General features: G+C 69.6%; 67 protein-coding genes, 1 tRNA gene and 1 pseudogene (2 of these 69 running past the window's edge). 39 read left to right on the top strand and 30 right to left on the bottom strand.

The window, feature by feature from the left end:
* Positions 1-309 carry the start of an AfsR/SARP family transcriptional regulator gene (locus tag ACNF49_RS04505; protein ID WP_482942889.1) on the bottom strand. 2874 nt of this gene lie to the left of the window's left edge, so 309 of the gene's 3183 nt are visible here — the first part of the coding sequence; its start codon is at positions 307-309; the stop codon falls past the left edge of the window.
* A 126-nt stretch (positions 310-435) separates the two neighbouring features.
* On the opposite strand from ACNF49_RS04505, the gene ACNF49_RS04500 reads away from it, so the two are divergent.
* Entirely contained in the window at positions 436-954 is a 519-nt protein-coding gene (locus ACNF49_RS04500) for a universal stress protein (RefSeq protein WP_357974175.1), read from the top strand.
* On the opposite strand, the gene pdxR is transcribed toward ACNF49_RS04500, so the two are convergent.
* Positions 948-2360, bottom strand: coding sequence for a MocR-like pyridoxine biosynthesis transcription factor PdxR (gene pdxR, locus ACNF49_RS04495; RefSeq protein WP_482942888.1), 1413 nt, complete (start codon positions 2358-2360; stop codon positions 948-950). The two genes, ACNF49_RS04500 and pdxR, sit on opposite strands and share 7 nt — an antisense overlap.
* A gap of 67 nt (positions 2361-2427) precedes the next feature.
* Here pdxR and ACNF49_RS04490 point away from each other — a divergent pair, with 67 nt between their 5' ends.
* Positions 2428-2877, top strand: coding sequence for a carboxymuconolactone decarboxylase family protein (locus ACNF49_RS04490; protein ID WP_357974181.1), 450 nt, complete (start codon positions 2428-2430; stop codon positions 2875-2877).
* Positions 2874-4037: an MFS transporter gene (locus tag ACNF49_RS04485; protein ID WP_482942887.1), complete on the top strand. Its 1164-nt coding sequence runs from the start codon at positions 2874-2876 to the stop codon at positions 4035-4037. Before ACNF49_RS04490 ends, ACNF49_RS04485 begins: the two co-directional genes overlap by 4 nt.
* A gap of 69 nt (positions 4038-4106) precedes the next feature.
* On the opposite strand, the gene ACNF49_RS04480 is transcribed toward ACNF49_RS04485, so the two are convergent.
* The 3 genes from ACNF49_RS04480 to ACNF49_RS04470 all read right to left on the bottom strand — a co-directional run bounded on the left by ACNF49_RS04480 (position 4107) and on the right by ACNF49_RS04470 (position 7504).
* The gene (locus ACNF49_RS04480; protein ID WP_482942886.1) at positions 4107-6320 is read right to left on the bottom strand and encodes a heavy metal translocating P-type ATPase; all 2214 of its coding nucleotides are present in this window, start codon (positions 6318-6320) and stop codon (positions 4107-4109) included.
* Between the two features lie 28 nt (positions 6321-6348).
* Positions 6349-7059 carry a DUF8832 domain-containing protein gene (locus ACNF49_RS04475; RefSeq protein ID WP_482942885.1) on the bottom strand — a complete coding sequence of 237 codons (711 nt, stop codon included), beginning with the start codon at positions 7057-7059 and terminating at the stop codon, positions 6349-6351.
* 232 nt (positions 7060-7291) lie between these two features.
* Complete coding sequence (locus tag ACNF49_RS04470) at positions 7292-7504, bottom strand: heavy-metal-associated domain-containing protein (RefSeq protein ID WP_352323852.1); 213 nt, start codon at positions 7502-7504, stop codon at positions 7292-7294.
* A gap of 817 nt (positions 7505-8321) precedes the next feature.
* Here ACNF49_RS04470 and ACNF49_RS04465 point away from each other — a divergent pair.
* From ACNF49_RS04465 to ACNF49_RS04455, 3 genes are all read left to right on the top strand, one after another.
* Positions 8322-8441, top strand: a complete 120-nt coding sequence (locus ACNF49_RS04465; protein ID WP_013130296.1) for a DLW-39 family protein — start codon at positions 8322-8324, stop codon at positions 8439-8441.
* A 15-nt stretch (positions 8442-8456) separates the two neighbouring features.
* The gene (locus ACNF49_RS04460; RefSeq protein ID WP_357974193.1) at positions 8457-9185 is read left to right on the top strand and encodes an HAD-IA family hydrolase; all 729 of its coding nucleotides are present in this window, start codon (positions 8457-8459) and stop codon (positions 9183-9185) included.
* A 15-nt stretch (positions 9186-9200) separates the two neighbouring features.
* A tRNA-Ala gene (locus ACNF49_RS04455) sits at positions 9201-9276 on the top strand.
* A 56-nt stretch (positions 9277-9332) separates the two neighbouring features.
* Here ACNF49_RS04455 and ACNF49_RS04450 read toward each other — a convergent pair.
* Positions 9333-9755: a tyrosine-type recombinase/integrase gene (locus tag ACNF49_RS04450; protein WP_498702111.1), complete on the bottom strand. Its 423-nt coding sequence runs from the start codon at positions 9753-9755 to the stop codon at positions 9333-9335.
* A gap of 56 nt (positions 9756-9811) precedes the next feature.
* Between ACNF49_RS04450 and ACNF49_RS04445 the strand changes: the two are divergent.
* A pseudogene (locus tag ACNF49_RS04445) lies at positions 9812-11137 on the top strand (IS701 family transposase).
* 173 nt (positions 11138-11310) lie between these two features.
* Here the strand turns inward: ACNF49_RS04445 and ACNF49_RS04440 are convergent.
* From ACNF49_RS04440 to ACNF49_RS04430, 3 genes are all read right to left on the bottom strand, one after another.
* Positions 11311-11823, bottom strand: a complete 513-nt coding sequence (locus tag ACNF49_RS04440) for a DUF6461 domain-containing protein (protein WP_482942882.1) — start codon at positions 11821-11823, stop codon at positions 11311-11313.
* A gap of 98 nt (positions 11824-11921) precedes the next feature.
* The gene (locus ACNF49_RS04435) at positions 11922-12203 is read right to left on the bottom strand and encodes a hypothetical protein (protein WP_357974215.1); all 282 of its coding nucleotides are present in this window, start codon (positions 12201-12203) and stop codon (positions 11922-11924) included.
* A gap of 26 nt (positions 12204-12229) precedes the next feature.
* The gene (locus tag ACNF49_RS04430) at positions 12230-12361 is read right to left on the bottom strand and encodes a hypothetical protein (RefSeq protein ID WP_357974218.1); all 132 of its coding nucleotides are present in this window, start codon (positions 12359-12361) and stop codon (positions 12230-12232) included.
* A 508-nt stretch (positions 12362-12869) separates the two neighbouring features.
* Between ACNF49_RS04430 and ACNF49_RS04425 the strand changes: the two genes are divergently transcribed.
* Together ACNF49_RS04425 and ACNF49_RS04420 are read left to right on the top strand one after the other, a co-directional pair.
* A complete protein-coding gene (locus ACNF49_RS04425; RefSeq protein WP_482942881.1) occupies positions 12870-13394 on the top strand; it encodes a DUF6461 domain-containing protein in 525 nt (174 codons plus the stop codon).
* 181 nt (positions 13395-13575) lie between these two features.
* Positions 13576-15006 (top strand): M20/M25/M40 family metallo-hydrolase, encoded by a 1431-nt coding sequence (locus ACNF49_RS04420; protein ID WP_482942880.1) that lies wholly within the window; start codon positions 13576-13578, stop codon positions 15004-15006.
* A 222-nt stretch (positions 15007-15228) separates the two neighbouring features.
* Here the strand turns inward: ACNF49_RS04420 and ACNF49_RS04415 are convergent, their stop codons facing one another.
* The 4 genes from ACNF49_RS04415 to ACNF49_RS04400 all read right to left on the bottom strand — a co-directional run bounded on the left by ACNF49_RS04415 (position 15229) and on the right by ACNF49_RS04400 (position 18682).
* A complete protein-coding gene (locus ACNF49_RS04415; protein WP_498703790.1) occupies positions 15229-16221 on the bottom strand; it encodes a CehA/McbA family metallohydrolase in 993 nt (330 codons plus the stop codon).
* Between the two features lie 350 nt (positions 16222-16571).
* Positions 16572-17018 (bottom strand): hypothetical protein, encoded by a 447-nt coding sequence (locus ACNF49_RS04410; RefSeq protein ID WP_482942878.1) that lies wholly within the window; start codon positions 17016-17018, stop codon positions 16572-16574.
* Between the two features lie 786 nt (positions 17019-17804).
* Positions 17805-18143: a MafI2 family immunity protein gene (locus ACNF49_RS04405; protein WP_482942877.1), complete on the bottom strand. Its 339-nt coding sequence runs from the start codon at positions 18141-18143 to the stop codon at positions 17805-17807.
* Positions 18144-18244: 101 nt separating this feature from the next.
* Positions 18245-18682, bottom strand: coding sequence for a hypothetical protein (locus tag ACNF49_RS04400; RefSeq protein ID WP_482942876.1), 438 nt, complete (start codon positions 18680-18682; stop codon positions 18245-18247).
* A gap of 296 nt (positions 18683-18978) precedes the next feature.
* Here ACNF49_RS04400 and ACNF49_RS04395 point away from each other — a divergent pair, with 296 nt between their 5' ends.
* The 4 genes from ACNF49_RS04395 to ACNF49_RS04380 all read left to right on the top strand — a co-directional run bounded on the left by ACNF49_RS04395 (position 18979) and on the right by ACNF49_RS04380 (position 21566).
* Positions 18979-19245, top strand: a complete 267-nt coding sequence (locus tag ACNF49_RS04395) for a hypothetical protein (protein ID WP_482942875.1) — start codon at positions 18979-18981, stop codon at positions 19243-19245.
* Positions 19246-19506: 261 nt separating this feature from the next.
* A complete protein-coding gene (locus tag ACNF49_RS04390; protein ID WP_482942874.1) occupies positions 19507-20007 on the top strand; it encodes a SigE family RNA polymerase sigma factor in 501 nt (166 codons plus the stop codon).
* Positions 20004-20783 carry a hypothetical protein gene (locus ACNF49_RS04385; RefSeq protein WP_482942873.1) on the top strand — a complete coding sequence of 260 codons (780 nt, stop codon included), beginning with the start codon at positions 20004-20006 and terminating at the stop codon, positions 20781-20783. The genes ACNF49_RS04390 and ACNF49_RS04385 overlap by 4 nt, the downstream gene beginning before the upstream one ends.
* Positions 20784-21005: 222 nt before the next feature.
* On the top strand, positions 21006-21566 hold the full coding sequence (locus ACNF49_RS04380) for a GrpB family protein (RefSeq protein ID WP_357982819.1): 561 nt from the start codon (positions 21006-21008) through the stop codon (positions 21564-21566).
* A 47-nt stretch (positions 21567-21613) separates the two neighbouring features.
* Here the strand turns inward: ACNF49_RS04380 and ACNF49_RS04375 are convergent, their stop codons facing one another.
* The 3 genes from ACNF49_RS04375 to ACNF49_RS04365 all read right to left on the bottom strand — a co-directional run bounded on the left by ACNF49_RS04375 (position 21614) and on the right by ACNF49_RS04365 (position 22797).
* Positions 21614-22144: a CbrC family protein gene (locus tag ACNF49_RS04375; RefSeq protein WP_482942872.1), complete on the bottom strand. Its 531-nt coding sequence runs from the start codon at positions 22142-22144 to the stop codon at positions 21614-21616.
* A gap of 20 nt (positions 22145-22164) precedes the next feature.
* Positions 22165-22425 carry a hypothetical protein gene (locus ACNF49_RS04370; RefSeq protein WP_482942871.1) on the bottom strand — a complete coding sequence of 87 codons (261 nt, stop codon included), beginning with the start codon at positions 22423-22425 and terminating at the stop codon, positions 22165-22167.
* A 129-nt stretch (positions 22426-22554) separates the two neighbouring features.
* Entirely contained in the window at positions 22555-22797 is a 243-nt protein-coding gene (locus ACNF49_RS04365; protein ID WP_357982828.1) for a DUF6461 domain-containing protein, read from the bottom strand.
* On the opposite strand from ACNF49_RS04365, the gene ACNF49_RS04360 reads away from it, so the two are divergent.
* From ACNF49_RS04360 to ACNF49_RS04350, 3 genes are all read left to right on the top strand, one after another.
* Complete coding sequence (locus tag ACNF49_RS04360) at positions 22778-23020, top strand: hypothetical protein (protein WP_482942870.1); 243 nt, start codon at positions 22778-22780, stop codon at positions 23018-23020. The genes ACNF49_RS04365 and ACNF49_RS04360 overlap by 20 nt on opposite strands.
* A 118-nt stretch (positions 23021-23138) precedes the next feature.
* Positions 23139-23561: a hypothetical protein gene (locus tag ACNF49_RS04355; protein WP_482942869.1), complete on the top strand. Its 423-nt coding sequence runs from the start codon at positions 23139-23141 to the stop codon at positions 23559-23561.
* A gap of 312 nt (positions 23562-23873) precedes the next feature.
* On the top strand, positions 23874-24206 hold the full coding sequence (locus ACNF49_RS04350; protein WP_482942868.1) for a hypothetical protein: 333 nt from the start codon (positions 23874-23876) through the stop codon (positions 24204-24206).
* A 62-nt stretch (positions 24207-24268) separates the two neighbouring features.
* On the opposite strand, the gene trpS is transcribed toward ACNF49_RS04350, so the two are convergent.
* The gene (gene trpS / locus ACNF49_RS04345) at positions 24269-25249 is read right to left on the bottom strand and encodes a tryptophan--tRNA ligase (protein ID WP_482942867.1); all 981 of its coding nucleotides are present in this window, start codon (positions 25247-25249) and stop codon (positions 24269-24271) included.
* Positions 25250-25520: 271 nt separating this feature from the next.
* Here trpS and ACNF49_RS04340 point away from each other — a divergent pair, with 271 nt between their 5' ends.
* The 3 genes from ACNF49_RS04340 (at position 25521) to ACNF49_RS04330 (ending at position 27460) form a co-directional block, all read left to right on the top strand.
* Positions 25521-25865 (top strand): hypothetical protein, encoded by a 345-nt coding sequence (locus ACNF49_RS04340; RefSeq protein WP_482942866.1) that lies wholly within the window; start codon positions 25521-25523, stop codon positions 25863-25865.
* Positions 25862-26743: a permease-like cell division protein FtsX gene (locus ACNF49_RS04335; protein WP_482942865.1), complete on the top strand. Its 882-nt coding sequence runs from the start codon at positions 25862-25864 to the stop codon at positions 26741-26743. The genes ACNF49_RS04340 and ACNF49_RS04335 overlap by 4 nt, the downstream gene beginning before the upstream one ends.
* Before the next feature lie 63 nt (positions 26744-26806).
* Positions 26807-27460, top strand: a complete 654-nt coding sequence (locus ACNF49_RS04330; protein WP_482942864.1) for a class I SAM-dependent methyltransferase — start codon at positions 26807-26809, stop codon at positions 27458-27460.
* Here the strand turns inward: ACNF49_RS04330 and ACNF49_RS04325 are convergent.
* Positions 27428-27643, bottom strand: coding sequence for a helix-turn-helix domain-containing protein (locus tag ACNF49_RS04325; RefSeq protein WP_482942863.1), 216 nt, complete (start codon positions 27641-27643; stop codon positions 27428-27430). The two genes, ACNF49_RS04330 and ACNF49_RS04325, sit on opposite strands and share 33 nt — an antisense overlap.
* Before the next feature lie 563 nt (positions 27644-28206).
* Positions 28207-28794, bottom strand: coding sequence for a hypothetical protein (locus tag ACNF49_RS04320; protein ID WP_482942862.1), 588 nt, complete (start codon positions 28792-28794; stop codon positions 28207-28209).
* 85 nt (positions 28795-28879) lie between these two features.
* On the opposite strand from ACNF49_RS04320, the gene ACNF49_RS04315 reads away from it, so the two are divergent.
* Complete coding sequence (locus ACNF49_RS04315; protein WP_482942861.1) at positions 28880-29551, top strand: HNH endonuclease family protein; 672 nt, start codon at positions 28880-28882, stop codon at positions 29549-29551.
* A gap of 28 nt (positions 29552-29579) precedes the next feature.
* Here the strand turns inward: ACNF49_RS04315 and ACNF49_RS04310 are convergent, their stop codons facing one another.
* Positions 29580-29810, bottom strand: coding sequence for a hypothetical protein (locus tag ACNF49_RS04310; RefSeq protein WP_482942860.1), 231 nt, complete (start codon positions 29808-29810; stop codon positions 29580-29582).
* On the bottom strand, positions 29759-30403 hold the full coding sequence (locus tag ACNF49_RS04305; RefSeq protein ID WP_482942859.1) for an alpha/beta fold hydrolase: 645 nt from the start codon (positions 30401-30403) through the stop codon (positions 29759-29761). Before ACNF49_RS04305 ends, ACNF49_RS04310 begins: the two co-directional genes overlap by 52 nt.
* Before the next feature lie 65 nt (positions 30404-30468).
* Between ACNF49_RS04305 and ACNF49_RS04300 the strand changes: the two genes are divergently transcribed.
* The 13 genes from ACNF49_RS04300 to ACNF49_RS04240 all read left to right on the top strand — a co-directional run bounded on the left by ACNF49_RS04300 (position 30469) and on the right by ACNF49_RS04240 (position 40015).
* A complete protein-coding gene (locus ACNF49_RS04300) occupies positions 30469-30957 on the top strand; it encodes a MarR family winged helix-turn-helix transcriptional regulator (RefSeq protein ID WP_357982860.1) in 489 nt (162 codons plus the stop codon).
* Positions 30954-31484: a flavoprotein gene (locus ACNF49_RS04295; protein WP_357982863.1), complete on the top strand. Its 531-nt coding sequence runs from the start codon at positions 30954-30956 to the stop codon at positions 31482-31484. The genes ACNF49_RS04300 and ACNF49_RS04295 overlap by 4 nt, the downstream gene beginning before the upstream one ends.
* Before the next feature lie 84 nt (positions 31485-31568).
* Positions 31569-33368 carry a flavin-containing monooxygenase gene (locus ACNF49_RS04290; protein ID WP_482942858.1) on the top strand — a complete coding sequence of 600 codons (1800 nt, stop codon included), beginning with the start codon at positions 31569-31571 and terminating at the stop codon, positions 33366-33368.
* A 185-nt stretch (positions 33369-33553) separates the two neighbouring features.
* Positions 33554-33838 carry a hypothetical protein gene (locus ACNF49_RS04285; protein ID WP_482942857.1) on the top strand — a complete coding sequence of 95 codons (285 nt, stop codon included), beginning with the start codon at positions 33554-33556 and terminating at the stop codon, positions 33836-33838.
* Positions 33839-33880: 42 nt separating this feature from the next.
* Positions 33881-34498 carry a TetR/AcrR family transcriptional regulator gene (locus ACNF49_RS04280; protein WP_482942856.1) on the top strand — a complete coding sequence of 206 codons (618 nt, stop codon included), beginning with the start codon at positions 33881-33883 and terminating at the stop codon, positions 34496-34498.
* Positions 34495-34911, top strand: a complete 417-nt coding sequence (locus ACNF49_RS04275; RefSeq protein WP_482942855.1) for an acyl-CoA thioesterase — start codon at positions 34495-34497, stop codon at positions 34909-34911. The genes ACNF49_RS04280 and ACNF49_RS04275 overlap by 4 nt, the downstream gene beginning before the upstream one ends.
* A 61-nt stretch (positions 34912-34972) precedes the next feature.
* Complete coding sequence (locus ACNF49_RS04270; RefSeq protein ID WP_482942854.1) at positions 34973-36133, top strand: sensor histidine kinase; 1161 nt, start codon at positions 34973-34975, stop codon at positions 36131-36133.
* Positions 36121-36762 carry a response regulator gene (locus ACNF49_RS04265; protein ID WP_482942853.1) on the top strand — a complete coding sequence of 214 codons (642 nt, stop codon included), beginning with the start codon at positions 36121-36123 and terminating at the stop codon, positions 36760-36762. Before ACNF49_RS04270 ends, ACNF49_RS04265 begins: the two co-directional genes overlap by 13 nt.
* A 34-nt stretch (positions 36763-36796) precedes the next feature.
* Positions 36797-37591, top strand: coding sequence for an MBL fold metallo-hydrolase (locus ACNF49_RS04260; protein ID WP_482942852.1), 795 nt, complete (start codon positions 36797-36799; stop codon positions 37589-37591).
* A 35-nt stretch (positions 37592-37626) separates the two neighbouring features.
* Positions 37627-38199 carry a PadR family transcriptional regulator gene (locus ACNF49_RS04255; RefSeq protein ID WP_357982888.1) on the top strand — a complete coding sequence of 191 codons (573 nt, stop codon included), beginning with the start codon at positions 37627-37629 and terminating at the stop codon, positions 38197-38199.
* Positions 38200-38314: 115 nt separating this feature from the next.
* Complete coding sequence (locus ACNF49_RS04250) at positions 38315-38692, top strand: SgcJ/EcaC family oxidoreductase (protein ID WP_357982891.1); 378 nt, start codon at positions 38315-38317, stop codon at positions 38690-38692.
* Complete coding sequence (locus ACNF49_RS04245) at positions 38689-39039, top strand: hypothetical protein (RefSeq protein WP_357982894.1); 351 nt, start codon at positions 38689-38691, stop codon at positions 39037-39039. Before ACNF49_RS04250 ends, ACNF49_RS04245 begins: the two co-directional genes overlap by 4 nt.
* 10 nt (positions 39040-39049) lie before the next feature.
* Positions 39050-40015 carry a GNAT family N-acetyltransferase gene (locus tag ACNF49_RS04240; RefSeq protein WP_482942851.1) on the top strand — a complete coding sequence of 322 codons (966 nt, stop codon included), beginning with the start codon at positions 39050-39052 and terminating at the stop codon, positions 40013-40015.
* Here ACNF49_RS04240 and ACNF49_RS04235 read toward each other — a convergent pair.
* Both ACNF49_RS04235 and ACNF49_RS04230 read right to left on the bottom strand, forming a co-directional pair.
* Positions 40002-41351, bottom strand: a complete 1350-nt coding sequence (locus tag ACNF49_RS04235; protein WP_482942850.1) for a sensor histidine kinase — start codon at positions 41349-41351, stop codon at positions 40002-40004. The genes ACNF49_RS04240 and ACNF49_RS04235 overlap by 14 nt on opposite strands.
* Positions 41348-42019 (bottom strand): response regulator transcription factor, encoded by a 672-nt coding sequence (locus ACNF49_RS04230; RefSeq protein WP_352363329.1) that lies wholly within the window; start codon positions 42017-42019, stop codon positions 41348-41350. Before ACNF49_RS04230 ends, ACNF49_RS04235 begins: the two co-directional genes overlap by 4 nt.
* 124 nt (positions 42020-42143) lie before the next feature.
* Between ACNF49_RS04230 and ACNF49_RS04225 the strand changes: the two genes are divergently transcribed.
* Positions 42144-42500, top strand: a complete 357-nt coding sequence (locus ACNF49_RS04225; RefSeq protein WP_482942849.1) for a hypothetical protein — start codon at positions 42144-42146, stop codon at positions 42498-42500.
* Positions 42501-42672: 172 nt separating this feature from the next.
* On the opposite strand, the gene ACNF49_RS04220 is transcribed toward ACNF49_RS04225, so the two are convergent.
* Together ACNF49_RS04220 and ACNF49_RS04215 are read right to left on the bottom strand one after the other, a co-directional pair.
* Positions 42673-43749, bottom strand: coding sequence for an Rv3169 family protein (locus tag ACNF49_RS04220; RefSeq protein WP_357982906.1), 1077 nt, complete (start codon positions 43747-43749; stop codon positions 42673-42675).
* 99 nt (positions 43750-43848) lie between these two features.
* Positions 43849-44286 (bottom strand): hypothetical protein, encoded by a 438-nt coding sequence (locus tag ACNF49_RS04215; protein ID WP_357982909.1) that lies wholly within the window; start codon positions 44284-44286, stop codon positions 43849-43851.
* A gap of 219 nt (positions 44287-44505) precedes the next feature.
* On the opposite strand from ACNF49_RS04215, the gene ACNF49_RS04210 reads away from it, so the two are divergent.
* Together ACNF49_RS04210 and ACNF49_RS04205 are read left to right on the top strand one after the other, a co-directional pair.
* A complete protein-coding gene (locus tag ACNF49_RS04210; protein WP_357982912.1) occupies positions 44506-45042 on the top strand; it encodes a peptidylprolyl isomerase in 537 nt (178 codons plus the stop codon).
* Positions 45043-45154: 112 nt separating this feature from the next.
* On the top strand, positions 45155-46018 hold the full coding sequence (locus tag ACNF49_RS04205; RefSeq protein WP_357982915.1) for a rhomboid family intramembrane serine protease: 864 nt from the start codon (positions 45155-45157) through the stop codon (positions 46016-46018).
* A 34-nt stretch (positions 46019-46052) separates the two neighbouring features.
* Here ACNF49_RS04205 and ACNF49_RS04200 read toward each other — a convergent pair whose 3' ends face one another.
* A complete protein-coding gene (locus tag ACNF49_RS04200) occupies positions 46053-46298 on the bottom strand; it encodes a cell division protein CrgA (protein WP_357982918.1) in 246 nt (81 codons plus the stop codon).
* A gap of 144 nt (positions 46299-46442) precedes the next feature.
* Here ACNF49_RS04200 and ACNF49_RS04195 point away from each other — a divergent pair, with 144 nt between their 5' ends.
* Genes ACNF49_RS04195 through ACNF49_RS04185 form a run of 3 tightly spaced genes read left to right on the top strand, consistent with a single transcriptional unit; the run spans position 46443 to position 47795 of the window.
* Entirely contained in the window at positions 46443-47066 is a 624-nt protein-coding gene (locus ACNF49_RS04195; protein WP_482942848.1) for a class E sortase, read from the top strand.
* A 1-nt stretch (position 47067) separates the two neighbouring features.
* Entirely contained in the window at positions 47068-47226 is a 159-nt protein-coding gene (locus ACNF49_RS04190; RefSeq protein WP_482942847.1) for a hypothetical protein, read from the top strand.
* On the top strand, positions 47223-47795 hold the full coding sequence (locus tag ACNF49_RS04185; protein ID WP_357982928.1) for an anthranilate synthase component II: 573 nt from the start codon (positions 47223-47225) through the stop codon (positions 47793-47795). The genes ACNF49_RS04190 and ACNF49_RS04185 overlap by 4 nt, the downstream gene beginning before the upstream one ends.
* A gap of 268 nt (positions 47796-48063) precedes the next feature.
* Here the strand turns inward: ACNF49_RS04185 and pknB are convergent, their stop codons facing one another.
* From pknB to ACNF49_RS04165, 4 genes are all read right to left on the bottom strand, one after another.
* Positions 48064-49905, bottom strand: coding sequence for a Stk1 family PASTA domain-containing Ser/Thr kinase (gene pknB, locus ACNF49_RS04180; RefSeq protein ID WP_482942846.1), 1842 nt, complete (start codon positions 49903-49905; stop codon positions 48064-48066).
* Positions 49906-49989: 84 nt separating this feature from the next.
* Positions 49990-51360 (bottom strand): protein kinase domain-containing protein, encoded by a 1371-nt coding sequence (locus tag ACNF49_RS04175; protein WP_357982935.1) that lies wholly within the window; start codon positions 51358-51360, stop codon positions 49990-49992.
* 21 nt (positions 51361-51381) lie between these two features.
* Complete coding sequence (locus ACNF49_RS04170) at positions 51382-52842, bottom strand: peptidoglycan D,D-transpeptidase FtsI family protein (protein WP_482942845.1); 1461 nt, start codon at positions 52840-52842, stop codon at positions 51382-51384.
* Positions 52839-52977: the 3' end of an FtsW/RodA/SpoVE family cell cycle protein gene (locus ACNF49_RS04165; protein ID WP_357982941.1), read on the bottom strand. It continues 1280 nt past the right edge of the window; only the last 139 of its 1419 coding nucleotides appear in the window; the start codon falls outside the window, past its right edge; its stop codon occupies positions 52839-52841. Before ACNF49_RS04165 ends, ACNF49_RS04170 begins: the two co-directional genes overlap by 4 nt.

Genomic DNA, 52977 nt, shown 5'->3' with positions numbered 1-52977 from the left:
GGCCAGCGCGCCCGCCAGCGCGGCGGCCCTGGACAGCTCGTCGGCGCCGGGGCCGAGCGGCGCCCCGGCCGCGGCCAGCAGGTCGGCGGGCAACCCCGGGACGGCCTCGGCCAGCGCCGACGCCACCGAGCCCGCCAGCGTCGGCAGGTCGCGGTCGGCGGGCCCGAGCAGGTGCAGAACGCCGCCCACGGCGTGGCTCCACCCGGCGAGCGCGATCGACTTCCCGTAGCCTGTAGAGGCCACGAGCGTGGTGAGCCTGTGCGTAAGCGCCCCGTCGAGCCGCCGGTCGAGGGCGGGACGGGGTTGCACCCACCCTCGTTCCACCCCCGCATGCTACGCCCGGGCTCGCGGGGGACTCCAGAGTTCGCAAAGTGCCACCTCCCGGTAACTGGCCGGTTGGCGCACTATGGTCGTACTTCATTTCCAGGAGGCACCGTGGAACAGGATCTGCCTGGCGGTGTGAGGCTGATCGTGGGGGTGGACGAGTCCCCGGCCTCGCGTTGGGCACTCGCCTGGGCCATCGGCGCGGCCAGGCTGCACCGGATGGCTCTGGTGGCCGTTCACGTCAGTCGTGCGCCCGTCCATCCCTTTCCCGAGGCGCTGCCCGTGCAGCACGCGATCCGGCAGGGCGAGGAGTCCCGCTGCGCGGAGGTGATCGCGGGCGTGTTCGAGGACGTCGCCGGGGGCGTGCCCGACGACCTGCGCGTGGCGACGCTCAGCAAGGTCGGCGACCCCGGCTACCACCTCGTCGATCTGGCCCGCGAGGGCGACCTGCTGGTGCTCGGCCGGGGCCGGCGCCGGCTGCTCAGCAGGATCCTGCTGCCCTCCACCAGCATGTACTGCGCCCGTCACGCCAAGACGACCGTCGTCATCGTGCAGCAGCCCTCGCCGCCGGACGATCCGGAGCTGTCGGGCGAGCGGGCGCGGCGGTTCTGGAGCCGGCGCAACTACTGACCGGGCGCCGTCTTCAGGTCGGTCGTCTTCAGGTCGGCGGTCTTCAGGTTGTCGGTGAGCAGGCGCAGGCCCGGGACGATGTCGTGCGGCCCGATCGCGCCGTAACCGAGGACCAGGCCCGGCTGTGCCGGGGTCTCGCCGCAGTAGGCGTCGAGCTGCTCGACGGCCAGGTCCGGCCCGGGGCCCAGGGACACGCCGGGGGCCAGGCGGGCGCACACGTGCAGGCCCGCGGCGGACGGGATCAGGCGCAGCCGCTCGTCCCCGGCCAGCGTCGCGGTGACCAGGTCGTGCCGGGCGGCGTACTCGCGGGTCGCCTTCCTGATGTGCCTGGCCAGCAGGCCCTCGTCGATGAAACGGGCCAGGGCGGCCTGCGTGGGCACGTCGCCGTGCCAGTCGGAGAGCTGCCGCGCGGCGCGCAGGGCCGGGCCGAGCGAGGCGGGGGCGACGAGGAAGCCGAGCCTGAGCATGGGCAGCAGGGTCTTGGAGAACGAGCCCACGTAGATCACCCGGCCTGACCGGTCGAGGCTCTGCAGGGGTTCGAGCGGACGTTCGCCGAAGCGGAACTCGCTGTCGTAGTCGTCCTCGATCACCACGGCGGCGCGGCGCTCGGCCCAGGCGAGCAGGGCGGCGCGGCGGGCCAGCGACATGGGCGTGCCCAGCGGGAACTGGTGCGAGGGCGTGACGTAGACCAGGCTCGCCGAGCGGGGGATGGCCGCCACGTCCAGGCCCTCGGCGTCGACGGGCACGCCGATCACGCGGGCGCCGAGGGAGCTGAACAATCGGCGGGCGGGCGGGTAGCCGGGCTCCTCGACGGCGACGGTCGTGCCGGGCTCGATGAGGACGCGTCCGACGAGGTCGAGGGCCTGCTGAGCGCCGTTGGTGATCAGGACGTCGTCGGGCCCCGCGTGAACCGACCGACTGATCCCGATATGACGCGAAATAGCATCACGTAGAGGCTCATAGCCGGACGAATCCTCGTACGTCGCCAGGCCCACCCTGAGCTCCCTGGCCACCAGCCTGCGCCAGGTCTCCATCGGGAACAGCCGCGCGTCCGGCACGCCGACGCGGAAGTCGTACCGGGCGGGCGGCACCCGGACGGTCGCCCCGAGCTCCCGCCAGAACGCCCGCGGCCTGACCACCCCCTTGGGCGCGGCTCGGCCGCGCACCGGCTCGGCCGACACGAACGTGCCCGCCCCCGCCCGGCCGACCAGGAAGCCGTCGGCCACCAGCCGGTCGTAGGCCACCGCCACCGTGTTCCTGGAGATCTCCAGCCGGCCGGCCAGCTCCCTGGTCGGCGGCAGCCGCTCGCCCGAGCGCAGGCGCCCGTCGAGTATGGCGTCGAGCAGCTGCCGGTAGACCTGTGCGGCCAGGTCACCGCGCCCTCGGAGGCTGATGTGAACGTCCAACTTGGCCCAATCAACTTGGCGGAAATTGGAGCTTATATCGGGACAAGAGGGCGGCCAAAATGGGCACATGACCGAACGCATGGAACTCGGGAAGTTCGCCGGCGAGGCCTACAGGGCGATGGCCGGCCTGGACCGGTTCGTGGCACAGAGCACCCTCCCCAAGCCCCTCCTCGAACTCGTACGGCTGCGCGCCAGCCAGATCAACGGCTGCGTCTACTGCGTGGACATGCACAGCACCGACGCCAAGCAGGCGGGGGAGAGCGACGCCAGGCTGCACGCCGTGGCCGTCTGGCGCGAGGCGCCCTTCTTCACCCCGCAGGAACGCGCCGCGCTGGCCTTCACCGAGGCCGCCACCCGCCTGTCCACCGACGACGTCACCGACGAGGTCTGGGCGCAGGCCGCCGCGCACTTCGACGAGCAGCAGCTGGCCGCGCTGACCGTGGCCGTGGCCACCATCAACGCCTGGAACAGGATGGGCGTCGCCACCCGGATGACCCCGGAGTCATACAAGTCATGAGAACCCAGCGGGTCCTCGCCGCCGCGCAGCTCGCCAACTCCATCGGCGACGGCGCGTACCTGGTCACCTCGGCGCTCTACTTCGCCGACGTCGTGGGGCTGTCGGCCACCGAGATCGGCCTCGGCCTCACGCTGGGCTGGGCGGTCGGCTCGGTGGCGGGGGTGCCGCTCGGGCACCTGGCCGACCGGCGGGGGCCGCGCGGCGTGGCGGTGCTGCTCGCGCTCACGACCGCGGTGGCGGCCGGCTCGTTCGTGTTCGTCCGCTCGTTCGCGCTGTTCCTGCTGGTCGCCTGCGTCTACGGAACCGCGCAGACCGGGCTGTCGGCGGCCCGGCAGGCCCTGCTGGCCGGGCTGGTCGAGCCGGCGCGCCGCACGGTCGTGCGGGCGGTGCTGCAGTCCACGCTCAACGGCGGCATGGCCGTGGGGGCCGCGCTGGGCGGCGTCGCGCTGGCCGTCGGCACCCGTGCCGGATACGTCGCGGTGTTCACGCTCGACGCCCTGAGCTTCCTGGTGGCCGCGCTGGTCCTGCTCCGGCTGCCCGCCGTGCGGCCCGCGCCCGCCGCGCCGGGACCGCGGCTGGCCGTGCTCAGGGACCGGCCGTACGCGCTGGTCACGATGATCAACGCGGTGATGCTGTTCTACATGCCGCTGCTCAGCCTCGTGGTGCCGCTGTGGATCGCGCAGCGCACGTCCGGGCCCGCCTGGCTGGTCTCGGTGCTGCTCGTGCTCAACACCGGCAGCGTGCTGCTCTTCCAGGTACGCGTGGCCCGCCGGGTGCGCGACCTGCGGGACGCGTCCACGGCCGTGCGCCGGGCGGGTGTCGTGCTGTTCGCCGCGTGCGCGGTGTTCGCCCTCAGCCCGTACGGCTGGGTCTTCCTGATCGCGGCGGGTTGTCTGCAGGTCGCGGGGGAGATGCTGCTGGCCGCGGGGTCCTGGGAGATCGGCTTCGGTCTGGCCCCCGACGACAGGCAGGGCCAGTACCAGGGCTTCTTCGGCACCGGCACGGCCGTGGCGAGGATGCTCGGCCCGGCCGTGCTCACCACGCTCGTGCTCGACGGCGGGACCGTGGGCTGGTTGCTGCTGGGGCTGGCGTTCATGACGGCCGGCGCCGCGATGGCACCGGCCGTCAGATGGGCTCAGCGGTCACTCGAACCGGCGTAGGGCCTTGGCGGTCACTCGAACCGGCGTAGGGCCTTGGCGGTCACCTGAACCGGCGTAGGGCCTTGGCGGTCACTTGAAGCGGCGTAGCCGCAGGCTGTTGCTGACCACGAACACGCTGGAGAAGGCCATCGCGGCCCCCGCGATCATCGGGTTGAGCAGGCCGAGGGCGGCCAGCGGCAGGGCGGCCACGTTGTAGGCGAAGGCCCAGAACAGGTTGCCCTTGATCGTGCCGAGCGTCCGGCGGGAGAGCCTGATCGCGTCGGCGGCCACCAGCAGGTCGCCCCTGACCAGGGTCAAGTCGGACGCCTCGATGGCGGCGTCCGTGCCGGTGCCCATGGCCAGGCCCAGGTCGGCCTGGGCGAGCGCGGCCGCGTCGTTGACGCCGTCGCCGGCCATCGCCACGACCTTGCCCTCCGACTGCAGCCGCTTGACCACGTCCACCTTGTCGGCGGGCAGCACCTCGGCGATCACCTCGTCGATGCCGACCTCGTCCGCGACCTGCCGGGCGACGGCCTCGTTGTCGCCGGTCAGCAGGACCGGGGTGAGGCCCAGCGTGCGCAGCCTGGCGATGGCCTCCGCGCTGGTCTCCTTGACCACGTCGGACACCACCAGCAGTGCCCTGGCCTTGCCGTCCCAGCCGGCCGCGACCACCGTGCGGCCCTTCGCCTGCTCCTCCTCAAGGGTGGCCGCCAGGCCGGCGGGCAGGTGCTGCGACCACTCGGCCAGCAGCCTCGGCCGGCCCACCAGGACCGCGTGCCCGTCCACGATGCCCTGCACGCCGAGGCCCTCGACGTTGGCGAAGTCCTCCACGGTCGCGTCGGAGTTCGCCTCCCTGGCGATGGCCTGGGCGATCGGGTGCTCGGAGGCGTGCTCGATGGCGCCGGCCAGCCGCAGCACCTCCTCGCGGCTCTCGCCCTCGGCCAGGTGCACGCCGACCAGCGTCATCTTGCCCTCGGTGACCGTGCCGGTCTTGTCCAGGACGATGGTGTCGATGCGGCGGGTGGACTCCAGCACTTCCGGACCCTTGATCAGGATGCCGAGCTGCGCGCCCCGGCCGGTGCCGACCAGCAGCGCCGTGGGCGTGGCCAGGCCGAGCGCGCACGGGCAGGCGATGATCAGCACGGCCACCGCGGCGGTGAACGCGGCCCCCGCGCCGTTGCCGGTGCCGAGCCAGAAGCCCAGGGTGCCCAGGGCCAGCGCGATCACGATCGGCACGAAGATGCCCGACACGCGGTCGGCCAGCCGCTGCACCTCGGCCTTGCCCGTCTGGGCGTCCTCGACCAGCTTGGCCATCTGGGCGAGCTGCGTGTCCGCGCCGACCCGGGTGGCCCGCACCACCAACCGGCCGCCCGCGTTCACGGTCGCGCCGGTGACGGTGTCGCCGGGACGCACCTCGACGGGCACGGACTCGCCGGTCAGCATCGAGGCGTCGACCGCGGAGGTGCCCTCCTCGATCACACCGTCGGTCGCGATCTTCTCACCCGGCCGCACGACGAAGGTGTCGCCCGCCTTGAGCTGCTCGACCGGCACCCGCCGCCCGTCGGCCAGCTCGACGTCCTTGGCGCCCAGCTCCATCAGGGCCCGCAGCGCGGCCCCCGCCCGCCGCTTGGAACGCGACTCGAAGTAGCGCCCGGCCAGGATGAACGCGGTCACCCCCGCCGCGGCCTCCAGGTAGATGTTGCCCGAACCGTCGGTGCGCTCGATGGTCAGCTCGAACGGGTGCGTCATGCCCGGCGTGCCCGCCGTGCCGAAGAACAGCGCCCACAGCGACCAGCCGAGCGCGGCCAGCGTGCCGATGGAGATCAGCGTGTCCATGGTCGCGGCGCCGTGGCGCAGGTTCGTCCAGGCGGCCTTGTGGAACGGCCAGCCCGCGTAGACCACGACCGGCGCGGCCAGCACCAGCGACAACCACTGCCAGTTCGTGAACTGCAGCGCCGGGACCATCGCCATCGCGATCACCGGCACGCTCAGCGTGACGGCGGCGATCAGCCGGTCGCGCAGCGGACGCAGCTCGTCGGCGGGCTCGGCCTGCCCGGCCTGCTCTTCCCGCTCCTTGGCGACCGGGAGCGCGGCGGTGTAGCCCGCCTTCTCCACCTCGCTGATCAGCGCCTGGGGGTCGAGCCCGTCGGGAAAGGTGACCTTCGCCTTCTCCGTCGCGTAGTTGACCGTCGCGGTCACGCCGTCAAGCTTGTTCAGCTTGCGCTCGATGCGGTTGGCGCAGGACGCGCACGTCATTCCGCCGATCGCGAGTTCGACGGCCTTTTCCTCGATGAGGGAAGACATCACCTCTCCTTTCTCAACGTCTCGGTGTTCAGTGGCCGTGGGGGGCCGACGGTTCCGCGGCGCCCTGCGTGGCGCGCACGGTGAAGTCCGCGGTACGGACCTCGTCCCCGTGCTTGAAGTCGAGGAACAGCCGGTAGTCGCCGATGCTCGGCACCTCGGCGTAGAAGGTGATCTGCGGACCGGCCTTCTCGCTCTGCTCCGGGTGCACGTGCAGGTAGGCCAGGTCACCGGCGCGGAGGGCGACCAGGTGTCCGTACGCGCCCAGGTAGGGCTGCAGGTCGGTGACCGGCTCGCCGTCTTTGCTCACCGAGAGGGTGAGCTTGCTCGCCCGCCCGGGGACCAGGTCTCCGTCGAGGCTCACAGTGTAGTCGCCGACCTTCGAGGAGCGGCTCGCCTCGGGCAGCGGCTTCGGCCGGTAGTCGCCGGCGGCCTGCAGGTCGGCGCCGAGCGTCAGCTTCTCGCCGCCGGTCGGGGCGAAGTCGGCGAAGGCCCGGTACGCCCCCGCCTCCGGCAGCGTCAGCCCGACCGACCAGATGCCGTCGGGCGTCATCTCCGGATGCAGGTGGAGGAAGGTCGTCAGGTCACGGGAGACCACGATGAAGTGCAGCTTCTTGTCGTGCTCCACCTGGTAGTCGGTCACCGGACGGCCGTTCGGGCCGGTCACCGCGAAGCGGAAGTCGGTGGCCTTGCCGGTCTCGATCGGGGTCAGCGGGTTGAGGGTGTATCCGTTCTGCGACACTTGCAGCCCCCGGGGGTGTCACTGGACGCCTGCTCCGGCGCCTCGTGCTCCTGGCCGTCTTGGCCCTCTCGGCCCTCTCGGCCTTTCAGGGCATCTTGGCCCTTCTCCATGGCGGCGTGGCTCTGCGTCGGCTGTTCCTCGGCCACCGGGCCGACCGCCCGGCCCACGCCCAGGGCCCCGCCGAAGACGACGGCGAGCCCCAGGGCGTAGGAGCCGAGTTTGGCGGCCGTGTTCATGACTGTCCGACCAGTTCGTATCCGGCTTCCTCAACCGCGGAGGCGATCTGGGACTCCTCGACCTGGCTCTCGCTGGTCACGGTGAGCCGGCCGCTGGCCAGGTCGACCTCGACGCCGGTGACGCCGGCCACGCCGCCGACCTCCTCCTTCACCGAGCTCACGCAGTGGCCGCAGGTCATGCCCTTGACGGTGTAGGTGGCGGTGCTCATTACGGTCTCCTTCAACGTGGTTCAGGTTCCTGCCGAATACTCTAACACGGTACCCCCTAGGGTATTCCGGTGGGTGTGAGATTCAGCTCACGGTTTCGCGTATGGGCGGCTTGTGCCTCAGCGTGGTGGGCGCGTCGCACCGATGACGGCCACCACCGCGGTGCCCGCGAAGGCGACCCGGAAACCGTCGGCCCTTCGACGCTGATCCTCGGCGGTGTCCCCGGCCGGTCATGACAGCCGAGCCGGCCCGGTAGATCGTGTTGACGACGTCGACGCCCTGTACCGTGCGCCGTCCCAGGTGCAGCGGCCATCATGGACGGGCCGATCAGCAAAACCCGTCCGGTGACGAACACCCCGCGTGCCCCCGAACAGGTCGGACAGCCGCCCGCTCAGCAGCAAACCGCCGAAGTCGTGACGTAGGCGTTGGACATCCACCGCAGCCCGCCGGCCGAGAAGCCGAGTTCGCGTCACATCCTCGGCAAAGCGACGCCGCTGACGGACGCGTCCGTGATTCTCATGAACTGGGCGGCGGCGGGAACGTAAGATACCTGCGGGGGTATGCCGCGCGCGCAGGACGTCCGGATATTTGGCATGATCGGGATGTTGTCCGAAGTGATTGGCAGATTGCCCAGGACGGGATGGATACTGGCCGGGGTCGAAGGGGTGATCCAGGCCGAGCTGAAGGCTCGTTCTACGCACAAGCCGCACATCAGGTTCGTGCGCAACACAAGGAGCGCAGCCATCCCTTGCTAGGCTGCATGTCAACCGTTGGGTCTCACCCCGGCAGGTGAGACCGTCGAAGAAGTGGGGTCACACCGTGAAGAAGCTGCTCGTTCTGGCGCTGGTCGCCCTTGGGGGATTGCTGATCTGGCGTAAGGTTCAGGCCGACCGCGCCGAGCTCGATCTCTGGACCGAGGCGACCGGCAGCGAGAACTAACCGACCGGCGAGGCGATGAGTGACGTCGTCCCCATCGAGCTGGCGTGCCTGGACCTGGCAGGCACCACAGTCGGTGACATCGCCATGGTCGAGCGCGCCTTCGCCGAGGCGATCGCCACCCAGGGCATAGTGCCCGGGACCGGAGCGTACGCGCGTGCCATGGTTCACGTGCACCGGTCCCGGGGCTGTCCCAAGATCGATGTCTTCCGGGGCATCTTCCCCGGCAACGAGGCCCAGGCCCAGGCGGCGAACCTGACGTTCGAGCGCTCCTACGAGGGTGCGCTGGAACGTGCCGGACTGGAGCCCGTGCCCGGGGTCCTGGAGGTGCTCGACAAACTCCGCGGCACCGGGGTCAAGCTCGCCCTGATCACCGGGTTCAGCCGTACGACGCTCAGCCGCGTGCTCGGCGTCCTCGGCTGGCACGACAAGGTCGACCTGGCCATCTCTCCGGAGGACGCGGGCGGCCGCGGCCGTCCCTGGCCGGACATGGTCCTGCACGCCGTGCTGCGACTCGGCGTGGCGGACGTACGGCACGTGGCGGTTGTCGGCGACTCGGAGAGCGACATGCTCTGCGGGCGCCGGGCCGGGGCCTCCGTGGTGGCGGGGCTGATGACCGGCGTGCACAGCAGAGAACGGTTGCTCAAGGGCGGCGCCACGCACATCCTGGACTCCCTCGCGGACTTCCCAGGCCTGGTGCTGAGCGACGACCTCGGGACGACGCGGGTGGCTTCCCCGGCCCGGTAAGCTATCTTCGTCGAAGGGGCCTTAGCTCAGTTGGCAGAGCGCCTGCTTTGCAAGCAGGATGTCAGGAGTTCGAATCTCCTAGGCTCCACCAGCCAAAACGCCGCTTCTCTGATCATGAGAAGCGGCGTTCGTGCCATTAACGTGCCATTAGCCTTTGGCGATCTTCTTCTGTTCGGCCTCTACGCGAGCGCTCAACGCGTCGGCGATTCTCTGGTCCGCGTCGCGGGTGGCGTGCTGGTAGATCAGCGCCGCTCGGTCGCTGTCGTGTCCCATGCGCGCCTTCAGGTCTGCCAGGCTTGCCCCTGACTGGGCGGCCAGGGTGTTGCCGGTGTGCCGGAGATCGTGGAAGTGCAGGCCCTGTACGCCCATCTCCTTGAGCGCTTCCACCCACTTGGCCTCCCGTCGGAAGTTGCCGCCTCTGAGGAAGGCTCCGCGCTTGCCGAGGAAGACGAAGGCGTCGTCCGGTGGGGCGACGTAGGTGGCCAGGTGTTCGGTCAGCACGGGGATGATGGCTGCCGGGATGCTCACCCTTCGGCGTCCTGCTCGCGACTTAAGCGGGCCCAGGCGCATCTCGCCGCCGTCTAGCTAGTACTACAGCGAGGCTTTGAGATCTGTAGCGTGTGAACATGCCAGATGACTTAACCGCTGCTGATCTGCGGGAGTGGGTTACGGGGCTGGATGTGTTGTTCGGCCGGGTAGCGGGCCGGTTCGGGCGGGTGGAGCCGCGTCGACAGGCGCGGGCTTATCTGCTGGGGTTGCTGGCGCCGATCGAGCGCAAGAACGGCTGGCAGCTGGCCGAGGCGGCGGGGGATGCGACGCCGGATCGTATGCAGCGCCTGCTCAACAGCGCCCGCTGGGACCCGCGCCAGGTGCGCGTCGATCTGCGTGAGTACGTGATGGAACACCTCGGCCACCGCGACGGCGTGCTGATCGTCGATGAGACCGGCTTCCTGAAGAAGGGCGACAAGTCGGCCGGGGTGCAGCGCCAGTACTCCGGTACCGCTGGCCGGGTGGACAACTGCCAGGTGGGCGTCTTCCTGGCCTATGCCTCCCCGCTCGGGCGGGCACTGATCGACGCCGAGTTGTATCTGCCCCGGTCCTGGACCGATGACCGTGATCGCTGCGCCCGGGCCGGCATCCCGGCCGACGCGCCCTTTGCCACCAAGCCGATGCTGGCGCGTACGATGCTGGCCCGCGCGCTGCAGGCCGGCGTGCCGGTGTCGTGGGTGACCGCGGACGAGGCCTATGGCATGGATTTCAAGTTCCGGCGTTTCCTGGAAGAACACCGTCTCAGTTATGTGGTGGCCGTACCCAGGAGCCAGTGGATCGGCACGGGCTGGGGCGGGCAGATCCGTGCCGACACCGCCACCGCCCAAGCTCCGGCCGAGGCATGGAAGCGCCGCTCCTGCGGCCGCGGTGCCAAAGGCGAGCGGTTGTATGACTGGGCGCTGGCGTCGGTGCGTTTCGAGGTCGAGCCCGGCTATCAGCGTTGGCTGCTGGCCCGGCGCAGCCTGACCCCCAACGCCAAGGGGGAACGGGAACTGGCCTACTACCTGTGCCATGCTCCGGCCGGCACCACCCTGGAAGACCTCATCACCGTCGCGGGCAGCAGATGGGCCATCGAGGAATGCTTCCAGAGCGCCAAGAACGAGACCGGCCTGGACCACTACCAGGTGCGCCGTTACGACGCCTGGCACCGCCACATCACTTTGGCGATGCTCGCCCACGCCTACCTGGCCGTGACCGTCGCGCACTTCCCAAAGGCCCAAGCGGGCTGGTCCGCCTCACACCAGCCGAGATCCGCCGTCTCCTGGCACACCTGACCAGCACTCTCGTCCCACCCCCTCGCCCATGCCTTGGCCTGGTCCCACTACCGGCGCCTCCATCAGACCCGCGCCCGAGCCAGTCACTACAGAAGACATCGACTGAAACATCTCAAAGCCTCGCTGTAGTACTAGTTGCGGTTCTAGCTGCAATCCAGCACCGTCCCACGCCGTTCCAGGCGAACCGGCCGCGTTCGCGGGTCCAGGTCGAACCGATCCGGACGGGCAAGATCCGAGCTGCCAAGGCGGTTGGGTTGCGTCGTTGATCTGCGGCGTTTGCGGTGGGCCGACAGCAAGGTGCCTCAGTACTCGAGAACGCCATGGGCGGCCACTGCGTCACTTGACGCGTTCGGCCGCACCTCGGTGATGCGCTCAGCCAGTAGCAGCGCAGCGGCGAGACCGCCCTTCGACTTGTCGCCGGCCAGCCCGAGCTCGATCCGGTCGGCCAGGAAGTCCTCCGGGATGCCGTCCTCACCGCCGCCGAACAGCGGATCGAAGGTCAGGATGTTGCGACCGTCGGCGTAATGGTCGAAGGACGCGACCCTGTTCACGTTGACGAAGACGCTCGCCGTGATCGTCTCCGCCGACAAGGGCCGCAGCACCTCGGGCAGCGTGCCGGCGAAGCCGTTCCACTCGCTCAGAATGGTCCCGCCATCGGCCGGCCGGGCGCAGATGAGCCCTTCCTCGAAATCGCCTTCCTCGTCATCCCCGTCGAACACGTCAATGCCAAGGCAGGCCAGCGCCTCGTGCGGGGTGAGACCGCGGACGAAGGTCACGCAGAACGCGTCGTCATCGAGCCAGTTGTAGCCGCTCATGGGGATCCTGTTCTCTCGGACCAGATCATGGAGATGATGGCACGTGAGGGTTGAGATCCGCTCTTGCTAACGGAGCTGCTAACAACGGTCCTGGACTGTCATGGACGTTGGTGGACAGCATGTACGGTCACCGCTGCTCGCGGCGCGTGAAAGATCAAGCGCAGTATGACGGTGTCCAGGGTGAACATGTCGGTGCCGTCCCAGTCGAACTGCCCGACCTGCCCCGGCGGGGCATCAGGGGAGGCGGCCACACAGTCATGGCCCTCCTGGTCCTCGATCCATTCGACGAGGCGGACGTCTTCGAACCGAAAGACCACGACGGGCGTCTTCGACAGTTCGGATGGAGTCCACTTTGGGGCGTAGATGAACTCCAGTTCCAACGTCGGCGGCCTGCCGAGCTTGTAGGTCAGGCGCCCAAGTCGGTGTCGTGAAGGTAGACGTGGGCACCCTCCTCGGTCCAGAACTCGTACAGCCCTCCCCTGGAAGTGATGCCACGATGCTTGTCCTTGGTCACACCGGCGAATTCGGTCACTGACATGAGGACATAGTCCTACGGACCGGGACGATCTAGCAGGTCCCGGCGAAGTGGTGGCAGCAGCGCTGACAGCAACGTCCCCGCACACGGGCTCACTTCGATCACCGTCCAACCCCCTCTGACTAGGGTCTTCGCCACAGCCCAGGGCGGTTGCTCCGCCTGAAAAGCGGAAGGTCAGGCTGCCGCGGCGCTTCCGTTCCTCGGGCCTGGCGGCCCTGCGGTACGGATCCCGTTGCCGCCGCCCGTGGTCGCGCAACTGCAGCCCCTACGATCGCCGCGGCATGGCTGGCCGCTGTGCGTGGTCGGGGGGATCGACGATCCGTGCTTCGTACCTCAGCACAGCTCACCGAGCAGGGTTGTTGCGGTCCGTTCCCAAGCCGAGGCAGTCACAGGTACAGGCGCCAGCTCAGGAATGGGCGGCGCGCCCGGCTGTCCTACCGAGGTAATGGCTGCTGCCCATAGCCTGTCCCGAAAAGGATCATCGTCCAGGCTGGGGCGAAGGGGACAAGCAATGGGCGGCGCATCGCCGATGGATTACGCGTGGCTGGTTGAGGAGTATCAAAAGGACAGCGACCTGATCGGCGTGACGTTCGTGCGAGGCATGTCTCCTGGGGAAGCGTTGCACCGGATCGGCGCCACTCGCGGTGACACCTCCCGAGAGGTGGGCATTGCCGCCTACACGGGAGACGGAGGAGCGGTCCTATTTGACTACCATTGCCAGCCGCTCCCGGAGACCCTCTCCCGGAGTACGGAGATGGCGAGAGTCATTACAGGCAGCACCGTGGACGAGCATTTCGTCTACTCCGTCGATGGAGTGGTGGTCACGGAATTCGAGCCGTTCTTCCCCAGCGATCGGAACGGCAGCGATCCTGATCGCCTGCTGGTTCATATGCGAGAGCTGGGCATACCGCTGGTCGGAGAGCCCGACTCGCGGACTTCCACTGCTCTCGCCATTGCGCTGGCCGCACGGGCCACTGGGGTCGCCCTGACACCGACTCACTACGAGGCGGAGCCCATTGTCGGGTCGATCGACTGAAGGTTCCGACCCGGCGACCTGCCGTGCAATACACGTGTAATGGATCTCATTGTGGCGAGAGATCGTTCTGTCGCCGGGAGACGTCTTCCCAGCGTAGCCCGAGTGCTTCGCCAAGCCGAAGCCCAAGGACAAGCACCTGGACGTGGGCCGGGTACATCGTGTTTTGCGCCAGTATTGCCGCATGGACCATCAGAGACTTCGCGAATCGATCAGTGAGGCCTGGGCGACGGACGTGCTGCCCAGCCTCTCCGGGTTGATCGAGATTCCCGCCGTGTCGTCCGCCTACGACGCCGCCTGGGAGGAGCATGGTCATCTGCGGGCCGCCGTCGAGCACGTGCGGGGCTGGGTGGCGTCGCGGGGCCTGCACGGCGCGCGGTGCGACGTCTTGCAGCTCGACGGCCGCGCCCCGCTCCTGTTCGTGGACGTGCCCGCGACGCCGGGCGCGGCGGCCACCGGGACCGTCCTGCTGTACGGGCACCTCGACAAGCAGCCGCCGCTGGGTGACTGGTCGGAGGACCTGGGCCCGTGGCAGGCAGTGATCCGCGACGACCGGCTCTATGGCCGCGGTGCCGCCGACGACGGGTACTCGGGCTACGCCGCCACCACCGCGCTGGAGGCCCTACGCGGGGCAGGCGGCGAACACGCCAGGGCAGTCCTGCTGCTGGAGACCGGCGAGGAGTCCGGCAGCCCGGACCTGCCCGCGTACCTGGAGCATCTCGCCGACCGGCTCGGCGAGGTGTCGCTGGTGGTCTGTCTGGACGCGGGCGGCGGGGACTACGAGCGGCTGTGGCTGACCTCCAGCCTGCGCGGCGCGGTGCAGGCGACCGTCACGGTGCGCGTCCTCGAGACGGGCATCCACTCCGGGCTCGGGAGCGGCATCGTGCCGAGCTCGTTCCGTGTCATGCGCCAGCTGCTCGATCGGGTGGAGGACCCGGAGACCGGCGAGGTCAAGGTGCCCGAGATGGTGGTGCCCATCCCGGAGGAACGGCGCATGGAGGCGGCGGAGCTCGTCGCGCTCCATCCGGAGGTCGCCGTGCCCCGGCTCCCGCTGCTGCCGGAAACGCGGCGAGTCTCCGACGACGACGTCGAGCTCGTCCTCAACAACACCTGGCGGCCGACCCTGTCCGTGACCGGCGCCGGCGGGCTTCCGGACCCCGCGGTGGCGGGCGCCGTGCTGCGGCCCTGGACCTCCGTCCGGCTGAGCTTCCGCCTGCCTCCCTCGGCCGACGCCGAGGCGGCGCGGGCCGCGCTGGAGAAGATCCTCACGACCGACGTGCCGTACGGGGCGCAGGTCGAGGTCGGCGACTTCATGGTCCTGAACGGGTGGCACGCGCCGGCGCCGGCCCCCTGGCTGGCCTCGGCGTTGCGGCAGGTCGGTGATCGCGTGTTCGGGAAGCCGTGCCAGAGCATGGGCATCGGCGGCGGGATCCCCTTCATGGAGATGCTCGGCAGGCGGTATCCGCAGGCGCAGTTCGTCGTCACGGGCGCGCTCGGTGCGGACTCGAACGTGCACGTGCCGGACGAATGGCTGCACATCCCGTTCGCCGTACAGGTGACCGAAGCGGTCGCACACCTCCTCGACGCGCACGCACGCGCCGGTGGGCCTGCCTGACCCCATCCGTCATGACGCCTGAACGGCGGCATCCGGGCCGACACCCCGCCCGGCTCGGCGCGCTGGACGGGGTGAGCTTCACCAGTCTGCGGCGCGCCGCGCCGCCGTACCTCCGGCCCTCCGCCCGCCCGCCGTCCGGGCGTGCGGTCTTGGGGCCGATCCTGAACGGTGCGGGTCCGATCACCGTCGCCCGCTCCAAGGGCGCGCTGTCCTTTCGGCCGTTCAGCTCAGGGTGATGGGGTTGGTGAGCGCCGCCATGTGTTCGTCGGGATGACGCACCTCAACGCGGACGAACGCTGATTCCTCCGCGTTGGTATGCCACTCCAAGACGCCTGATCCATCGCCTGGCAAGGGTGCGCGGTGCACCGTCCCTCGATCGGTGTGAAAGCTGACGGTGCCGGACGGCACACCACAGACGTTCACCCGGACCACAGCCGGTTCGCCGTGGGTATCCAGCCGCCCCCCGATGTCGGCACTGCCATCGCCGGCAGAGACCTGGAGCGACAGCTCAACCGTGGCCGATTCGGCGACCCAGCTGCGGCCGGCACGGATGCCGGCGAGGACTGCGTCCGCGCTCATTTCCTCGGCCAGCACGACGGTGTGCGGTCTGCCGATCTGGCCCTCCAGATGGGTGTCGCTGTTGCCCATCGCCGGTCGCCACCGTCCATGGCGGATGTCGACGGCCAGGCTGCGGCCCCATTCGGCCAGTGCTGCCGCGTTGTCCGCCTGCCAAGGCTCATCGGAGATCCACAGCCCGTTCCACACCTCCACCACATCAAATCCCTCGAACGGATACATGAAGACACCAGAGGGGTACGGCGCGTGCGGGTGGGCCGCCACGCACAGCCCACCGGCCTCATGCACCCGATCCAGATGCTTGCCGATCAAGTCGTCGCGGACGCCGTACCGCCAGTCGACCACCTGCCCCGGATCGATGCCGAGCGCCAGCCAGTGCCCGGTTCGGCTGGTGACTTCCTGGCCGATGATCACCAGCAAGTCGTCGCCGACGAGCGAACCCCACGCGCCATGCGCATCTGCGGTGTTGTGCTCCGTGGTCGCGATGAAGTCCAGCCCCGCCGCACGAGCTCCGGCCGCAAGCTGCTCCGGCGTGAGCTCTCCACCGTTCGAGAGAACCGAATGCACATGGCAGTCACCTCGATACCAGCCACGCCCCTGACCAGCTACCCACCTCGGCGGGAACTGCGATCCCGACATCCCATAGTCCGTGACCATCCCGGCAGCGTATTCACTTCACAGGAGAGAACCACAAGTACGAGGGGGAGATTGAACGGCCGCCTGGAGCGAACATGGTCACATCCCTGGTGTGCCCGATGGGGTGGGGAAGCGAAGGGAACGGCGGGGAGTCACGGGGAATGCGACCTGCGTGCTGAGCGGCGTCGTCCGGTAGGACGCTCAGTGAGCCGCGCTGAGGGATTGTCGATCGCCCCGGCGGCTGGCCACGCAGCGGTGATCGTAGGGCTACATCCAACCCCCAGCCGGGTTGGTTCAGTCCAGCTCCACGCCGAGGAGGCGCTCCAGCTTCGGGAGCAATCACGAGATGACGGTCAAGACAGCTTCGGGGAGGCGGCGGTTCTGCGGAGGGCCGCCTCGTATTGCTGCCTGTCGAAGACAAAAGGACCAAGCGCCACGAGATCCCAGTTGGGACGGTGGCCGTTACGGAATCCAGACCAAGTGACGGTCTGCTCGGTTACCGCGACCTGGGCGGTCAACGGCCAGCATTCCCACTCGCCGCATTCGCAGCCCAGCAGCACTGTCTCTCCTTCGGAAAACCACTGGAGATGAGGCGCTCCGAGGAAATGTGTGCTTGGCCAGCAGATCAAGTCGCGCTCCAGGAGTCCCGCATAGGCTCCCGCGATGCTTGGGTTGGAGGCCAGCGGGAGTTCGACGACGCGTGCGAGTTCGATGAGATTGATGCCGTCGATCACGATGTCCATGTGCGGATAGACGATGGGGGCGACCGGCCCTTCGACGCGGAACTCGATCACATTCACGGAGACACCCTATGCCCTAATTTCAAATTCCTCGCAACTTTCGGACAGCCATAAACGTCCCTGGGGCGGCCAGGGCAGCGACGAGACTCCGGATCCGGGATATGCGCGGGATGAACTGCAGACTGTCGTTCCGCGGTCGATCAGGGTGCTCGCTGACCGCTTCAAATCACAGAGCGAGCAGGCCGCGCTCTTCAGGATCCTGGTCAGGATCGATCCAGTCGTGCGACCGCTTCAGGACTCCGCCAGTAGTCGATCGGTCGCGTCGGGCCGTGGGCATCCACCATGAGGAGATGCTTGCAGATCGTGAGCGACTGGGCCCTCAATGAGCTGTACTCGGAGAGTGCGGGTGTCAGGCGCGGCACAATGAACCTGTGCGGCAGCCGAGCGAGGACGAGATGCGAATAGGGGCTTGGCGGCTCCTGCGTGAGGCTCTGGAGCGTTTGGCGTGGCCGGCCTCTGATCAGATCGCATGGCTCGGATCTGTTATGTGCCCTGATGAACTCGCCCTTGATTTCGATCACGCATACGGCGTCTCATGGATGGCGCACGAGGCGGAGTGGATCGGCGACGAGCTGTCCAGGCATCTCGATGAGATCGATCGGCTCGCCGCGGAGTTGACGGAGGAGGGGCCAGAGCCATGGAGCCCTGAGGGGTTACGGACTCATCCCACATGGGAGCGCTTGAGGGTCCTTGCGTGCCGTGCTCTGACACTCATGCCTTCGACGCCATGGACGAGCAGGCCAAAACCCTCATCGGCGTGCCAATAGCGGGCCATTCAGAGCCCGCCTAGCACTTCGCCCAGTAGATCATCCGACCGTACGAACGCAGCATCGTCGAATCAGGTGGCCCATCATGGATCCGTGACTCGATGAGGGGGCCTTCTCCGGAGAGAAGAGCATCGAGCTCGAAAGTCGCATCATCAACGTCTTCCTCGAGTTCACTGGTACGGCGTCGGACCCAGAAGTGTAATTCTATGAGATCCGTCTCCACGTGGACTGCGACGGCAATAACGTCAGGAGGAATGAGACCCAATAATGCCTGGACCGCATCCAGAACTATTGCATTCTCTCGCTCAAGGTCCTCTGAACTGGTCATGAATGCACTCCGGTCAGGGCTGACCGGCATGACCACAGCGTATGAGGTGCTGCCGGATTAGCGACGACCCGTCGAAGGAAGGCCCCGCGCTTGCCGAGGAAGGCGAAGGCGTCGTCCGGTCGCGCGACAACTCACCCCCGTTCCCGCGAGAGTGAGTCGATGAACGTCTCGGCTTCTGACTGGCTCATGTCCTCGGTGCTTCGTACAAGAAAGACGGCCTCCTTCCGGTTGCCGGACTCGATCAGCTTGCGAACCCGGGTGGGTAGGTCACCTTCGTCGAAAACCGGAAAGCCCGGCAGGACGCCACCAGTGCGCAGAACGCGTGCGACCTTCACCGCGGTCGGCCTGGATACCTGGGACTTCTCCTGAATCAGCGCTATGGCGTCGCGGGTCCTGCCTGCCTCGATGAGGTCATGGGCTCGGACCTGAACATCGACAGGCGTCATGAGGTCCAGGCCGACGTAGATGCGCGTTACTTTGCGTTGTCCAACCCACCGGCTGATTCCGATCCCGGTGATCACCAGCAGCAGGATGAGGAGAATCGACTCCATCGTGTTCAATCCAAACATGCGGTGATCGTAGTGAGAGGCACTGACAGTCAGAGCTCCTGCGCGGGCGGCTCAGGAGCCGAGGTGCCTTCAGCGTCGGAGTCCTGGGCTGGCCCAGGGTCTCCGACGGCGTAGCGGCCGTCCAGGACGATGCCAGAACCCCTCATTGTCGAGACGGTAAACGCTTTCGGAATGGTGGTGGGAGCAGTGGCGGAGTTTCCTCAATTATCACGGTTCCCACTAGTCTTGTGCCGAGATCATGCTCGATGCGTCTTAGGTCGAGGCGGCGCTGTGAATGACAGAAAGGTCCGCCATTGATGGTGCTTCGTGGCCCTGGCTCCGGCCAGCAGCAGATGGTCGAGGATGCCGGACAAGCCTATGCAGCGGGGCGGCAAGTCTTCGTCGCCCACCTCAGCACCCCTTTGAACAAGGCGTCTCAAGGGAGGAGCTTCCCCGAAATCGGTTCGCTCATCGAGGCGGTCGAGGCTCCGGGATGGCGATTGGAGCACATGGCCACCAGCGTCCTGCCGTCCGCCGTCAACCGCCGTAACAACATCACATGCTTGTTCCGCCGGAGTGAATGAGACGTGAGCGGCGGTGGCGTCGTCGTAGCTGTGCCTTCGTAGCGCGTAGGCGTTACTGGCTCTGCCTGCCCGGCCGCGACGCGTGGGCTCAGCGCGTCGGTGATCTGTCGGCTACGCGAAGAAGGTCTGCTCCGCACCGGGCTGAACCTCGTCGCTGCGCGGAACCCGTAGGTCCAGTCGGACTGCGACGCGAGTGCCTGTCATCCGTACGTGCCTCCCACGTTGTAGTCATCGCCGGAGACGACGAGACGGAGATGACTGATGGACGACGGGTTCGCCAAGTACGTGGCGCATCGCCATCTACGGCTGTGCCGGATGGCGTACCTCCTCACCCGGGACTGGGGCACCGCCGAGGACCTGGTGCAGACGGCGTTGGCCAAGGCATGGGTGGCCTGGCGGCGGATCGAGGGCAACCCCGATCCGTACGTCTATCGCATCATCGTCAACACCCACGCCACCTGGTGGCGCCGGCTGTGGCGCGGCGAGGTGCCGGTCGAGACCCTGCCCGAGACGGCCGACCCGCAGGACCACGCGGCCGCCGTGGGGGACAGGGCGGCGCTGTGGAAAGCCATCGCCGCCCTGTCGCCCCGCCAGCGGGCGGTGATCGTCCTGCACTATTTCGAGGGACGGACGCTCACCCAGATCGCCGACATCATCGGCTGCTCGCTGGGCGCGGTCAAGAGCCAGCTCGGCAGGGCCCTGACGCGTCTGCGCGTCGATCCGGACATCCGCACCATGAACCTGGAGGAGCTCCAGCGATGAGGCACACGGAGAGCAACCTGCGCACGCTCCTGGACACGTACGCCCACGACGCGACCGGCAAGGAACCGGTCCCCCACCTCGACGCGATCATCCGCCGAGGCCGCCGGATGCGGCGGGCCCGACGTTCGCTGAACGTCGGGGCGCTGGCCGTCGCCATCGCCGCTGCCGTCATGCTGACGGGCCCCGACCGGGCCGACCAGGCCGCGGTGGCCCAGCCGCCCAGCTCGGCGCGGATCCAGACGCCCCCGGAACCGCCCGAGACGTACCCCGTAGTGCTGGGAGCCGAGAGGTTCACCCTTCCCCTCATCCACTCCCAGAGCTTCGGTACGACAGGCGTCCGCCGGACCGTGACGTTCACACCGACGAGCGCCTCCACCGGTTACCAGGTGGTCTGTGCTGATCCCCGAGCCTGGGTCGTCGTCTCGGTCCCACTCAAGGGTGGTGAATCGGGCGGCACGTCCGGGCGGTGCGGAGCCGGGATAGGCGGCCACCACGACCGGCTGTCGGCGCCCGCCAAATGGCTCAAGCACCGGCAGACGATCCAGGTATGGGTCTTCCCCTCGGACGCCCCCGTCGTCAAGGTCGTCGAAGAACTCGGCCGCTGCCGACCGTTCCAGAAGGGGGCGGCGTGCGACGAGCGGGCGGCCGGCGTCTCGCTTCCTCGCCCGGACGTGCTCGAACGCCTCTCGGCGGAGGTCGGTGAGCAGCCCGGCGAGTGGGCGGTCGGCGTCTACGACCGCCCGACCACCGCCCCCGCCACCGTCGATCGCTCCTGATCGCCGGACACGATGATGGCCGGCGTCCCGCCCGACAGGGGCACCGGACGACCGGGACCGCGCCCCTCTACCTGGAGCCGGTCCCGGACGGCGGGCGGGACACGACGTGGCCGGCCGGCGTCTGTGCTCGGGTGATCGGGAGCGTGGTTGATCGCCGCGTCCACCGAATGTGGCCGGCAGCCGAACTTCCCGCGCACCTGCCCCGCCCACTAGGCTCCAGCCGTGATCACGGTTGTCGACTACGACCCCACATGGCCGGATCGGTTCGAGGCACTGCGCAGGGAGTACGCCAAGGCGTTGGCAGCCGCCGAAGTCGCCGTGATCTCCATCGAACACGTCGGCAGCACGTCGGTCCCGGGGCTGGCCGCCAAGCCGATCATCGACTGCGACATCGTGGTGGCCGAACAAGATGTCGCAGCCGCCACGGACGTCCTGATCGGCCTGGGGTTCTCGCCGTTGGGCGAGCGGGGGATCCCCCAGAGATGGGCGTTCAGGGAACCCGCACGACTCGCCGGGACCCACACCTACGTCATCGTTGACGGTTCGCTGTCGCTGCGCAATCACCTCGCGGTCAGAGACGTCCTGCGAACCAACTCGAGACTTCGCGACCAGTACGCCATGGTGAAGAAGCACGTCGCCGGGAACGCCGCCGACGGCGACGAATACGGGCGAGGGAAGAACGCGACGGTGCAGGCCATCCTCGCGGAAGCCGGTCTGACTGACGCTGAACGAGCATCGATGAATGACAACCAGGTGCCGTCACACGATGAGATTCCGAAGTGACATGACCGGTCGCGAGCTTTCGTCGGGCTCGGCGTGAACACGCGAGGTCAGGTGTAGTCCGCGTACGCCAGGTGGATCCCGCAGTTGCGGCATCTGAACAGGTAGCCGGTCGGGTTTCCGTCTTTGTCAAGCGCGGCAAGGAATTCCTCCACCTGCCCGGAAGACCATCCGCCCGTGGATTGCTCGAAGCGCAGCATTTCCCGTGCGTCCGGATAAGCGGCGAGTTCCGATGCCCCGACCGCGCCGAGGAAAGCGGCTCCGTCGCCGCAATGGAACAGCCAACGGTTCCCCTGCCAGGTGGAGAAACCGGGGGTTCGGCGACTGATGACCTCGATCACCTCCGTCGGGACGTCGCCTGGGGCGTCATACACGTCCACGAGGGTGGCATCGAAGCGGGTTGCGAGACTTCCGTCCGCGACGCACCAGGGGCAGGGCTCGCCGGCGAGAGATTCGACGCAGTAGACCGGCCCTGTATAGACGTAGCCTCTCTGTCTCTCACAGCACACGCAGGCGGCATCAGAGGCCGTCACCGATCCCGTATTGAGCGGGTCAGGGTGATAGGAGAAATCGGGCAGCATGGCGGTAGCGTACGCGGGGCTCATGAGGGATCAGGGGTGCGGCGCCACGGGCCGGGCCCGTCCACCGGGCGCCACATCATGATTCGCTGTCTGTGCTGCTGAACTCTTTTGCTCTCGTCGTGCATGATGAGATGCTCTGCCGTGTGAATGAGCCCGATGACGCCGCCACCCCTGAAACCGCGACGGGTGACGCCCTGACTGTGAAGTCCCTGGGGAACGCCGCACTCATACTTGCAGCAGTGGTAATCGCTTTCGGTTTCATTCTCCAGAAAGCTCTCCACCAATGCTCTCCTCGGGTCGCTCATTTTCGCTGGAATCGGTGTCGGGCTTCGTATCGAAGCCGCGATTCGCCTGTGCGACTGATGGGCCGTCCCGCTTCAAGCCGCCTGTAGGTGTGGCACGGGGGCAGGTCAGCCGACGACGCCGCTCATGAGCGGTCCTTTCGCGATGTCCGGGGTCAGGAGCACGCCGGTCAGCCGGGCCGCGAGGAGCAGCGCTCCGGACGCCGACGACGGTGCTTCGGCACCGGTTCCGGGTCCGTCCTCGGGGGCGAGGCCCGACTCCCTCATCAGGTCGTTGAGGCGATCAGGATCGCTTCCGTGCCGCCATTCCGGGGTCTTGGGGTTGAAGTAGGTGATCAGCTCTCCGTCCACCGCGTCCGGCGAGCACGGTCTCCGGGAAGAGGCCGTCGTCCAGCAGCTCGTCATGGGTGAGCGGTCGGATGCTGTTCTGGTCAGCGCCCAGTCGGAGAAGCGCCTCCACCTCGCCGACCCCGCGTACGAAGGTCAGGCACCACAGATCGCCCAGCTCATCGTCCTCGGCCAGCCAGGCCACATCGGCGTAGGTGTACGCCATCCGCACCACCTCATCTGTTGATCGTCGCGCCATGAGCGTGCCAGAAAGGGCGGCCGGCAACGGTCGCTCAGACGTGCCCCCTCCGTCGCCGGCCGGGGGTGGGGCGCCGGTGCGTGCGTAAGGCCCGTACGCTCCGAATGTGGCCGATGTCGACCCCGGTGGGCTACCAGGAGCAGAGGGTTTCAGGACGGACCCGCCTGCTCGGCGCGAGGGACGGGCAACGAGCGGGCTCCTGGGCCCAGCCCTGGTCAACCTCGCGCTCGGCGTGCCCGCGACCCTGCCGCTCGCTCTGGCACGGTGGTTGCTGACCGACTACCTGCCGATGGACTGCAGGAGCACGGAGGACCTTGCCAAACCAGGCCTGGTGAACTGCAACTACACGACGCTCGATCACGCGGGCATCGTCATGTTCCTCCTGGCGGTGACCGGGATCGTCATCCTGACGCTGGTGGTGGTGGTCGACGTGGTTCTCCCGGTCCGGCGCGGGCGGGGGCTTGCGGCACGGCTCGGCACGGCAGTGCTCATCCTCCTTCCGTTCGCGATCTGCCTGGCGCTGCTCTGACGCCGGGACCCGGGCTGTCCGTCGACGGGGGGTGCCCAGCCGAGGTCGGCGGCGAACCGCGGGCCCGAGTGGGCGAACCTGCCCTTCGCCGATGGCCTGCTTCACGCGAGTTGTGAATGCCGACAAGCTCGGGCAATGTGGCCGTGATCATGCTGCTCAGCTGTGAGAGGCCGCCCATGTACGTGGTCTATCGATCCTGGAACCAAGGGTTGTTGGGGAAGTCGGTCCGGCGCCTGGCTGAGCCGACGGTGCTGGAGTGGGGACGACGGCCAGACGCACGTACGACAGGCGCAACCCCACGACGAACCACGTGTGTGGGACCTTCGCCGCTGGTCCTACGAGAAGCGGCCGCCGGGCGATCTGGTGGCCGGAGAAGTGCTCGGCACGGTGGAGATCCAGTTGCAGCAGCCGTCACCGGACACGTGCAGGTTCACCGAGTTCAAGGTCACCCGCAGCCGCCATGGGCAGGCGGTCGCCAACTTGCTCGGCCGGCACGTCCGCCAGGATCTGCAAGGGGCCGGTATCAGCCGCACCACCGGTTGGCTTCCCGTGAACAGCCTGTATCCGCATGGTCGCCGTTTCCTGCGGGTGCTCGGCCGCACTCGTGAAGGCTCTGACGGGGCTCATGTCCTGATCGGCGAGTGACGCATGGCCCGCCTCCGGTGCGGGGCCGGAGGCGGGCGTGGTGGGCGGGGGTGGGATCGCAGTCAGGCGGGGAGCAGGCCGATGGCTGCCTTGGTCTGGCGGATCTTGGCGCCGGCCAGGCCGCGGGCTCGTTCGGCGCCGGACCGCAGGGCCTTCTGGACGTGGCCGGGGTCTTCCGACAGGTGCAGGTAGCGGTCGCGGATGGGGGCGAGGGTGGTCACCACCGCGTCGGCCACCGCCTCCTTGAGCTCGCCGTAGCGGTCGAACCGGGACGCCAGGTCCTCGGGGGCGCGGCCGGTGCAGGCGGCCAGGATGGCCAGCAGGTTCGAGACGCCGGGTTTGCGGTCGGGGTCGTACGCGACCGTGTTGTCCGCGTCGGTGACCGCGCGCATCACCTTGCGCCGCAGCACGTCGGGCTCGTCGAGCAGGCGCAGGACGCCGCCCGGCGTGGCGGCCGACTTGCTCATCTTGTCGGCGGGGGCGGTCAGGTCCATGAGACGGGCGGCCACCGGCGGGTTGACCGTCGTGGGCACGGTGAAGACGGGGGCGTACCGGGTGTTGAACCGCTGGGCGACGGTTCTGGCCAGCTCGACGTGCTGGCGTTGGTCCTCGCCGACGGGGACCTCGTCGGTGTCGTACAGCAGGATGTCGGCGGCCATGAGGATCGGGTACGTCAGCAGCGACATGCGGACCTGCTGCTGGCGGCCGGACTTCTCCTTGAACTGGATCATCCGCTGGGCCTCGCCGTAGCCCGTGGTGCATTCGAGCAGGTAGTGCAGTTCGGTGTGCTCCGGGACGTGCGACTGGACGAGGAACAGACAGGACTCGGGGTCCGTGCCGGCGGCCAGCAGCAGGGTGGCGAACTCCAGGGTTCGCCGGTGCACCTGGGTGGGGTCGTGGTCCAGGGTGAGCGCGTGCAGGTCGGAGATGAAGACGACGGTGTCCGTGGTGGTCTGTCCGGCGATGATCGGGGCGATGGCGCCGAAGTAGTTGCCGAGGTGCAGGTCGCCGGACGGCGTGAAACCCGTGAGACGTCGTGGCATCGGTGGAGCTCCCTCAGGTCGGGAGCCGCCTCTCGTCCTGGATCGGCCGAGGGATGAGGACACCGACGGGCCGCCCGGGACTGGGCGGCCGCTGTGTCAGGTCTGCGCGGATGAGCAGTGCCGCCCTGTTAGGGGCGCCACCAACCGAGAAATGAGTGGATCATCCGCATGACGCATACCGTACCACCCGGTTTGGAGCGGGCGGTCCGCTGGTCGATGAGTATGGTCAAACGTCTGGTGGTTTGGTGGGTTGGTCCGGGATCATGTGCCCGTGGCGATGCGCCTGGAGATAGGGCAGTTCGTGCTCGCCGTGAAAGGCGTGTGGGCGCGGACTCCTGGTTATCTGCTGGGAACGGTCACGACCCTTTTCGGGGTGCTGGTCGCCACTCAGGCATGGGCCATGGGCGAATGGGTCGAGACTGGCCCGTTCGGGATAGGCGATCCTGACGGCGAAAGCGTCTTGGCGTTTCTCGGCCTCCTTTCCGGTGCGGTGACGACGGTCGTCGGCCTGTCCATCTTGATGGTGCGATGGTCCGGCTACGACTCCCGGACCGCGCCGGTACGCCGGCGACGCCCCCGCAGCAGGACTGGTTCGTGGAAACAAGGAGTTCGGTGAAGCGCTGGTCATGGCGGTTGCTGTTCGCGGTTGTGTTGGCGTTCTCGGGAATGGCGGGGCAGGCCGAGGCCGGGCCCGTTCCCGAGAGCGATGTCGGCGATGACCAGGAGATCGCGGTCTTCCTGTGCGCGCCGACCGTGTGCAGGTGTGACAAACGGCATGCGACGGCGAGGCAGCGGCGCGACATGGAGGCTTTCCTGAACTCCACGCCTGGCGTGACCGAGGTCAGGTTCGTGAGCCGGGCGGCGTCCTATGCGGAGTTCCGGCGGGAGTTCGCCGGTCAGCGGAAGATGCTGGACGAGGTGCGGGCCAAGGACATGCCGGAGTCGTTCTGGATCCGGGTCTCCGAGGTGGCTGATCGGGCTCACATCGTGAATGCGGCCGATCGGCGGCCCGGGGTCGGGCTGGTGGTCGATCAGCTGGAGACCCGTCGCGTGACCCGGCCGGACTGGAGTGTGGAAGTCTCCGTGTTCCTCTGCACGGGCGATTCCTCCTTGCCCGAGTGCCGGCACGGGCGGGGAGGGGCGAACAAGAATGCCGCCACCGCCAAGGAGAAGAAGGCGATCGTCGCCGTCATCGAGCGGATTCCCGGCCTCGAATCGTATGAATACGAGGACCAGAAGACGGCCTATCGCCATTTCGTCGAGACGTACGCGGACAATGAGACGTTGATCGCGGCTACCAGGGTGTCGGACATGCCCGAGTCGTATCGGCTGTCGATACAGCCGGAGGTGAACCGCGGTCCCTGGCGTCACCGGCTCGCGAAGATGCCGGGGGTCAGCCAGGTGTGGGACCACGAGTGCGTGTCGCAAGGGGCGCGGCTCTGGTCCGAATACGGGCTGCAGGACGTCGAAGCCCGAACCCGGGAATGCGAGTAGCAGCGTCGACGCGCGAGCGTTCTGTTCAAGACCGGGGGGCGGCGTACGGCTGAGACTGCGCTCATGTCTCAACAGACCTTCACCCCAGCCCTCGGACGGCTGAAGTTCACCCGCCTGTACGACCCGGTCGTCGCTCTGACGCGGGAACGCCTGTGGCGCAGCCTGGTGGCCATGCACGTCGCCCCCAGACCCGACGACACGATCGTGGACGTCGGCTGCGGCACCGGTTCGCAGGCCATGCTGCTCCACCGCCTCGAACCGCGGGCCCGGATCGTCGGCGTCGACCCCGATCCGGAAACGCTGGCCCAGGCGCGGCGCAAGAGCAGGGCGAACGGCACGGCCCCGGAATGGCGGCTCGGCATGGGGGACGCGCTGACCGGCCTGCTGGGGCCGGGTTCGGCCGACACGGCGGTGTCGAGCCTGGTCCTCCACCAATGTCCGCTGCCGATGAAACGCGCGATCCTCGCCTCGATGCACGCCGTGCTGCGGCCGGGCGGCAAGCTGGTGATCGCCGACTACGGGTGGCAGCGGACGGCGTCGATGCGGCTGGCGTTCCGTGTCGTGCAACTGGCCGACGGGGTGCGGGACACGCAGCCCAACGCGGACGGCGTGCTGCCGGAGCTGATGACCGACGCGGGGTTCGCGGACGTCCGCGAGGCGGAGGTCGTGCGGACGGTGACCGGCTCAATCTCCGTCTACGTCGCCGACCGCGGCTGACCGGCGCAGCAGCGGCAGCACGGTCGCCGGCGTGAGCCCCAGCATGTCGCGCAGCTGCCGGTGGAAGTGGGCCTGGTCGGCGAAGCCGCCGTCGAGCGCCGCCTCGGCGATCGAGCGGCCGTCGGCCAGGGCGCGGGCCGCGCGGGTGAGCCGCCGCCAGATGCGCCATCGGGCGAGCGGCATGCCGAGTTGCAGCCGGGCCAGCGCGCGCAGGCGTTGGGGGAGAGCCCGGCCTGCGCGGCCGCGTCGGCGACCAGGAGGTTGCGCGACGTCAGCACCTCCATCGCCACCACCAGGCGCGGATCGAGCGCCCCGGACGGCCGAGGTGACGCGACGAGACGGAAGTCGTCCTCGCGGAGGGCATGCAGGTCGGCGGCCACGGTGATCACACCGCCGGCGGACGGGGCGCCGGGCTCGGAGGCGCAGCGGTCGCGCAGGGCGGACGCGTACGAGCACTGCGGCTCGACGAACCAGATGCGGACGTGCGGCGCCCCGGGCATGCGGTGCCGGACCATGGGCGGGATGATCAGGGCCGGGCCGCGATGACACGTGCCCCGCTCGTCGATGACCGCCACCTCGCCCGCCACGGCGGCCGTCACCTGGTACGCGGCGTGACGATGGAGCGAGTTGTCCGCCGACGGCCCCTGGTACGACGCGTACCCCTCACCGATGAAGAACCGGCTCGTCATCCCTCACCCCCTCTGCCGGACCACCGCCCATCGTGCCGGAGATCAGGACCCGGGGGATCAGCTCCACGTGGCGCGCTTGAGCACGCCGGCCAGCCCGTAGGTGTTCCAGGCGTCCACCACCAGGATCCTGGACTGCGGCAGGAACCACTCCTTCTCGTTCCACCTGGCGGTGGTGCGGCCGGTGTCGTTCGTCACGCAGCGGTTCGGCCAGGTGGTGTACTTCGCCTTGTGTCCGGCGCCCATCGGCCGCAGCCCGCGGTAGGACGCCTTCTCGCCGGGATACCAGCTCAGGTTGGAGTTGAACGGGCACGGGATCACCCCGCTGAACGGATGGAACTGCTGCTTGCCCGTGTACGTGACGGAACCGCCGCCGACCGGCACGTTCGTGTAGTCCTTCGGCCCGAAGATCCAGAAGCCCTCGCAGTCGGGCGCGAACGGCTCCGGCTTCTTGCACAACAACCCGGTCACCACCACGACGTGGTCGCCCGACCGGTACACCTTCCAGTCGGCGGGGATCCGCAGCGTCATGCCGCGGAAGGAGAGCGTCTTCCCGGCGGAGGAGGCCGAGGCGAGGGACGCGGTCGCGGGCAGCGCGGTGGCGGAGGCAGCGGTCAGGGCGGCGAGGAGGAGAGGGATCTTTCTCATGGTTCGGGAAGGTACGCACTCCCACTTGCGGAGGGCTGGCCATCTACTTGGAGGAGGTCCGTCGTGGGTGGGTATGGGGTAAAGCATGATCTTCCTGAGACGGGCCGCGCTGATGGCCGTCCTCGCCTTTCTGGTCATCCCGATCACCGAGGTCGTCGCCGCGCCGCAGCCGGCCGCGGCGCAGTTCGGCGCGCGCACCCAGGCAGGCGCCGAGGCCAGTACGGCGCGGGCCCGGCGCATGCTGGCCCAGCTACGGGTCGCCAGGCCCTTATCCCTGCGCGGCTACACCCATCGCCGGTTCCAGCCCAAATGGGGACGTCACAAGGGAAGGTGTGACGTACGCGAGACCGTCCTGGCCCGGGACGGGCGGCGGGTGCGCAGGAACGCGGCCTGCCATCCGGTCAAGGGCGTCTGGTACAGCCCGTACGACGGCAGGCGGTTGAAGAGCGAGCGCCTGGTGGACGTCGACCACGTCGTCCCGCTGGCCTACGCCTGGCGCTCCGGCGCCAAGAGGTGGAGCCAGGCGCGGCGGCGGGCCTTCGCCAACGACCTCACCCGTCCTGAGCTGGTCACCGTCAGCCATTCCGCCAACATCGCCAAGGGCGGGCAGGGGCCGCAGAGCTGGCGTCCGCGCCGCCGCGCCTACTGGTGCCGCTACGCGACCTCGTGGATCACCGTGAAACACCACTACCGCCTGTTCGTGACGCGCAGCGAGCGCGTGGCGCTGTCCAACATGCTGCGCACCTGCGGCCGCTGACCGCCCGTGCATCCGGCCGGCCGTACGTTCACGCCTGGCCGGGAGCGAGCAGTTCCTTGAGCGCCCGAGCCGTCGCGCGCGGGAAGGCCGTGTTGCCGTTGTGGCCGCCCGGCAGCGTGACGGGCTCGGTGCCGAGCAGCTCCGCCAGCGCGAGCGCGCAGCGGTAGGTGTGCACCGAAGGCCGGGTGGCACGGCCGATCGCCGGGATCACCCGGGTCCCGGTGCCCACCGTCTCCGCCGGGGCGAGGTCGTCCTCCATGACGGCAGTGAACTCCGTCCCGATGAAGAACCCGAAGTTGGCCTGCCGCCTGGCCGTGAGCGGCTGCGGGGTGAGCCCGTCCTCGCTTTCGTCGTGGGCCGGGTCGATGCCGAGGTGCCGGGTGATCGCGGGGACGGCCGCGGCCAGCCCCCTTCCGCGTGCGCCCGCTGGATGGCCGCCAGCTCGGCCACGTGCTCGGCGCGGCCGGCGGCGGGCAGCAGGTTCGGCAGCACGGGCTCGTGCGCGATCAGCGTGCCGAGCACGCCGGGGTGGCGGGCCGCGACCCGCAGGCCGATCGCGGCCCCCATGCTGAACCCGGCCATCAGGGCGGGCCCGTCGGCGACCTCGGCGAGCAGCCGCGCGACGTCGTCGGCGTGGTCGGCCATGGTGACGGGCGGCGCGGCGGGGTCGAGGGTGCTGCGTGACAGGCCGCGCCGGTCGTAGGTGACGACGGTGAAGGCGTCGGCCAGGAGCGGCACGAGGTCGGCGGTGCGGTCGGCGTCGCCCTCGCCGCTCTGCGACAACAACAGGACCGGGCCGCTGCCCTCGACCTGGAAGTGAAGGGTGGCGCCTGGGACGGGAAGGGCGTTCATGTGGGTCTCCTCCGTGAGAGAAAAGCATCTAAATCGATGCATCGATATAGATGTATCATGACTTCATGAACGGAGTCGAACTGTTCCTGCTCGGCCGCACCCTCATGAAGATCGGCGAGCAGGCGATGCCTCAACCGAAGGGCGACGGCCCGCGCGGCTCGGTCCGTACGGTGCTCGTCGTCCTCGGCGACGTGGTGGCCCATCCCGGCACGACGGTCAGCGAGATCGCGGCGCGGACCGGCCTGCCGCAGAGCCAGGTGTCCACGGCCGTCGCCCGGCTGGAGTCCACGGGGTCGGTCGAGGGCGTGCCCGATCCGGCCGACCGGCGGCGGCGGCTCATCCGTCCCGCGGCGACGCCGTCCGCCCGGGTCGCCGAGGTCAGGGCCGCCACGATCGACGACGCCCTCGCCGCCGTCCTGCCCGATCCGGGCCCCGAGGCGGTCCGCGAGGTCACCGCCGCCCTGGAGGTGCTGGCCCGCCATCTCACGCCGGAGGTCGCCGCCCGCGTGCGCGATGTCGAGGGGGCGGCCGGCGTCCTACGATCTCAACCGTGAAGACACCGGCACGCAGTCTCTATGTCATCGTGTGCGCGGCCGGCCCGGCCGGCGACGTGGCCAGGCTCGTCGTCCCGGCCCAGGACGAGGGCTGGGCCGTCCAGGTCGTCGCCACGCCGTCGGCGCTCGACTTCGTCGACGTGCCGGAGCTGGAGCGCCTGACCGGGCGCCCGGTCCGCAGCCGCTACCGCAGGCCGCACGAGCCCAGGCCGCCCAGGGCCGACGCGATCATCGTCGCTCCGGCCACGTACAACACGATCAACAAGTTCGCCATGGGCGTCGCCGACACCTACGCGCTCGGGCTGCTGGCCGAGGCTCCGGGGCTCGGCATCCCCGTGGTCGTCCTGCCGTTCGTCAACAGCGCGCTCGCCTCCCGCGCGCCCTTCCGGCGCAGCGTGGAGGAGCTGCGGTCGGAAGGGGTGCGCGTCCTGATCGGGCCGGGGCAGTTCGAGCCGCACGCCCCGAGCGCGGGCGACGGCAACGACACCTACGTTTGGGAGAGCGCCCTCACGGCGCTGCGCCCCTGACGGGAGGCCGGCGGGCCGCGGGCCTTGTCGAACGAGATTCGCGAATGACATTCTGGAATTCGGAACCTCGTCCCCGGAGGACGCATGGACAAGGAAGCCCTCCGCCGCAAATACCTCGAAGAGCGCGACAAGCGGCTCCGCCCGGACGGCAACGACCAGTACGTCCGCCTCACCGGCCGCTTCGCCCACTACCTCGACGACCCGTACACGCCGAGGACCGAGCGCGAACCGAAGACCGACCACGTGACGGTGGCCGTCGTCGGCGGCGGGTTCGCCGGGCTCGTCACCGGCGCCCGGCTCAGGGAGGCGGGGGTCGACGACGTGCGGATCGTCGAGAAGGGCGGCGACTTCGGCGGCACCTGGTACTGGAACCGCTACCCGGGAGCCCAGTGCGACACCGCGTCGTTCGTGTACATGCCGCTCCTGGAGGAGACCGGCCACATGCCGACGGAGAAGTACGCGCACGCCCCCGAGATCCTCGAACACTGCCGCCGCATCGGCAAGCACTACGGCCTGTACGACGACGCGCTCTTCCACACCGAGGTCCAGGACCTGGAGTGGGACGCGTCCCGGTCGCGCTGGACAGTCCGCACGAACCGCGGCGACGCGTTCACCGCCCGGTTCGTGGTCATGGGCATCGGCCCCCTGCACGTGCCCAAACTCCCCGGCATCCCGGGCATCGACGACTTCCGCGGGCACGCGTTCCACACCAGCCGCTGGGACTACGACTACACCGGCGGCGACCCCACGGGCGCGCCCATGGACCGGCTGGCGGACAAGCGCGTCGCCGTCATCGGCACGGGCGCGACGGCCGTCCAGTGCGTGCCGCACCTGGCCCGCGCCTGCGCCGAGCTGTACGTGTTCCAGCGCACCCCCTCCTCGGTGGACGTACGCGACAACCGGCCCACCGACCCCGCCTGGTTCGCCGGGATCGCCACCGCGGGCTGGCAACAGCGCTGGCTGGAGAACTTCACCGGCAACCAGACCGGCGGCCTGGTCGACGAGGACCTGGTGATGGACGGCTGGACCGACATCGCCCGCCGCGTCCGCGCCCGCATCGCGGCCCTCCCGCCCGAGGACCTGACCCCGGAGAAGATGGCGCAGGCGTACGAGGACTCCGACTTCGAGAAGATGGAGGAGATCCGGGCCCGCGTCGACGCGATCGTCGCCGACCCGGAGACCGCCGCGAGGCTCAAGGCCTGGTACCGCCAGCTCTGCAAGCGTCCCTGCTTCCACGACGAGTACCTGCAGTCCTTCAACGTGCCGGGCACCCACCTGGTGGACACCGACGGCAAGGGCGTCGAGCGCGTCACCGGGCGCGGGGTGGTGGCCGCGGGCGTCGAGTACGAGGTCGACTGCGTCATCTACGCCTCGGGCTTCGAGGTGACCACCGACTACACCCGGCGCGCCGGCTACGAGCTGACCGGCCGCGACGGCGTCCGGCTCACCGACCGCTGGGCGGACGGCATGCGCACCCTGCACGGCATCCACGTGCACGGCTTCCCGAACGCCTTCGTCGTCCAGCCCACGCAGGGCGCGAACCTCATCTCCAACATCCCGCACAACCTCACCGAGGCCGGCCGGACGATCGCCACGATCGTCAGCCACGCGCTCGACCAGGGCTTCGACGAGGTCGAGGCGACGCGGGAGGCCGAGGACGCCTGGATCGAGCTGCTGCTGTCGGGCCCGGGAAGCATCCTGGGCGCCTCCGCCGACTGCACGCCCGGCTACTACAACAACGAGGGCCACGACCCCGGCAGGAAAGGCCGGCTGAACATCGGCCATCCACAGGGGGCGATGGCGTACTTCGCCTACATCGACAGCTGGCGCACGTCGGGGGCGTTCGAGGGGCTGGAGTTCCGCAAGCGCGCAGAGGCGGAATGATCCGGCCGCTCGCGCTCGCGCTCGGGCGAACGCGATATTTGCGCGGATTCGTCAGGGATGGGCACTAGTTTCGTCCACCATGAGCTACGACCTGTACTTCGGCTCGGAGGGCGACGAGCCGCGCCCGCCGGACATGGTGGCCTGGAACAACGTCGTCACCCAGGCCCCGCGCGCTCCTCGGCGACGTGACGATCTTCGAGGACCCGCCCAACTGGGACCTCGAGCACGAGGGCACCGGCATCTCCGTGAACCACTGGGAGGGCGGCTGGGGGATCAGCGTGCCGTACCGGTGGCACGGTGAGGCCGCGAGCCGGGTCGTGGACCTGATGTACCAGGTGGCGCGGATCGTCGAGCGGGAGTCGGGGCTCGACGGCAACGATCCCCAGCTCGGCTGCCCGCTCGCGGACGCGGACGCCGCGGCGGCGGTCAGCATGTTCGACGCGGTCGCGGTGCGCTACGGGAGGGTCTGACCCACCTATCTGAACGATCGGTCGTTAATGTATGCTGGCGGCATGGCCGACGTGAAGGAAGACGGTCGCCGGGCGCGCGGGCAGCGCAGCCGCGAGGCGATCCTCGGGCAGGCCGTGTCACTGGCCTCGGTGCACGGTCTGGACGGGCTGACCCTGGGCCGGCTGGCCGAAGCCGCCGGGGTCAGCAAATCCGGATTTTTCGCACACTGGCGGGATAAGGAGCAACTCCAGCTCGACACCATCGAGTGGGCCGTCCGCCAATGGACCGACGAGATCGTCAAGCCCGCGCTCAAGGCCGCTCCCGGCGTGGCCCGCGTCCTGGCCCTGCACGAGGCCCGCCTGCGCTTCTACGAGAAGGGCGTCCTGCCCGGCGGGTGCTTCTTCTACACGGCGCGGGTGGAGTTCGACGACCGTCCAGGCCCGGTCAAGGACCGGGTGGCCGAGTCGATGGCCGACTGGCTGAGGTTCATCGAGCGGCTGGTCCGGGAGGCGGTCGAGCTGGGGGAGCTGCCCCCGGAGACCGACCCGGCGCAGCTCGCGTACGAGATCGACGCCCTGGGCGAGGCCGTGGTCACCCACACCCGCCTGCTCGGCAGGGGCGAGGCCGCCTACGAGCGGGCCCGCCGAGCCGTCCACGACCGACTGAAGGAGCTCGCGTGATCCAGACCCGCCCCGCCCAGGTGCACTTCGACGACCTCGACGCGATGGGCCTGCTGCACAACTCGCGTTACGCCCTGCTGGTCGAGCGCGCGATCTCCGCCTACTGGGCCGAGCAGGGCTGGAGCTTCGACCCGGCGATCTCCAAGTTCAAGGACCTCTACCTGGCCGTACGCGAGTTCAAGATCACCTACAACGCGCCGGTCATGGGGGCGGGCGAGGTGCTGGTCGACTTCTGGATCGACCGCATGGGCCGCACCAGCGGCGTCTACGGCTTCCGCGTCCTGTCCGAGGACCGCTCGGTCGTGCACGCCGAGGGCTACCGCGTCAACGTCAACCTCGACCCGCAGACCTTCCGGCCCACGCCGTTCAGCGCCGAGCTGCGTACCGCCGCCGAGCCGCTGATGGTGGGCTGAGCCGCCGACGGTAGACCCTGCACTACTGCGGGCCGCTCCCGTCCCCGGATACGGTCACCGGGTGGGAAACAGGACCGCGCTCGAAGCGCTCACGCAGCGGCCGCCCGCCTTCCTGCGGTCGGCCTGGCCGTGGCGGTGCGTGGCGTACCTGCTGGGCAGCGTGGTCCCGGGGGCGGCCGTCGCCCTCGGGGTCACGGTGGTCGGGCTCACCGAATCGCCGGCCGGCCTGCTGCTCGTACCGGTGCTGCTGGCGCTGGTCGTGCCGCTGATCGCCCGGTTCGAACGCGTGCGGCTGCGCCTGGTGGACACCGTGCCGCTGCCGCAGGTGCCCGACCGGCGCCGGCGGGAGGCCGGGGTCGCGGTCATGACGGTGTTCGCCATGTGGTGGATCGACCTGGTCATGCTGGGGTTCACCGTCGGGGGGCCGGTCCTGCTGATCCTGTCCCCCGTGGTCCAGCCGGAGGCCGTGCCGGCATTCGGCGCCGTGGCGAGCGTGGCGGGGGTGCTGCTGCTGCCGGTGGCGGCGTACACGATCACGGCGTGGGGCGGTGCGCGCGGGGCGATGGTCAGGGCGGTGCTCGCGCCGGCCGGGTCGGAGCTGAGCGAGGTCATGCGGTCGCGGGCGCGCCTGGTGGACGCGTTCGAGACCGAGCGCCGCCGGATCGAGCGGGACCTGCACGACGGCGCGCAGCAGCGGCTGGTCGCCCTGTCGATTACGCTCGGCCTCGCCCGGCTGGACGTGCCCGAGGACTCGCCGACGGCCCGGATGCTCGACGCGGCGCACGACGAGGCCAGGCAGGCGCTGGCCGAGCTGCGCGAGCTGATCCGGGGCGTGCACTCGCAGGTGCTCACCGACCGGGGGCTGGGCGCGGCGATCCGCGACGTGGCCGGACGCTCGCCCGTCCCCGTGGACGTGGACGCCGAGGAGCTCGGCCGGCTGCCCGCGCCCGTCGAGGTCACCGCGTACTACGTGGTCAGCGAGGCGCTGGCGAACGTGGCCAGGCACAGCGGAGCCACCAGGGCCGCGGTCACCGCCCGGACGGCGGCCGGCACGCTGGCCGTCGAGGTGCGCGACGACGGCGTCGGCGGCGCGGACCCGGCGAGGGGAACGGGGCTGACCGGCCTGGCCGACAGGCTGGCCGTGGTGGCGGGAAGATTGTCGGTGTCCAGCCCGCCGGGCGGCCCGACCCTGGTACGAGTGGAGATCCCGTGCGCGTCGTGATCGCTGAGGATGCCGTGCTGCTCCGCGAGGGGCTGGCCGGGCTGCTCGAACGCTTCGGCCACACCGTGGCGGCCTCGGTCGGCGACGCCGACGCCCTGGTCGCGGCGGTCGCCGAGCACCGCCCCGACGCCGTGGTGACCGACGTGCGCATGCCCCCGAACTTCACCGACGAGGGCCTGCGCGCCGCGCTCGCCCTGCGCCGCCGCCACCCCGAGCTGGCCGTGCTCGTGCTCAGCCAGTACGTCGAGCAGACCTACGCGGCCGAGCTGCTGGAGTCCGGCGACGGCGCGGGCGTCGGCTACCTGCTGAAGGACCGGATCGGCGACGTGCGCGAGTTCGTCGACGCGCTCGACCGGGTGGCCGCGGGCGGCACGGTCGTGGACCCGGAGGTGGTGCGCCAGCTGCTGCGCCGGCGGCGCGACCCGCTGGCCCGGCTCACCCCGCGCGAGCAGCAGGTGCTCGGCCTGATCGCCGAGGGCCGCGCGAACGCCTCGATCGCCAGGGAGCTGGTCGTCACCGACGCCGCCGTGGCCAAGCACATCGCCGGCATCTTCACCAAGCTCGACCTGCCGCCGGAGGCCGACGGCCACCGCCGGGTCCTGGCCGTGCTGGCCTACCTTCAGGGATGACCGGCGGGAAGTCCGAAAAGTAAGGTTCGTTGGCATGAACGAGCAGTGGCAGGAGGTCGGCGACCGGGTCTACGTGCGTCGCCATGAGTCCTTCGACCTGAACACGGGCCTGATCGTGGGCGACGGGCACTGCCTGGTGCTCGACACCCGCAGCTCCCACCGGGAGGCGGCCGACCTGATCGACGCGATCAGGACGATCACCGGTTACCCGTGGACGGTCGTGAACAGCCATTCACATTTCGACCACTACTTCGGCAACGCGCTCTTCCGTCCCGCCGAGATCTGGAGCCACGTCCGGTGCGCCGAGGAGATCGACGTCTACGGCGAGCGGCACCGCGCGGACGTCATGGAACGGCTGCCCGACCGCCGCGCGGAGATGGAGGAGGTCGCCGTCGTGCCGCCCGACCACACCTTCACCGCCTCGGCCAGCCTCGACATCGGCGGACGCATGGTGCACCTGCGGCACTTCGGGCTCGGCCACAGCAGCAACGACATCGTCGTGCACGTGCCGGACGTCGGCGTGGTGTTCGCCGGTGACCTGGTCGAGGAGGGCGCGCCGCCGGCGTTCGGCGACTCCTACCCGCTCGACTGGCCGGTCACGACGGCCGCGATGCTCGCCGCGCTGCCCGATCCGGTGTTCGTGCCGGGGCACGGCGCGGTGGTCGGCCGGGCCTTCGTCCAGGAGCAGCAGGCCGAGCTGGCGCTGGTGGCGGAGCTGGCCGCGAAGGCCCACGTGGAGGGGCTGCGCGACTCGATCACGCGCTTCCCGTACCCGGAGGAGGTGGCGCGGCAGGCGATCGAGCGGGCCTTCCTCCAGCTCGACAGGTGAGCTATATTGCAACTTGCAATATAGGGGGAGGCAACATGGCACAACGCAATGGCCTGGTCGACCTGACCGTGCTCGCCCTGCTCACGCTGCACCCGAGCCACCCCTACGAGCTCCACCGCTTCATCATCGACACGCACAAGGACTACATCACCGGCCTGCCGCGCAGCCTCTACCACGCGGTCGAGCGGCTGGCCAGGGACGAGCTGATCGCCCCCGCCGCGACCGGCCGCGAGGGCCGCCGGCCCGAGCGCACGGTCTACGAGATCACCGACGAGGGCCGCGAGGAGCTGATCACCCGGCTCCGGCGGCTGCTGGAGCAGCCCGACCCCGACCGGCGCGCCTTCGTGGCGGCCATCTCGCTGATCGGCTGCCTGCCGCTGCCCGAGGCGCAGCGGGCGCTGCGCACCCGCGCCGCCACCCTCGAAGGCACGCTCGCCGGGATGGAAGGCCACATCAAGGCCATGAACGACAGTGGCCTGCCCGAGATCCTCATGCTGGAGGTCGAGTGCGAGCAGGCGCTGCACGCCGCCGAGCTCGCCTGGATCAGAAGACTTCTCGACCGGCTCGACCAGGGCGAGCTCGCCTGGACGAGCACGACCGAGGGGTGAGAGAAGGGCCGCCGGGGTGCGCCAACACCCCGGCGGCCGGACATCCGAACACGGCGCCTGCCCTGCCCGGACGCGCAACTCCCAGGATAGGCGCCGCGACGAAAGGAGCTGTGCCATGTCCGAAGAGATCATCCGCCTGGTGGCGCGGATGACGGAGACCTGGAACGCCGGCGACTCCGCCGCCTACGCCGGCCTGTTCACCGAGGACGCCGACTACATCACGTTCTTCGGCCTGCACCTGCAGGGCAGGAAGGCGATCGAGGAGACCCACCGCGCGCTGTTCGAGACCTCCATCAAGCTCGCCGAGGGCGGCCCCGCGCCGATCGTCAGGCCGCTGACCGACGACGTCGCGCTGGTGATCGCCGGCGGCAACTCGTCGGTGGCCGGCGTGCCCGACCCGAGCAGGGAGTCCGTCGTCACGCTGACCGCGCTGCGCACGCCGGAAGGCTGGCGGTTCGCCTCCTTCCAGAACAGCCGGGTGCGCAAGCCATGAGGAAGCGGCTGATCACCGAGGTGGCCGGGGTGATCGGCGCCCCGGCCGAGCAGGTGTGGCAGGCCCTGACGCGCTCGCTGCCCGCACACCACATGACCGTCGAGAAGGACGGGTACACCGTCGCCTACCAGGGCGGCTGGTGGTACCGGGGCGAGTGGACCGTGCTCCCGCACCCCGAGGGCGCCCGCGTGGAGCACCGCGTCTACGACGTGGCCGAGTGGGGACGCTGGGGCGTGCCCCTGGCCAACCGGTTCTTCATCGGGTTCGGGCAGCGGACGAGGAAGGGCTTCGCCGAGGGCATCGCCCGCATAGGGAGAGAATTGGGGTGCTCCGCCAGGCTGTCCTAGGCTGCTGGCCATGAGCCTGGTGTGGGAACCGCTGACCCCTGACGACGCCGAGGCGCTCGCCGCCCTCCTGGCCGCGATCGAGGCCGAGGATCGCACGGGCGAGGTCCACGACCTCGACGACGTCAGGGAGCAGCTCGGTCACCGCCTGATCGACCTGGCCGCGGGGACGCTCGCGGCCAGGGAGGGTGGCAGCATCGTCGCCTACGGCTACCTGCCGGCCCGGCAGTCCGCCACCGACACCCACGTCATGCGGCTGTCGGGCGGCGTGCACCCCGCCCACCGCAGGCACGGGCTCGGCCGGCGGATCGTCGACTGGAGCCTGGCCGCGGCGCCGGGGCTGAGCGAGCGGGCCTTCCCCGGCGTCCAGCCGGAGATCCACCTCTACGTGCCCGACACCAACCTCGGGCTGAAGGCACTGGCCGAGGGCGCCGGTTTCGTCGCCAACCGCTGGTTCGCCCACATGGGACGTTCGCTGTCGGGCGACCTGCCGGCCTTCGCGCCGCCCGCCGGGGTGACCGTCACCCCCTGGTCTCCCGACCTGGACGAGGGCGCCCGCCGCGTACGCAACGAGGCGTTCCTCGACCACTGGGGCAGCGTCCCGCACACCCCGGAGAGCTGGCGCGACTACATCGTCGGCTCCCAGAACTTCCTGCCCGAATCGTCGTTCGTGGCCCTGCACGAGGGACGGGCGGTGGGCACGCTCATCACCCACACCTTCGAGGGCTACAACGAGCTGGCCGGCGAGCGCCGGGCCTGGATCCAGATCATCGGCACGCTCAGGGAGTGGCGGGGCAAGGGCGTGGCCAGCGCGCTGATCGCGCACGCCCTGGCCGCCTTCCGCGCGCAGGGGTTCGACACGACCGGGCTGGGCGTCGACGCCGACAACCCCACGGGAGCCGTCAGCGTCTACTCCCGCGCCGGCTTCGAGATCTTCCAGCGCAGTACGAACTACGCCCTGGCCGTCAAACCGGGCTGAGCGCCGCCTCCGCGAGAGGGAACCGGGCCACGAAACCGGCGTCCGTGTACGTGAGCGTGCCGCCGTGCAGGTGGGCGATGTCCCTGGCGATGGGCAGGCCGAGCCCGGCGCCGCCGGCGTCCCTCGCCCGCGCCTCGTCCAGGCGGGTGAAGCGGCCGAAGACGGCCTCGCGCTGCTCCGGCGGGATCCCCGGGCCGTCGTCGTGCACCTCCAGCACGGCCTGGCCCTCCTCGGCGCGCACCCGTACGCGTACGGCCGAGGCGGCGTGCCGTACGGCGTTGTCGGCCAGGTTGGTGACCAGCCGGTCGAGGTGGGCGCGGGAGCCGTTCAGCACCACGTCGGGCTCGACGTCCAGCTCGACCCTGATCTCCGGGCGCCGCCTGGCGCGCAGCGACTCCTCGGCCGCCACCTGACCCAGGTCCAGCTCGTCGGTGCGCAGCGGCTCGCCGGCGTCCAGCTTGGCCAGCATGAGCAGGTCGGCGGCCAGCGACTGCAGGCGTTCGACGTCGGCCAGCGCCTCGCGGGTGAGCTCGCTCTGCTCGGCCAGTTCGAGCCGGGCACGCAGGGTGGCGATGGGGCTGCGCAGCTCGTGCGCGGCGTCGGCGACGAACCGCTTGTGCCGGCCCACCGCCGTCTCCAGGCGGTCGAGGGTGCCGTTCACGGTGGTGGCCAGGGCCGCGATCTCGTCCTTGGAGCCCGGCACCGGCACGCGCTGGTGCAGGTCGCGGGCCGTGATGTCGGCCACCTTGGCCCTGATCGCGGCCACGGGGGCCAGCGCGCGGCCCACCGAGAACCAGGTCATCCCGGCCACCACGAGCAGCAGGGCGGGCACGCCGGGCAGCAACGCGCCGTACAGGGCCTGGACGGCCTTCTGCACGCCGTCCAGGGAGACCCGCGACCAGAGCGTGGCCGGGCCGGTCGGCGTGCTCACCTGGAGCCCCGCGACGGCGTAGTCGGCCGGCTGCGCCCACAGGGCGGGCGAGCCGGTGGCGCGGCCGGCCAGGACGAGGTCGGGATCGGCGAGCCGTACCACGGACAGGTCGTCCACCAGGATCGTGCTCGACTGGGCGGCGGTCGTCCTGGCCGCCGGCGTCGCCCCGTCGGGCATGATCGGCACCGTCTCCGCGTACGGCATCGCCGCCACGGCGCGCCGGGCCGCCTCCTCGCCCGCGTTGCCCTCCAGCGTGCCGCGCAACGCCATGACCAGCACCAGGGCGGCCACGCCGAGTGCCAGGGCGACCACCAGCGTCGCCGCGACGGTGGCCCGCACCCGCACCGACGACAGCCCGGCCGGCACCCGCCCCCACTTCGGCCGTCGTTCGAGCAGCGCCCTCATGCCGCCTCCAACCGGTAGCCCGCTCCCCGTACGGTCACCAGCGTCGTCCGGCCGAACGGCAGGTCGATCTTCCTGCGCAGGGCGCTGATGTACACCTCGACGATGTTCGGGTCGCCGTCGTAGGAGAAGTCCCACGCCTGGGCCAGCAGCTCGCTCTTGGAGACCACCTCGCCGGGGCGGCGGGCGAGCGCGTGCAGCACCGCGAACTCCTTCGGCGTCAGCCCGACCTCCACCCCGCCCCTGCGGCAGCGCAGGCCGGCCGGGTCCACCACCAGGTCGCCGACCGTGATCGTCACCGGCCGCTCGGTCCCGCCGCGCCGCACCAGGGCGCGCAGCCGGGCCAGCAGCACCACGTACGAGAACGGCTTGGCCAGGTAGTCGTCCGCGCCGTTGTCGAGCGACTCGGCCTCGTCGTAGACGCCGTCCTTGGCGGTGAGCATCATGATCGGGGTCCAGTCGCCCGCCTCGCGCAGCCGGGAGCAGACCGTGTAGCCGTTCATCCTGGGCAGCATCACGTCCAGGACGATCACGTCGTAGGCGTTCTCGGTCGCCATCCACAGGCCGTCGCGCCCGTCGTGGGCCACGTCCACGGCGAAGCCCTCGCCCGCCAGCCCGCCCTTGATCAGGCCGGCCAGCCGTTCCTCGTCCTCCACCAGCAGCACTCGCACGACGTCCAGAGTGCCTGAGCGAACCTAAAGCCAACCTGAAGATCATTTAGGGCGCGTTCAGGGTCGCTTCAGGTGCGGGCGAGCACGCTCGGGGCGTTCGGATGGATTCCACTGAGGAGAATGCATGTTCAAGCGACGTCTCGCGGTCCTCGGCACGGTGGGGGTGCTCGCGCTCTCGGTCCTGGGCGGCTCCGCCCTGGCCGACGGAACCCCGGCCCCCGACGCCACCACCGCCACCGCCACCACGGCCGCGGTGTCCTGCCGGACGCCGGACGGCAAGGAGGTCAAGCTCGCCGATGGCCCGGCGGCCCGCGTGTTCGTCATGCGCGACGAGAAGGGGGAGCGGGCGGACGGCGCGCCGGAGCTCAAGGCCGAGCAGGGACGCGTGATCGAGCTCGCCCCCGGGACCGTCACCGAGGCCGCACCGACCACCCCTCAGGCCGGCACCGAGGCCGCGCCCACCGTCCCGGCGACCCCCTGACCGACGCCGAGAGCGGGCCCACCGAGCCGAGCGACACCCTTTCCGAGGGTGAGGCGGTACGGATGGTCCCGGCGCTGCCCGCGACCGAGCTTCCCCCGGGCGCCGTGAAGCTGGACGACCACAGCAAGGTCGTCCACATCGTCTGCGCGCCCGCCGAGCCCGCCAAGTAGGTTCACTCAGGGAACGACGGGTGCGGGCCGAGCGCCCAGTACTCGTACAGGCCGTGGCCGACGAGCCCGTCGTACTCGAAACGGCCGACGGCGTCGACCAGGCCCCACATCCTGGCGGCGTCGTCGGGCAGCCGGTACGTCACCCCCTGCACGACCGGCCCCGGCCCCTGGTACATGCCGTGCCGCCACTCCGGCTCCAGCCCGTATCCGGTGCCGGCCATGAGGTGGACCGGCAGCACCGGCGTGCAGCGCACCTCGAACGGCTTGCCGCCCGGCGGCGAGAAGGCGATCACGGCGTCCACGACGTCCCGGGTGCCCGGGGCGTAGACCGGGCGGTAGTCCGGCCGGCCGAGATACTCCTCCTCCCGCCCGTCCGTCCAGACGCGTACGGCCTCCTCCAGCAGCCGCCGGCCACGGTGGTCCTCCTGGATGATGCACAGGATGGCGTGGTCGTCGAACTTCATCGGGGTGTACAGCCAGTAGAACGTGCCGGGGTTGTTCGCCTGGATGCCGGGCGGCTCGGGTTCGCCGACCGGCCGCACGCCCCATGACCGGTCCCTGGTGCCGAGCCAGCGGTCGGGGGTGACCGGGATCACCTGGTCGCCGACGGTGATGCTGCCGGACCAGCGGCCGGTCTGGGCGAGCCGCACCGAGTCGAACATCACCCGTTCCTGCCATCGCAGGAAGTGGCGGGGTTCGAGGGTCGCCGGGATCGTCCCCTCCCAGTCGAGCTCGAAGGACAGGCCATGCTCGGACGGCTCCAGGATCACGCGGAGCCGCTTGAGCCCTTCGATCACCTCGACCCGGAAGGGGCCGATCCTGGTGTCCATCCGGTCGGGACCCAGCTCGCGCGAGGCCCGCACGACCCGGTGCAGGTCGCCGTGCCGTACGCAGGCGAAGGCGTCGGTGACGCCGAGGTTGGGGTACTGGCCGAGGCCGACGATCAGCATGAGCTCGTCGGTGCCGGCGTGGCAGTTGAAGTAGTAGCGGTCGTAGAAGTTGCGGTCGGAGGTGGCGACGTGCCGCATGACCTGAGCGGTCTGGTGCACGGGGTGATCGTCGAGCGGTGACAGCGCCATGCTCGGGTTTGTAGCAAGCGCTTGGTGAACAGTCAACGGACCGGAACGCGGAAGCGCGCCCCCGCTCTGGTGAGAGCGGGGGCGCGCTTCCGGTCCGGATCAGGGCATGTTGTGCGATGCCTGGTCCGTCTTGTTCTGCACGTTGGACGCCATCCGGTCCGCGGAATGCGCGGTCCTGTCCGCCTTTTCACCGACCCAGCGTGATGCATCGGAGGCAGAGTCCTTCATGTGCTCGGTCCACTGCTGGGCGTTGCGACGGTAGGCCATGTAGCCGATCGCGCCGACCGCAAGACCGGTCAGCAGCACCATCGTCGGCCACCGCCGTGACCGGGACGGTTTCGGGTCGATTCTCTTGGCCGCCGCCGACAGCATCCTGCTGACCTTGGGGGCGACCTGATCCTCGAACCCGTGCGCCGCGGCGTCGAGCCGGGGCGCCGCCCAGTAACGGGCGTCTTCGATGCGCTGTACGGTGGCCACCTTGGCCTGGTCCGCCATTGGCGCCATGCGATGGCCGGTCTTGACGGCCTGGGCCTTCATACGGCCCATCCACGTGGCGGGTACCTCTATTACCACGCGGCGTCTCTTCAGTGTCAGGGACACGACAACCTCCCCTGTCGTTGGGGCCCCGCGCTTGACCTTCCCTGGACAAGGCGGCTCAATCATGGCGGTCCATGGGAGGATGGCTCAGGAGGCCGAACGGCCATATTCCGCAGAACATCACATACAACCCTGTACATAGAGGGGGGCAGCTGTCTCGTGGCTGAGAAGCTGATCGCAAATCTGAAGACCAATCGCGGCGATATCAAGGTCGAGCTTTTCCCGAACCAGGCGCCGAAGACCGTCCGGAACTTCGTGGAGCTCGCCGAGGGCACCCGTGAGTGGACCCATCCGGAGTCGGGCGAGAAGAGCACCGCCCGTCTGTACGACGGGACCATCTTCCACCGGGTCATCTCCGGTTTCATGATCCAGGGCGGCGACCCGCTCGGTCAGGGCATCGGCGGCCCCGGCTACGAGTTCGACGACGAGATCCACCCGGACCTCTACTTCAACCGGCCCTACCTGCTGGCCATGGCCAACGCGGGCGTCCGGTTCGGCAAGGGCACCAACGGCTCGCAGTTCTTCATCACGGTCGTGCCCACGCCGCACCTCAACGGCAAGCACACGATCTTCGGTGAGGTCGTCCAGGGCCAGGACATCGTCGACGCCATCGCCAAGACCGACACCGACCGGCGCGACCGTCCCGTCCAGGACGTCGTCCTGGAGTCGGTCACCATCGAGCGCGTACAGGGCTGAGCCGATCCCTGACGGGGGCGGGCCATCCACGGGTCCCGCCCCCTTCGGGCAGGCCCGTCACAGCCCTGATCGACCGCACACAGCTGGGTCCGGTACGTCATAGGCTCTGGACATGACCAGCCAGCCGCCCAGCCCGCCCTCGCAGCCCGAGCAGCCCGCCGAGGCGGTCCCCACGTGCTACCGGCATCCCGGCAGGGAGACCTGGGTCCGCTGCCAGCGCTGCGACCGGCCCATCTGCCCCGACTGCATGCGCGACGCCGCCGTGGGCTTCCAGTGCCCCGAATGCGTCGCCCAGGGCAACCAGGGCTTCCGCCAGGCCCGCTCCACCTTCGGCGGCCAGGTCGTCAGCACGCCGTACGTCACGTGGGCCATCCTGGCCATCAACGTCCTCGTCTTCGGCGCCCAGTACCTCGTGCCCGCCGTCACCGGCGCGCTGCAGATGTGGCCGGCCGGAGTGGCGGTCTTCGGCGACTACTACCGGCTGGTCAGCGCCGCGTTCGTGCACGCCGGCGTCTTCCACATCCTGTTCAACTGCTGGGCGCTCTACGTCGTCGGCCCCTATCTGGAGCGCGCCTTCGGCCACGTGCGTTACACGGCCCTCTACCTCGTCAGCGCCGTCGGCGGCAGCGTGCTCAGCCTCTGGCTCGACCCGCTCGGCCAGCCGACCGTGGGCGCGTCCGGAGCCATCTTCGGCCTCTTCGGCGCCGTCTTCGTGGTGGGCCGCAAGCTCAACATGGACGTACGCGGCATCGCCATGCTCATCGTGATCAACCTGGTGATCACCTTCGTGTTCCCCGGCATCAGCTGGACCGGGCACGTCGGCGGCCTGATCACCGGCTCGGTGCTGGCGGGAGCGATGGCCTACGCCCCCAAGAACAACCGGACCCTGTGGCAGGTGCTGGCGATCGCGGGAGCGCTGGCCGTGCTTGCCGTGCTTGTGATGGCCCGGACCTCGGCGATCCTGAGCTCGATCTGACTTCCCCAGGCTGTGGAAAAGACTGTGGAAAGAACTAACGCCAGCGGGTGGAAAGAACCACACCGAAGATGATGAATACAAACCCGATCAGCAGGTTCCAGTTCTGGAGGTCGCTGAAGAAGGGCGCCTGCGGGGCGACGTAGTAGATCGCGATCCACAGGATGCCGATGATCCAGGACACCACCATGGTGGGGGCCAGCCAGCGCGGGCTGACCTTGACCTGCTGGGACTTCTGGGGCGGCGTGTAAACCGCCTTCTTGCGAGCCTTGGGCTTGGGCACTGGGTAACTCCTGCTGAGGGCCTGGGCTTCCGGATCGTCCACAGGCTCTTCGTTAAGCGTAGTTGTAGCGTGCCCCAGGATAGTCGCCACGCGCACGACATGGCGATCCCCCACGTCGGGAGATGTCATGAATACGCTGACGACATGCGGTCCATCTTCCGGGCCGTGGGGGAGCTGAGCATCACCGCCGGCCTGGTCCTCATGTTGTTCTGCGCCTACCTGCTCTGGGGCACCGGCGCCTACACCAAGAGCCAGCAGTTGTTGCTCCAGCGCGAGCTGGCCGCCGACAAGGCGGAGCGCGACCGCGGCCGCATCGACAAGATCGAGCTCGGCAAGGCCGTCGCCATGCTGAGCATCCCGAGGCTCGGCCGCGACTACCGGTACGCCATCGTCGAGGGCGTGGACGCCGAGCACCTGAAGAAGGGCCCGGGACACTACCCCGACAGCGCCATGCCCGGCCAGATCGGCAACTTCGTGGTCTCGGGCCACCGGACCACGTACGCGGCCCCGTTCAACGAGCTCGACGAGCTCGAACGCGGTGACGAGATCGTCGTGGACGCCCGCGAGGCCCGCTACACCTACCGCGTCACGTCCCAGGACGTCGTGGAGCCCACGGAGGTGGAGGTGCTCGCCCCCGTGCCCGGCAAGCCCGACATCCGTCCCATCCGCGCCTACATCACCCTCTCCACCTGCCACCCCGAGTACTCCGCCGCCCAGCGCCTCATCGTGTACGGGGTCCTCAAGGAGACCGAGCTCAGAAAGGAATGACATGTACGGCTGGATCTGGCGCAAACTGCCCGACGATCCCCGCCGCAAGGTACTGGTGGCCGCCTTGCTGGTCGCTGTCGTGGGGGTCGTACTCTGGTATGCCGTGTTCCCGCTCCTGGAGCCGGCGGTGACGCTCGACGAGGTGACCGTAAGAAGATGACCCGCGTGCTGGTCGTGGACAACCACGACAGCTTCGTCCACACGATCGTCCAGTACCTGCGCGTGCTGGGCGCCGACTGCGACGTGCGCCCGCGCGACGTCGTGAGCGTGCGCGACGGCGACGCCTTCGACGGCGTGCTCGTCAGCCCTGGGCCGGGCACCCCGGAGGCGGCCGGCGTGAGCGTGCCCCTGGTGCTGCGCGCGGCCGAGCGCGGCACGCCCCTGCTCGGCGTCTGCCTCGGCCACCAGGCCATCGCGGTCGCCTTCGGCGCCACCGTGGCCCGCGCGCCCGAGCTGGTCCACGGGCGCACCAGCGCCGTGCACCACGACGGCAAGGGGGTCTTCGAGGGCCTGCCGTCGCCGGTGCCGATGACCCGCTACCACTCGCTCGCCGTGCTGCCGGAGACCGTCCCCGAAGTCCTCGACGTGACCGCCCGCACCGACGACGGGGTCATCATGGGCCTGCGCCACCGCCGGGCGCCCATCGAGGGCATCCAGTTCCACCCGGAGTCGGTGCTGTCCGAGCACGGCCACCGGCTGCTCGGGAACTGGCTGCACGGGATCGTGTAACGCCCGGCTCGCACAGAGCGACTACCAAATGAACGCCCCCGCCGTTGCCCCCGAGCGGCGGGGGCGTTCTTCGCGCCCGCCCTCCAGAAGAACCCCCACCACCCCTGACCTTCCGGCACGCCGCCCTCCTGGTCTCCTGGCAAGGCGGGACGCCCGCCACCCTCTGCCCTCCCTGCAATGCGGGGCGCTTGCCGGCCCCTTCGGCGTCTTGCGGTGGAACGACGAAGGCCGCCCTTCCCGGGTGGGGAGGGCGGCCCGTGATGCTCGGTCAGCCGTTGAGGCCGTCGTCGCCGATCGGGTTGTCCTCGGTCGGCTCGTCGGACGGGAAGTCCGTCTGCTCGTCGGTCGGTTCCTCGGTCGGCTGCTCGTTGGTGGGCGGCGGAGCCGTCTCGGGGCCGGTGGACACCACGATCGTGATCGTCGTGTTCGGCTGCAGCTTCTGGCCCGCACCCGGGTTCTGCTGGATGACCGTGCCCTCGGCCTGGTCACTGGCCTGCGGCGACACCTTCACCTTGAAACCGGCGCCCTTGAGCGCGGCGATGGCGTCCTGCTGGGTGTAGCCGATCACGTCGGGCAGCTCGGTCAGCTCGAACGGCACGTAGAGGGTGACGCTGGCGTCCTTCTCGATCTCGGTGCCGGCCGCCGGCTTGGTCTCGAAGACCTTGCCCTGAGGCTTGGCGGACTGCTTGGTCTTGACCACGCCCTTCAGCCCGGCGTCGTCGAGGGCCTTCATCGCGTCCTCGGTGCTCATGCCGATGAGCCCGGCCGGTACGGCGACCTTCTCCTTGCCCTTGGACACGACCAGCTTGACCGTGGCGCCCTTCTCGACCTTCTCGCCCTCCGCCGGCTCGGTGCGGATCACCGTGCCCTTGCCGAACTCGTCGCTGGCCTCCTGCACCACCTCGGGCTTCAGGCCCAGGGTGATGAGCGCCTTCTGCGCGGGATCCAGCTTCTGCGTGGCCAGGGCCGGGATGGTGACCGAGGCGTCGGTGGGCGCGGCCTTGGTGCCGAACACCAGGTAGCCGACCGTGACGAAGGCGCCGATGATCAGCAGCGGGATGATGATCCACAAGGCTGTCTTGACCGCGTTGCCGCCACCGCCGGAAGCCCTGCGCCGCCCCACGCGGCTGCCGTCGCCGTCGCCGTACTCGTACGGCGGGACCGCGCCGGTGCGCTGCGTGGCCGGGCCCTGCGCCGCCTGGGTGGCGGTCATCATGCGGGTGCCCTGGTTGAAGTTCCCGGTCATCGCCATCGTCTGGGCGTCGACCGGCATGCCGGACATGGCCCGCTGGATGTCGGCCCGCATCTCGCCGGAGTTCTGGTAGCGGTGGGCCGGGTCCTTGGCCATGGCCTTGAGCACGATCGCGTCGGCCCACGCCGGGATCTCGCGGTCGATCTGCGAGGGCGGGATCGGGTCTTCGCGGACGTGCTGGTAGGCGATCGCCACCGGGGAGTCGCCGGTGAACGGCGGCTGGCCGGTGAGCAGCTCGTACAGCACGCAACCGGTGGAGTAGATGTCGCTGCGGGCGTCGACGCGCTCGCCGCGGGCCTGCTCGGGCGACAGGTACTGGGCGGTCCCTATCACCTGCGCCGTCTGGGTCATGGTGGCGGCCGAGTCGGCCATCGCGCGCGCGATGCCGAAGTCCATCACCTTGACGTCGCCGGCACGCGTGATCATCACGTTGGCCGGCTTGATGTCACGGTGGACGATGCCGCCGCGGTGGCTGTAGTCGAGCGCGCGCAGGATGCCGTCGACCAGCTCGGCCGCCCGCTCGGGCAGCAGCCGGCGGTCCTGGCGCAGCAGGTCGCGCAGCGTCCGGCCGTCGACGTACTCCATGACGATGTAGGGCACCGGGGTGCCGTCGGTGACGTCTTCGCCGGTGTCGTAGACCGCGACGACGGCGGGGTGGTTCAGTGAGGCCGCCGACTGCGCCTCGCGGCGGAAACGGGCCTGGAAGGTGTGATCGCGCGCAAGGTCGGAGCGGAGGGTCTTGATCGCGACTATGCGGTCCAGCCGGATGTCTCGGGCGCGATACACCTCGGCCATGCCGCCGCGCCCGACGACACCGTCGAGCTCGTAACGACCTCCGAGTAGCCGAGGCTGAGTCATTTCCTGCACTGTCCCTTACCGTTCATCTTGGGTACCGGCCTGCTCGGGGGGGCCGCCGGTGTCCATCATCGACCCCGTAGCGCATCACGTCTCCTCCTTCGGCGGGTTTGTGCCACCCGGGTCCGGCGAAGCGGTTGGTGTCGGAGTTGTCGGTGTCCTGCTGGGCGTTGGGGTGGTGGGGGTGGGAGTCGGGGTACGGGTGGTCGGGGTTGGCTTCGGTGTCGGCTTCTTCGTAGGAGTAGCCGACTTGCTTACCGTAGCCGACCGCGAGGGTACCGGCCGCGTCGACTTCACCGGTAGCGCCGGGGGGCGGCGCGTGTGTTTCTTCGTCCGCGTGGGCCTGAGCAGCTCAGGCGACTGCATCGGGGAGTGGCTGGGTTCGGCGATCTCCGGCAGGGGCGGCGGCGTCGTATCGCGGTTGGCGAACGTGATCGCGCTCAGGCCCACCGCGGCCACGCAGCCGGCCGTCGCGACCAGCGCCAGCGTCCGCGCGCCGCGGCGGCTGCGGGCCGGCGGATCGGGCGGGCTCTGGACCGTCGTCGCGGGGGCGAGGCTCTCGGTCGCCCGCTGGTCCTCCGTGGCCGGCTCGCGCACCCGGAAGCCCGCGGGATCGGTGAACATGCTCAGGTCGGCGCCCTGCTCGACGCCCTCGACCAGCGACTGGCGCAGCACGTACGCCCGGTCGGCCGCCTCCAGCGCCGAGGCCGGACGCATCCCCGGCTCCTTGGCCAGCAGCGTCATGACCAGGTCGCGCACCGGGACGGGCACGTCCGCGCCGAGCGGCGGCGGCTGCTCGTTGAGATGCAGCAGCGCGATCGCCACCTGGCTGTCGGCCCGGAACGGCGTGTGGCCCGCCAGGCACTCGTAGGCCACCACGCCCAGCGAGTAGAGGTCGGTCGCGGGCGTGAGCGGGAAGCCCTGGGCCTGCTCGGGGCTGACGTACTGGGCCGTGCCGAGGACCGTGCCGGTCTGCGTGACCGGCGCGGCCTCCAGGGCGCGGGCGATGCCGAAGTCGGTGACCTTGATCGTGCCCTCGCGGGTGACCAGCAGGTTGCCGGGCTTGACGTCCCTGTGGATGATCCCGGAGGAGTGGGCCGCGTGCAGCGCCTTGGCGGTCTGGTGCACCACGTCGAGTGCCACCTCGGGCCCGAGCGCGCCGTTGCGCCCCAGGATGGCCGACAGCGGCTCGCCGTGCACCAGCTCCATCACGAGATAGGCCAGGTCGCTCTGCTCGCCGTAGTCGAAGATCTGGGCCACCCCGGGGTCGGCCAGGGCGGCGGTGAGTCGCGCCTCGTTGCGGAAGCGCTCGCGGAACGTGGGGTCGGCGTGCATGTGACTGCGCAGGATCTTGACCGCGACCTCGCGGCCCAGAAGCTCGTCACGGGCGCGCCACACCTCTCCCATACCGCCCGTGGCGATGCGGGAGAGCAGGAGATAGCGGTTACGGAGCCGCATGACTCAGCACGTTACCGTCACTCACTTGTTCAGCACCGCCTCCAGCACAGCCTTTGCGATCGGGGCGGCGGTGTGGCCGCCCGTGGCCTCCGCGCCGACGTTGGCCGCGCCCGACTCGACGATGACCGCCAGCGCCACCTTCGGGTTCTCGGCGGGCGCGAAGGAGATGAACCAGGCGTGCGGCGGCGCGCCGTCGGCGGTCTCCGCGGTGCCGGTCTTGCCTCCCACTTGGACGCCCGACACCTGCGCGAGGTTGGCCGTGCCGTTGTTGACCACGCTGACCATCATGTCGCGCAGCTTGCTCGCCGTCTCGGAACTGACCGCCTCGGTCAGCTCCTCGGGCTTGGCCTCCTCCATGACGTCGTTCTTGGAGTCGGTGATCTTGTTCACCAGGTACGGCTTCATGACCTTGCCGTCGTTGGCGATGCCGGCCGCGATCATGGCCATCTGCAGGGGCGTCATCCGGTTGTCGCGCTGGCCGATCGAGGCCATCGCGAGCGCGGCGTCGTCGTACTTGCTGCCGAAGTCGCTCTGGGCCACCGACATCGGCACGCCGAGCTGCTTGCCCATGCCGAACTTCTCGGTCTGCTCGTTGAGCTTGTCGTAGCCCAGCTGCATGCCGATCTTGGCGAACGGCGTGTTGCAGGACTTCTCCAGCGCGTACACGAGCTGGACCTGGCCGGCGCCGCAGGCCGCGCCGCCGTAGTTGGGCAGGCTGATGTTCGTGTTGGGCAGCGGCAGCCGCTGCGGCGCGTCGACCGTGGTGTCGCCGCCGCGCGAGGAGTCGTCCTCCAGGTACGCCGCCGCCGTCACCACCTTGAACGTCGACCCCGGCGGGTACGTCTGGGCGAGGGCCCGGTTGAGCAGCGGCTGGCTCTTGTCCTTGTCCAGCTCGTTGTAGCGGGAGAACACCGTGCCCTTGTCGGTGCCCGACAGCTCGGCGGGGTCGAAGGTGGGCAGCGAGACCATGGCCAGGATCCCGCCCGTCCGCGGGTCGAGCGCCACCAGCGCGCCGCGCTTGCCGCTGGCGCGCAGCGCGTCGTAGGCCGCCTTCTGGGCCTTGGGGTTGATCGTGAGGTCGACGTTCGCGCCCCTGGTCGGCTCGCCCGTGAACAGGTCGATGCTCCGCCGCAGCAGCAGGTCGGCGCTGGAGCCGTCGAGCAGCTTGTTCTCGGCCCCCTCGATCGCGCTCGCGCTCTCGGGCGAGAAGTAGCCCGTGACGTGCGCGTAGAGCTTCCCGTCGGTGTACTTCCTGATGAACCTGAAGTTCTTGTTGTCGGTCTCCACCGACTGGGCGATCACCTTGCCGCCGGCGGTGATCCGGCCGCGTTCGACGGCGTAGCGCTCGTAGTAGTTGCGGCGGTTGCTCGGGTTGGAGCGGTAGTCGTCGGCCCGGACCGCCTGGAGGATGTTCACGTTGATCATCAGGAGCGCGAACATGACCAGGCAGGCCACGGCCGTGCGCTTCAGAGTGCTGTTCATCGCTGGAACACCTGGGTGAGTCCTTCGTTCTGGATCGCCTGGGGCGGGGGCCGTCGCGCCGCGTCTGACATGCGTACCAGGAGCGCGATAAGGATCCAGTTAGCCAGCAGCGCCGAGCCGCCCTGCGACATGAAC

This window comes from Actinomadura sp. ATCC 39365, from assembly GCF_054392275.1.
Note: the sequence above shows the minus strand (reverse complement) of the source record. Positions and strands in the feature narration are given on the sequence as shown.

Excerpts from the sequence above, each read along its gene's own strand:
- ACNF49_RS04490 (WP_357974181.1), top strand. The coding sequence starts at position 2,428 with ATGACCGAACGCATGGAACTCGGGAAGTTCGCCGGCGAGGCCTACAGG.
- ACNF49_RS04485 (WP_482942887.1), top strand. The coding sequence starts at position 2,874 with ATGAGAACCCAGCGGGTCCTCGCCGCCGCGCAGCTCGCCAACTCCATC.
- ACNF49_RS04480 (WP_482942886.1), bottom strand. The coding sequence starts at position 6,320 with ATGTCTTCCCTCATCGAGGAAAAGGCCGTCGAACTCGCGATCGGCGGA.
- ACNF49_RS04470 (WP_352323852.1), bottom strand. The coding sequence starts at position 7,504 with ATGAGCACCGCCACCTACACCGTCAAGGGCATGACCTGCGGCCACTGC.
- ACNF49_RS04460 (WP_357974193.1), top strand. The coding sequence starts at position 8,457 with ATGAGTGACGTCGTCCCCATCGAGCTGGCGTGCCTGGACCTGGCAGGC.
- ACNF49_RS04450 (WP_498702111.1), bottom strand. The coding sequence starts at position 9,755 with ATGCGCCTGGGCCCGCTTAAGTCGCGAGCAGGACGCCGAAGGGTGAGC.
- ACNF49_RS04440 (WP_482942882.1), bottom strand. The coding sequence starts at position 11,823 with ATGAGCGGCTACAACTGGCTCGATGACGACGCGTTCTGCGTGACCTTC.
- ACNF49_RS04430 (WP_357974218.1), bottom strand. The coding sequence starts at position 12,361 with ATGTCAGTGACCGAATTCGCCGGTGTGACCAAGGACAAGCATCGTGGC.
- ACNF49_RS04425 (WP_482942881.1), top strand. The coding sequence starts at position 12,870 with ATGGGCGGCGCATCGCCGATGGATTACGCGTGGCTGGTTGAGGAGTAT.
- ACNF49_RS04420 (WP_482942880.1), top strand. The coding sequence starts at position 13,576 with ATGGACCATCAGAGACTTCGCGAATCGATCAGTGAGGCCTGGGCGACG.
- ACNF49_RS04415 (WP_498703790.1), bottom strand. The coding sequence starts at position 16,221 with ATGTCGGGATCGCAGTTCCCGCCGAGGTGGGTAGCTGGTCAGGGGCGT.
- ACNF49_RS04405 (WP_482942877.1), bottom strand. The coding sequence starts at position 18,143 with ATGCCGGTCAGCCCTGACCGGAGTGCATTCATGACCAGTTCAGAGGAC.
- ACNF49_RS04400 (WP_482942876.1), bottom strand. The coding sequence starts at position 18,682 with ATGTTTGGATTGAACACGATGGAGTCGATTCTCCTCATCCTGCTGCTG.
- ACNF49_RS04395 (WP_482942875.1), top strand. The coding sequence starts at position 18,979 with ATGGTGCTTCGTGGCCCTGGCTCCGGCCAGCAGCAGATGGTCGAGGAT.
- ACNF49_RS04390 (WP_482942874.1), top strand. The coding sequence starts at position 19,507 with ATGGACGACGGGTTCGCCAAGTACGTGGCGCATCGCCATCTACGGCTG.
- ACNF49_RS04385 (WP_482942873.1), top strand. The coding sequence starts at position 20,004 with ATGAGGCACACGGAGAGCAACCTGCGCACGCTCCTGGACACGTACGCC.
- ACNF49_RS04375 (WP_482942872.1), bottom strand. The coding sequence starts at position 22,144 with ATGCTGCCCGATTTCTCCTATCACCCTGACCCGCTCAATACGGGATCG.
- trpS (WP_482942867.1), bottom strand. The coding sequence starts at position 25,249 with ATGCCACGACGTCTCACGGGTTTCACGCCGTCCGGCGACCTGCACCTC.
- ACNF49_RS04330 (WP_482942864.1), top strand. The coding sequence starts at position 26,807 with ATGTCTCAACAGACCTTCACCCCAGCCCTCGGACGGCTGAAGTTCACC.
- ACNF49_RS04325 (WP_482942863.1), bottom strand. The coding sequence starts at position 27,643 with ATGCCGCTCGCCCGATGGCGCATCTGGCGGCGGCTCACCCGCGCGGCC.
- ACNF49_RS04320 (WP_482942862.1), bottom strand. The coding sequence starts at position 28,794 with ATGAGAAAGATCCCTCTCCTCCTCGCCGCCCTGACCGCTGCCTCCGCC.
- ACNF49_RS04315 (WP_482942861.1), top strand. The coding sequence starts at position 28,880 with ATGATCTTCCTGAGACGGGCCGCGCTGATGGCCGTCCTCGCCTTTCTG.
- ACNF49_RS04310 (WP_482942860.1), bottom strand. The coding sequence starts at position 29,810 with ATGGAGGACGACCTCGCCCCGGCGGAGACGGTGGGCACCGGGACCCGG.
- ACNF49_RS04305 (WP_482942859.1), bottom strand. The coding sequence starts at position 30,403 with ATGAACGCCCTTCCCGTCCCAGGCGCCACCCTTCACTTCCAGGTCGAG.
- ACNF49_RS04300 (WP_357982860.1), top strand. The coding sequence starts at position 30,469 with ATGAACGGAGTCGAACTGTTCCTGCTCGGCCGCACCCTCATGAAGATC.
- ACNF49_RS04290 (WP_482942858.1), top strand. The coding sequence starts at position 31,569 with ATGGACAAGGAAGCCCTCCGCCGCAAATACCTCGAAGAGCGCGACAAG.
- ACNF49_RS04280 (WP_482942856.1), top strand. The coding sequence starts at position 33,881 with ATGGCCGACGTGAAGGAAGACGGTCGCCGGGCGCGCGGGCAGCGCAGC.
- ACNF49_RS04260 (WP_482942852.1), top strand. The coding sequence starts at position 36,797 with ATGAACGAGCAGTGGCAGGAGGTCGGCGACCGGGTCTACGTGCGTCGC.
- ACNF49_RS04255 (WP_357982888.1), top strand. The coding sequence starts at position 37,627 with ATGGCACAACGCAATGGCCTGGTCGACCTGACCGTGCTCGCCCTGCTC.
- ACNF49_RS04250 (WP_357982891.1), top strand. The coding sequence starts at position 38,315 with ATGTCCGAAGAGATCATCCGCCTGGTGGCGCGGATGACGGAGACCTGG.
- ACNF49_RS04245 (WP_357982894.1), top strand. The coding sequence starts at position 38,689 with ATGAGGAAGCGGCTGATCACCGAGGTGGCCGGGGTGATCGGCGCCCCG.
- ACNF49_RS04240 (WP_482942851.1), top strand. The coding sequence starts at position 39,050 with ATGAGCCTGGTGTGGGAACCGCTGACCCCTGACGACGCCGAGGCGCTC.
- ACNF49_RS04235 (WP_482942850.1), bottom strand. The coding sequence starts at position 41,351 with ATGAGGGCGCTGCTCGAACGACGGCCGAAGTGGGGGCGGGTGCCGGCC.
- ACNF49_RS04225 (WP_482942849.1), top strand. The coding sequence starts at position 42,144 with ATGTTCAAGCGACGTCTCGCGGTCCTCGGCACGGTGGGGGTGCTCGCG.
- ACNF49_RS04220 (WP_357982906.1), bottom strand. The coding sequence starts at position 43,749 with ATGGCGCTGTCACCGCTCGACGATCACCCCGTGCACCAGACCGCTCAG.
- ACNF49_RS04215 (WP_357982909.1), bottom strand. The coding sequence starts at position 44,286 with ATGAAGGCCCAGGCCGTCAAGACCGGCCATCGCATGGCGCCAATGGCG.
- ACNF49_RS04205 (WP_357982915.1), top strand. The coding sequence starts at position 45,155 with ATGACCAGCCAGCCGCCCAGCCCGCCCTCGCAGCCCGAGCAGCCCGCC.
- ACNF49_RS04195 (WP_482942848.1), top strand. The coding sequence starts at position 46,443 with ATGCGGTCCATCTTCCGGGCCGTGGGGGAGCTGAGCATCACCGCCGGC.
- ACNF49_RS04190 (WP_482942847.1), top strand. The coding sequence starts at position 47,068 with ATGTACGGCTGGATCTGGCGCAAACTGCCCGACGATCCCCGCCGCAAG.
- ACNF49_RS04185 (WP_357982928.1), top strand. The coding sequence starts at position 47,223 with ATGACCCGCGTGCTGGTCGTGGACAACCACGACAGCTTCGTCCACACG.
- pknB (WP_482942846.1), bottom strand. The coding sequence starts at position 49,905 with ATGACTCAGCCTCGGCTACTCGGAGGTCGTTACGAGCTCGACGGTGTC.
- ACNF49_RS04175 (WP_357982935.1), bottom strand. The coding sequence starts at position 51,360 with ATGCGGCTCCGTAACCGCTATCTCCTGCTCTCCCGCATCGCCACGGGC.
- ACNF49_RS04170 (WP_482942845.1), bottom strand. The coding sequence starts at position 52,842 with ATGAACAGCACTCTGAAGCGCACGGCCGTGGCCTGCCTGGTCATGTTC.